This is a genomic window from Microbispora sp. H10830 (assembly GCF_014161375.1).
GTDB classification, from domain to species: Bacteria; Actinomycetota; Actinomycetes; order Streptosporangiales; family Streptosporangiaceae; genus Microbispora; species Microbispora catharanthi.
The window spans coordinates 1-57,671 of sequence record NZ_JABBWX010000019.1 but is presented as its reverse complement, the minus strand read 5'-3'; the positions used below and the strand labels follow the sequence as shown (position 1 = coordinate 57,671).

The following is a 57,671-nucleotide window of genomic DNA, read 5'->3' as shown; positions in this document are numbered from 1 at the left end:
TCAAAGGCGTCGCCTGCTTTGAAGGCGTTGCGCGCGTAGTTGAGACCCGCGATGCCCACCCCTACAAGAGCGCATGTTCCCGCGGATGCGACGATACATATTCCCAGGCCGACGATCGACATGGTCGTGCTGATGGTATCCCAGTGGTCTCCCACCCAGTTGAAGGCCTTGCTCAGCCAGCTCTGGTTCCGGGCGGTTCGCTGGGCGGCGGCCTGGGCCGCAGCGGCCTTGGCTGCCGCCGCCTGGGCGGCCTGTCTCTTGGCGATGAGAGCGCTGATCTGGGGTTGCATGGCCTTGTAGGCCGCGCTGTAGTGCCGGTACTCGGCCCGTGCTCGTTTGGACTGGAAGGGCGCCTTGACCGGGTGGAAGCCGGTGAGGTTCTTGTGCGCACCGTTGAACAGCCGGGTGCGGATGCGCCAGCACTTGGCGTCGCATCGTCCGGGCCGCAGGCCGTCCGGGTCCGACAGGGTGACGGGGTTGTTGTCGCTGTAGGCGTAGCCGTTCATCTGCTGCGGATCGTCGGTGTCGATAACCGGGTCGACGCTGAGGAACCGGCCGGTGGTGGGGTCGTACTCACGGGCGCCGAGGTGGGTGAGACCGGTCGACGGGTCCATGGCGCCGCCGACGAAGCCGCGTTCGCCGGGCCATGAGGCGGGAGCCGCACCTCGCTGGTTGCCGAACGGGTCGATGCGGCGCAGCGTGACGGTCTGGGTCGAGTCGCTGATCGCCACGGTGTTGGTGTCGTGGTGGTCGGAGGCGAGCCAGGTCAGCCCGGTCTTGCCGCGGGTGGCCACCACGTCGTCGCCGTGGGTGTAGTAGCGGGTGCAGGACAGCGCCTGGGTGGCGGCGTCCAGGCGCACCTCCTGGCCCGGCAGGTAGAGGGTCGTTCCGGTGGGGTCGCGGCGGATCAGCCTGTCGCCGTCGGCGTCATAGAGGAAGCTGGTGGTCGCGCCGCCGTCGGTGACTTTGGCGAGGTGTCCCTCGCTGTCCCATTCGAGGGTGGCGGTTTTGCGGCTGATGGTGTTGCCGGTTTGGTCGTAGGTGTAGGCGTCGGTGGTGCCATCGGAGGTGGCGACGGAGGTGACGGTGTGCGGCTGCGGCCGGCCCGGGGCCGGGTAGGTGGAGGTGCGGGTGATGTCTCCGCTGCCGGCGTGCCGCACCTCTTTGGTGCGGTTGCCGGTGAGGTCGTAGCTGTAGGACGACCAGTAGGGCGCCGGGCCGCCGAGGACGGACGGGCCCGGGGTGGAGGCGCAGCCCTCGCTGCCCTGGGCCCACGCCTCGGTCAGCCGTTGGAGGTAGTCATAGGTGAAGCACTGGACGTCGGGCGTCTGCCCGGTGGGCTTGTCGGCGATGGAGGTGACGTCGCCGGCCGGGTCGTAGGCGTAGTTGACGTCCGCGACCTGCGCGGGTGCCGTCTCTTTCTGGGTGAGCTCCCGGCTGAGCCGGTTGGTGCCCTCGTCGTAGTAGAAGTACCGCTGGACGCGTTTTCCGGTGCCGGCCTGCTGCGTCCACCACAGCGGCTGGCCGAGCTTGGAGTACTGCGTGGCGGTGACGTAGGTGGACAGGCCGCGGGTGGTCGTCGGCTGGCCGAGTTCGTCGTAGCCGTAGGTCATCACCTCGCGGGGGAACCCGCCCGCCGCGGGTACGCCTTGGGACGCGAGGGTGCCGTCGGTGTTGTACGTGGAGCCGTACTGGTAGGTGCCGGCGAGTTTGCCCTCCACGGCGGGAATGGTGACGGTGGTCGATGTCGCCCGGTACGCCTCGTCGTAGGAGTTCACCTCCGTGCGGTAGGCGTTGGTCCCCGCGTACCGGATGGAGGCGACGAGCTGTCCCTTCACCGTGGTGCCGTTGACCAGTGTGTCGTAGGTCCACTCGGCGAGTTTGGTCCCGGAGGTGGAACCGTCGTACAGGCCGGTCTTGCGGTCCAGCACGTCGTAGGTGTAGGCGAGGGTTCTGCCCCGGGCGTCGGTGGTGCTGACGAGCCGGTCCAGGTCGTCGTAGGTGGAGGTGGTGGTTCCCTTGTCGGGGTCGTCGTCCTTGATCTTTCGTCCGCGCAGGTCGTAGGTGTACTTCCAGGTGTTGCCGGCCGGGTCGGTGACCGTGGCGACCTTGCCTGCGGGGGTGTAGGTGTACCGGGTGGCGTCGTAGGCGCCGGTTACGGCGCCACCGCGGTACTGGCGTAGCTCGGTGGTGCGGTCTCGTGCGTCGGTGTAGGTCGTCGTGGGGGTGGCCCCGATGGGCGGAGTCACGTCGACGTGGTCGCCGCCGTACGCGGTCGTGGTGCGCCACTTCTCGGTGCCGCGCACCCGGAAGGCGGCGGTCGTGACGCGTCCCGCGCCGTCGTAGGTGCTGACCGTCTGTCCCGGAACGTCGTCGTCGTTCCCCGGGATCCACAGGCTGGTGGCCGGCGCCTGGTCGTTGTAGTACTCCTGGTTCTCCTTCACCACCAGTCCACGGCTGTCGTAGACCTTGTCGGTGATCACGCGTCCGCCGCCGGGCGCGGGGGCCTGGGTCTGCCGCTCGCGCAGCAGACCGTCGTACAGCGTCTGGCTGACGTTGTAGCCGGCGTCGTTGCGCAGGGTCTTGGTGGTGACGGCGACCGGACCGTCGGTCCTGATGAGGTAGGAGTACTGGCTGTTGGGCGAGGAGGGGTTGGCGGACCTGGGGTGGCTGGGCAGCCAGACCTGGCTGGTGCGGCCGAGCGGGTCGTAGGTCACGTCGGTGCGTTTGCCGTTGGGGTCGACGACGGCCGTGGTGGCGCCCCAGGCGGGGTCAAGTTCGGTGGTGGTGACGTGACCGGCGGGATTGGTCACGACGGTCTTGGTGACCGGGCCGCCCGTGGCCGGGGTGTAGGCGGTGGTCGTTTTGTGGTTCGCCGCGTCGGCGACCTGTGTGGGCCTGCCGTACACGTCGTAGGTGGTGGCGGCGTCGGTGACGTACTGGGGGGAGCCGTTCCATCCCGCGAGCTTCTGGGTGAGGGTGACGTCGCCCTTGGTCGGCGCGGCCCCGTACGCCTGGCCGTCGTAGGAGTTGCGGGTGTCGGAGATCAGGTCCTTGGACCGGTCCGGGGTCGCGTCGCAGGCGACGGAGACCGTCTCCTCCCGCGCCGGTTTGTCGATCATCCACGCCTGGTCGTTGCGGGCGTAGGTGGTGCGGATGCACTGGTCGTCGGCTGGGGTGGAGACGTCGCCGAGGTCGCTGACCTCGATCTCCTGGCCGTCGTCGTCGTAGGAGGTGTCGACCTCGGTGCGGCGGTAGCCGCCCGCCGACAGGGCGGTGCGGGTGCGGGTCTTAGCAGTGTCGACCATGTACGCCTTGGTCGTGCCCCAGGAGCGCGTCCGGGTGGCGGTCGGTCCCCGGGTCCAGGGGTCGTTGATGGTGCCCTCGACGACCGCGCCGCCCGCGCCGTTGTAGGTGATCTCTTCCCGGGCGAACCCTTCGAGCCACGGCTTGTCGTCCATGGTGGTGCCCTCGGAGTCGGTGACGGTGGCCGAGCGGGTGCCGGTGGAGGTCTTGTCGCCGTCCATGCCGCGGAAGTAGAGCGTCTCCTCCTGCGACCGCTGACCGGAGGGGTCACCGGTGTAGACGCGGACCTTCTGGTAGCCGCGCCACTGCGACCATGTCCGGTACTTGTCCTTGGTCAGTCCGTCGTCGTCGTCATAGTGCCAGGCCGGGGCTCCGACGTACTCGTAGCTTGTGGTCAGGAAGGGGGCGCCCCCGGTCCGGTCCACCTCGTCGACCTGGGTCACCACGTACTTGTGGAACCAGTCGCGGATGGGGTCGCTGGCGCCGTCCGGCGTCCAGTACTGGGGAAAGCACCGTTTCCCGTTGGCGTCCGGCGCGGGGGTGTGCCCGGCGACGCACTCGGGCTCGGAATAGCCGACCGAGATCTGGCCGCCGGTCTCGTTGTAGATGGCGGAGATCCGGCGCTTGGTGAAGGGAGGCAGGCCTTCCTGGCCGTCGACCCGGTTCGCCATCTGCACGCCGTCGAAGGTGACCGCGGGAAGCGACAGGCTGCCTCCGTTCTTGCCGGTCTGTTGGACCGACTCCAGCCACAGGGCGGGGTCGGTGCCGTCTCCGGGTGCGGGGAAGGCGTGCGTGAAGGTCCAGCTGTCCACGTCCTTGCCACCGGCCTGAGTCGTGACCGAGGTCAGCCTTCTGCGGCTCCAGAAGGTCGGGGCATACCGGTTGGTGCAGCTATCGCCGGAGGCGCAGTTCTGGTCCACCGGCACATCGGGCCAGTGGGAGGCGTTGGCGGTGGTGAACTTGGCGTCGGTGCAGTCGAAGGTGCCGGTCGGCAGGCAGCGCTCCGAGGTGACGAAGCTCACCCGGGCCGGTGGCGCCGTGAACAGGGAGTCGGACCGCTGCCCGTAGTCGATGTGGTCGAGATAGCCGCCCCTGGTATAGGCGACGGGACTCGTGGCCTTCATGTTGAGGCCGTAGTAGTTGGTCTCGCGCTTGTACCAGTAGGCGGCCGCGGTGCCGTGGGGGTCCACGACGTAGTCGAGGTTCCATCGCCATGCCTGCTGGCACCAGGAGGAGGCGTAGGCGGAGCCGTGGCACGGCTCGCCGGCGTCGTCGCCGAAGACTGGCACCGTCCAGGTGGAGTCGGTCACGGCCTTGCCGCTCGCCCAGCCGGGCAGCCGGTTGAGGCCGAAGTAGTACTGGGTGCCGTCGGTGGTGGTGATCTTCCAGTGCTCGCCGTCGTCGTCGCCGTTGGCGGCGCCGGTCAGCCGCTCCACCTTGGTGGCGTCGTCGTTCTTCATGTGCCAGGTGCCGGTGGCGTCGTCGCGGACCAGTTCGTTCGTGGCGCCGCCGAGCGACACAGTCGCGTTGTCGGTGCCCCAGCATTGGTCGCCGGTGGACGGCGTGACGCCGTCGTCGGTGCACGGCTTGTAGCGACGCTCGACGAAGCCGCCGACGGACATGTCCCAGCCCTCGCCGATCCACGAGCTCTGGTTGTTGGTCGAGGCGGTGCGTCCGTCGACGCTCCCGGAGGAGTAGCTCAGCTCCATCTCCGGTTCGGGGCCGCCGAGGCCGGGCGGGGTTCGCAGCGGGTAGGTCCAGGTGAACTCTCCCGTCCGGTCGCCGCCGTCCCAGGTGCCGGAGGCGGACAGCGGGGTGGAGGTGAAGTCGCCCGAGCCTCCCGACGGGGCCGCGGTAAGCGCGTATATCGGTGCGTCGCCCGCCGCGGTGACCTGCGCGGTGATGGTCTCGCCCGCGGTGTCGTTGCTGCTCGGCACCGCCGTCGCCGTACGGCATTCGGGGTGGTCCGGGGTGGTTGCGGCGCAGGTGGGAAGCTGGACGAGCCTCAGCCGGGAGGCCCAATCGCCGCCGCCGGCGCCGGAGAAGCCCTTGTAGTCCAGACGCAGCGTCATCGGCGCCGCCGCTGGCTGGTCGTCGCGCCGGACCCGGATGAGCAGGCCGTCGAGCCCTGCCGCTGCGGCGGCCTGGCGGTCCAGCACCTGCACGTCGACCTTTCCCGGGGAGGTCTGCCCGGCGGGTCCGATCGTGACGGGGAGATCTCCGGCCAGGAGATCCTTTGTGGCGGTGGGGTCGCCGGAGGCCGAGCCCGGCCGTGGCCAGGTGACCGCCCGCGGCGGCACGGCCCTCCGCTCCGGATCGGCCTTGCGGGCTCGCAGGGGGGCGGGGTGCCCGTTCACCGAGGCCGTGTCCTTCGGCTTGGCCGGGTCGGCGGCCGCCAGGACTTCGGGCACGCCCTGGACCAGGGTCAGGGCCATGGCCAGCGCGAGCGGTGCAGACAAGCGGACAGCCCAGCGGGGCAGCATGGAAGTGCGGGGGGTCACGAGAGGCCTCCGGGCCGGGTGGGCGGGGTGCTGGCGGGTCCGCGGCGGTTCACGCGAGGCCCAGGGCGAAGTTGAGGATTTCTTCGTCGGTGAGGACGCCGGTGTAGACGTGGGTGTCGTCGATGTCGCCCGGCCAGTAGCCGGTGGCCGCTCCGGTGAGCTTGGCCCGGCCGAGTTGGAAGGCGCCGGTGGCGTTCCATGCTGCGGAGTAGCCGTCGGCCTGGGCGACGAGCTGCCCGTTGACATACAAACGCAGTTGTCGGCGAGGGTGGTCGTAGACGCCGGCCAGGTGGGTCCACTGCTCCAGATCCACCGAGTAGACGGCCGGGTCGACCGCCGCGCTCACCAAGGTCGCGGTGTCGGAGTCGGCGTCGGGCGCGTCGAACGACCATTTGCCGGTGCTGCCGAACATGCGGTAGCCCAGGGTGAAGGCGCTGCGGCGGGTGCCGTCCTGGCTGGCGGCTGTGGCCGTTTTGGCCGCGTTGCCGAGCCGCGCCCAGGTGGTGATCGTGAAGCTGCCGTCGGTGCGGGTCATGTATCCGGGGGCGGCGGCGTACCCGCTGGTGCCGTTCATCGACAGTGCGTTGAGGTCGTGGCCGTCCGACGTCCAGCCGGCGCCGCCGCCGAGAGTGAGGGTGCGGCCGGTCTGGCTGGTGGAGCTTGCGGCCGATGTGCCGGCCCCCTCGTCCAGCCGCCACGCCGCCTGGTGCTGCGGTGGCCGGTTCACCAGGTCGGACAGTTCGTCGGCCCGCTCGTTTTTGACCAGCAGGCGGTCCCAGACGCGTACTTCGTCCACGGATCCTGCGAAGTAGTTGCCGAACTTGCTGTCGATCTTCGACCGGCCTACCTGGAAGGAGCCGGTGGCGTTCCAGGGGGTGGCGAAGGCCGGCTGGGAGGACTGCAGCCGCCCGTTGACATACAGCCGCAGCTGTTGCAGGGACGGGTCGTAGACGCCGACGAGGTGCTCCCAGGCGTTCACCCGGGCCGGGGCGTCGGACGAGGCGCGGATCGGGGAGACCCCGTCGGTGTCGCTCGGCCGCTGGCTGAACACCCATTTGCCGTCTGCGCTGTTGAAGTACAGGTAGAAGGCGCTGGCGTGGTCGCCGACCTGCGCGGCGACGGTGCTGACGTGGGAGGTGTCGGTGAGCTGCGCCCAGGCAGAGATCGTGAAGGCCTTGCTCGTGTCCACGACGGGTCCCGAGGACGCCAGGTAGCTGCTGGTGCCGTTCAGCGAGGCCGCCTTCACCAGGCGCCCGCCCGCGAAGGTCACCCCCGTCGCCGTGAGCGGGCTCGACCCGGCCGAGTCGGCGGCCGTCGTCGCCGCGGCGGCCTCGTCCATGCTCCAGGACGACACGGGCCCGGAGGCGACACTCGACACATAGAACTGGTAAGTGGCGTAGTGAGCACCGGCGTTGCCGGCTTGGTCGACGGGCCAGACGTAGACCGTGGTCAGCCAGTCATGGGAGGGAGCGATCAGCAGGTTCGCGGTTCCGCTCGGCGCTTGTATCCGGCGGCGGGCGCTGATGGTGTCGACCGCGTAGTCGAAGGCCGTGACGTCAGTGTCGCCGGCCGCGCGGGTGAAGGTGAACGAGCCCGGCCGTCCGATTCCGTTGTGCCACTGGGCCGGGTCGGTAGGCTCGTCGTCGGGGTACTGGGCGGATGACACCGAGGGAAGCCCGCCGGGATTGGTGGTGTCGATCCTGAACTCGCACCAGCTGCTCCACGGCCCGGCGTCCGTGCCGTCGTAGGCGCGCACCCGCCAGGAGTAGGCGCCGCCTTCGGCCAGGCCCGACAGCGTCACCTTGTGCTCCACCGCAGTGGCCGAGGCGATGTAACTGGTCGTACGGGTGGCCCCGAAGGTCTCCCATGCAGAGGTCGTGCTGTTGTAGACGCGCACCTCAAACTCGGCACGCACGGCGTCGCCCCCTTGGTCGGGGTCGTAGACCTTGGCCTTCAGCGCCGGAGATGCGGTGCTGATGGCCGGGCGGCCCGTGCCGGTGGCGCAGGGAGCCGCCGGGGTGGTGGCCATTCCCGCAGTCGGGCGCGGCACGCTGTTGTAGTCGATGACCAGTTTGGCCGTGCTCTGGTCGAAGCCCTTCCAGTAGTACGAGTCGGTTTCGTTGCCCGCGATCAGCCCGAGTGTCGTGTCGTCCAGGCCTCGGCCCGCGGTGTCGGCCACGGCGGCGGTCGCGTCGAATTCCAGGCCGCCGTTGTCGCAGCCACCCGGGTCGTACCCCTTGGCGACGTTCAGTTCGTCCAGCTTCTTGTGCAGGGTGGGCTGGTGACTCCAGGTGGTCGACTGGGAGATCGGACCGGTGAACCACAACTCGATCGGGCGGGCACTGCACGACCACGACCAGGTCTCGGTAATACGGAAGGTCGCCTTCAGGATGTGCTTGTAGTTCACGTAATCGGTACGCATGCGGTAGAACGATCGGCGCTTGACCGACCCGTTATAACTGCCCGCTTCTGACCGATGTGTCGGATTCCAGCCCGTGTATGAACCATCGGACGAGACCATGGCCCATGCCAGCTTCGAACCCGTCCACTGGGGGTCGATGAACACCGGGAATTGTGTAGCCGGATCGGCCAGTAGCGACCTGTCCGGAATTACCGAGATAGCGGAATCGGTGACCTCGGTGTCCATAGCGACCTCACGGCCTCCAGGCGAGGGTGCAGCGGCCGGCGAACGCGACACCGCCTCCCCGGCCGATCCGTTCGCCCGGCCCGACGAGTCCCACATGCGCGGAACCGGCGATGTGAACAGCACGGTGCCGCCGTCGGTCACCGCATTGGTGGTGCCGTCCGCCGCCTTGCGGATCGACACCCCGGTCCCGCTGAGCCCAAAGGTGATCTTCGCCAGTGCCGGGTTGGCCGCAGCCTTGGCATCCTTGACCACCAGGACCTCCGACAGCCCCGTCACCGAGGCGGTCAGTTGCAGGTCCACCCCCGGGAAAACCTCCGGATAGGTGGCGGTGGCGCCCTCAAGTCGTGGAACGGGAAGCGTGCCCGGCCAGGAAATGGCCAGTTCCCGCCCCTGCGCCGACAGTGTCGCCAGTGCGGAGTCGCCTCCAGCGGACAGCGATGCCGCCACCGCCGTGGCCCGCGGGGTGATCCTCCCACCGGGAGCCTGGACGAGTGTGGCGTCGACGTCGGCCCACCGCCCGTCTCGACGGACACGCACCGGCAGGGCGGACTCCTCGAGGGTGAAGGTTCCGTCGCTGTTGGCGAACACCTGCCGGGTCTCGGTCCGGCGGTCGAGCACCTCGACCCGTGTCCCCGACGTCGCGGCTGCGGCGAGAGCCGAACGCTCGTCGGGCTGGGCCGGGGCCGCCTGCGCGGCAGCGGCTACGGATGGTGTCGCGACCAGGGACGCCGCCACAGCGGCCCAGGCCAGAACGACCGCGAAAAGGGCACGGCAAAGCCTCAAGAAATGCTCCTGCTGAAAGAGAACGAGAGAACGCCGCACCATCAGTCGCGTCGGCTGTGTCCCCGATTCGGCCCGCACTGGAATCAGGGCCGCAGTCATGAAACGTGCACAGTCGACGAGAGTCAAATTGTCATGTGTAGCTGTGTGCTGTCTTGAATCGGCTCGCATGCCCAGATTCCACGGGCCGCATGATCCATCACCAGCCAATTCGGCCGAAAGAGCCTTATCGGGGATTCTGGTGATCAGTAAGGGAGTCCTAACGATTTCGCCTTACCGTCTCGCTCCGGTGGCCGTCGCCTCGCCGAAGACGCCACCCCACTCCGCTCACGGCCTGAGCAACCTTCGCCCCTAGTACTAATGCCATCAGCTAATGGGGGGAGGCAGACGTGACGGTGGTGCCGTTCCGTTCCTGCCAGGAACTCACACCGGCATTCGTACGGTGCGGTATCGATGTGAGGAAGACCGTACCCGGCGCTCAGGCCCGGGGGAGGAGACGGGCCGTCGCCCCCGTACGGGGCTGGCGCAGACCGTACGGCGGGCGGGCCGTGCACGTCGCGCCGGGGGTGGAGTATCAGGCGACGACTACGCAGGTGTGCGGGCTGTACCCGTTCGTCGCAGGAGCGGGCACCCCGTCGATCGGCACGCCGGTCGGGCGGCATCAGCTGTCCGGTGAGGTTGTCTGCCTGGACCCGCTTACCTGGCTGCGGGTCGGCCTGGTGACCAACCCTGGGGTGTTTGTGCTCGGCCAGCCCGGCACCGGAAAATCCACTCTCGTCAAGCGCATGGTCGTCGGCGCGGTCGCATTCGGCTCCACGGCCTTGATCCTCGGCGACACCAAACCCGACTGCACCCCTCTGGTCGCCCACCTTGGCGGGCAGGTCATCAGCATCGGGCGGGGGATGGACCGGCTCAACCCGCTCGACGCCGGGCCGTTGGCCGCCGCGCTGGGGAGCATGAGCGGACCGGAGACCGCCCGACTGCGCTGGGAGGTGCGGGGGCGCCGTCTGTCGCTGCTGCTCGCGCTGTGCACATTGATTCGGGAAAGCTGGATTACCAATTTCGAGGAGGTCGTGCTGGGCCGCGCGGTCGACCTGCTGGACGAGCGGCTACTGCGTGAGCCGACGGTGCCCGACGTCCTGACGGTCATCGAGGAAGGACCCGAAGCGCTGCGCTCGGCCGCCCGGGCCGACACCGACAGGACCTACCGGGAAAGGACGTGGGAGCTCTTGTTCACCCTCGACCTGCTGTGCACCGGGTCGCTGGCCGGGGTGTTCGACGGGCCGACCACCCGCCCGCTGGACCTGCCCGCGCCGGCGGTCGCCGTCGACATCTCCCGGATCGGCGCGGCCGGCGACAAGCTGCTTACCGCCGCGATGCTGTCCACCTGGGCGTACTCGTTCGCCATGGTCGACGCCTGCGCCGCGCTGAGCGGGCTCGGCCTGGCGCCGCGCCGCTCCTGGCTGGGCGTGATGGACGAGCTGTGGCGGGCGCTGCGCGGCGCGCCCGGCCTGGTCGAGTACGCCGACGCGCTGACGCGGCTGAACCGGGCCAAGGGCATGGCGTCGGTGATGGTCACGCATTCGCTGGCGGATCTGGACGCGCTGACCGCAGAGGAGGACAGGGCCAAGGCCCGGGGTTTCGCCGACCGTTCGGCCATCACCGTGCTGGCGGGGCTGCCGCCGCGCGAGCTCGCCCGGGTCAATGAGGTCACACCGCTCACGGGTCCCGAGGCCGAGCTGGTCGCCTCCTGGTCGGCGCCTGACTCCTGGCAACCGGGAGCCAGGCATCCCGGCCGCGGCAAGTACCTGATCAAAACGGGGGAGCGGCTCGGCATTCCGGTCGAGCTGTCTCTGGTCGGTGAGGAATACCGGCTGTATGACACAGATCCGAAGTTCGACTCGGTTTCTGGACGGTTGGTCCGGAGCCCAAAGGGATTGCCCGAAATTGGCGAGGGCGAAGCAGTAACCCTGGCCTGCGTAGCAGACCTCGCTGCTCAGGAGCAGTTCGCCGATGGCCTGGCGGAAGCGAACGCGGCGGTCCAAACCGATCAGCCACGCGGCGGTCAGGCGGGGCCGCCAGTCGCGGCGCAGGAGTTCGCAGAGGTCCTCGTCGCTGATGTGACGCGCGTCGTCGGCGAGGGCGGCCTTGAACCGATGCGGCGTTCGCGGTGCAGGTCGGCGACCTTGGTCAGCAGGGCGGTGCGCTCGGCGACGGTCGTGGCGCGCCCTCAGGAGGTGGCACGGTGGGCGGCGTCCACGGCCGCCCGCACCTCGGTGTCTGTGGCGGCCGGGTAGGTGGCGACGAGTTCATCCGTCGCAGTGTCGATGACGGCGTAACGCGTTGTCTGCGGCATGTCAGGCTTCTTCCGGGCTGCGGGCGGCCATGAGGGAGACGAGGTCGTAGGCGATCTGAGAGGCGGCCACACAGGTGAGCTCGGCGTGGTCGTAGGCGGGGGCGACCTCGACGACATCGCCGCCGACGACGTTGAGGCCGGCGAAGCCGCGCAGGATCTCCAGGAGTTCACGACTGGTGAGGCCGCCGGCTTCGGGGGTGCCGGTGCCAGGGGCGTGTGCGGGGTCCAGGACGTCGATGTCAACGGACACGTACAGCGGCCGGTCGCCGATCCTGGTGCGCAGCCGGTCGATGATCTCATCGACGCCCTGGCGGAACACGTCGGCGGAGGTGTGGATGCCGAAGCCGAAGCGGCGGTCGTCCTCCAGGTCCTTCTTGCCGTAGAGGGGGCCGCGGATGCCGACGTGGCTGAGCGCTTCGGTGTCGAGGATGTTCTCTTCGACGGCCCGGCGGAACGGGGTGCCGTGCGTGTATGCGGCGCCGAAGTAGGTGTCCCAGGTGTCGAGGTGGGCGTCGAAGTGGACGAGTGCGACGGGTCCGTGGCGTTCGGCGGCGGTGCGCAGCAGGGGCAGCGCGATGGTGTGGTCGCCGCCGATGGTGACCAGGCGGGTCCCGTCGGAGGTGAGGTCGAGGGCCGTGGCCTGGACGGTGTCGATCGCCTGCCCGATGTCGAACGGGTTGACCGCGATGTCGCCCGCGTCGGCGACCTGCGCGACGTCGAAGGGTGCGATGTCCAGGCCGGGGTTGTAAGGGCGCAGCAGCCGGGAGGCCTCGCGGACGTGGGCGGGGCCGAAGCGGGCCCCGGGGCGGTAGGAGACGCCGGTGTCGAAGGGGACGCCGACCACCGCGATGTCGGCGTGCGGCACCTGGTCGAGGCGGGGCAGCCGGGCGAAGGTGGAGAATCCCGCGTAGCGAGGCGTGGTGGAGCTGTCGATGGGTCCGATCGGGCTCATGAACGTCTTTCTGCGATGGGACGGATGTGGCGCGGGCACGGTCAGCCGCGGATGGTTTGTGCGGCGGGGTGGATACAGCGCGGGTCAGCCGCGGACGGCGTAGCGGCGCAGCACGTTGCGGGTGATCTGCTCGGTGAACTCATCGTGCAGGCGCAGGCCGTTGACCCATTCGGTCGTCCCGGCGCAGAAGACGCCGCCTCTGCCCCGGGTGAACTCGGCGATCATGCCGGAGCCGTACGCCTCACCGTCGAACCGGTCGGGCAGCGGGTCGAACAGCAGCCCGAGAATGCCCCGGACTTCGGCGATGGGGGCGCCGAGCGGCACCTGCCCGTCCCACCGGTCCTCCTCGCCGAACGTGGCCGGGCACATGGCGATGATCTCCAAGTTGTCCGGGGTTCCGTCGCTGCCGGTCGGGAAGGGCAGGCCGCGCCGGAAGGTGTAGTCGCAGCCGTCCAGCTCAAACGCGGCGATGCAGATGGGCGCGCCGCCGAAGACGTCGCCGTAACCGAGGTCGGTGTCCTGCAGGGCCCAGTGCCGCGGCCGGTAGACGGTGAAGCCGCCGCTGGATCGGGAGATCGCCGAGCCGTAGCGGTTGTAGGTGCCCGACAGGCCGGTGAGCCCCATGGTCGCGGCGGCGGGACGGTCGATGAGGGGCCAGTCCCACGCGGTGGTCACCTTGGCCGGATCGCTGTCGAACAGGGGGTCGTCCTGCGGGACCTTGTAGTTGACCTGGACCTGGTCGTCGTCTTCGAGCCGGACCTGCCACAGAAAGTTCCCCCCGAACCTGGCGAGGTGGCCGCCGCCGTCGACGAAGGCGTCGACGCTGTCGCGCATCTGCGCGGTCCAGTACTCGTCGTGGCCGACGAAGACGGCGCAGGCGTAGGGGGTCAGGCAGCCGGGGTCCTGGTGGAGGTCGTGCTGGGTGAGGACGTCGAACTCGATGCCCTCCTTCTCCGCCCACAAGGCGAAGGGCCGCTCGTAGGTGGCCCAGAACGCATCCGCGTGGTGGCGGGAGTAGCCGTGGGTGTGCGCCCACTCATAAGCGGGGTGGCGGGGCAGGGCGCCGCGCGGCGGGGTGTCGGGGTTGGAGCTGCGCGGCGCCTCGTCCGGCTTGCGGATCATGCCGCGGGCGATCGGCCGCTGGACGGACAGGCGCGGGCTGGCCACGTCGGTCCAGGGGTCGTCGCCGAGGCCGCGGTAGGCGTTGGCGCCGCCCCAGTCGTTGTAGGCGGTCATCGTGCTGGTCGTCAGCACGAGCACATACGGGGTCCGTACGCCAGGCTCGGGGTTGCGCACGATCAGGAAGTGCTCGCGCTCGTGGCGGCGTCCGTGGGCCTCGATGCCGATGATCAGGATGTAGAAGCCGGGCTTCCACCGCTGGTCGATGGTGAAGGTGTGCGCGACGGGCCAGCCGCAGCCGACGGCGTAGGCGTCGCTGGGGGTCGGGTGGGCCCGGCCGGGCAGACCGGTGGCGGACCAGACGACTTCTGGGGTGAGCCCGTCGCGCACCAGGGTGAGCGTGTATGTCTCGGCGGTGGTGTGGGTGTGGACGTGGACCTCCTCTCCCGGCGAGTAGGTCCACCTGTCGGTGTAACACCAGGCCTCCGGGCCGCCCATCCCGGGCCGTTCCACCACGAAACCGGGAATGGACCAGGCATACCGCGGGGCAGGCGCCGGGCTCTGCGAAGGGGCGGTGCGTACGGCGGCGGGCAGCTGATCACTCATGAGCGTCCTCTTTCAGAGCTGTTCGGGCGCGAGGTGTTCCTGCCTGCGGCCAGCGGTCATGCGTCCGCGGACGGCCCCGACCAGGAACGCGATGACGAGCGGGGAGATGATGAGGGCGTTGCCGATGGCGCCGATCCCGGTGAGCAGGCTCATGTTCGCCACCGCCAGGTACAGCACGATCCCAAGGATGATCACCGACAGGGCGGGGGCGATGAGGCGCGCCCACAGGCTTTCCCGCGCGCCGCGTGTCGCGAACCAGCGGATCACCGCGACGCTGGTGGCGATCTGCAGCGCGAGAACGGCGAACAGGGTCGGCGCGTTGGTCCAGGTGACGACCTGCGTATACGGGTCAAGCGAAGACAGGCCAAAGCCGATCAGCGCGACGGTCACCAGGCCGCCCTGGAGGAGGACCGCTGCGCGCGGGGAGCCGGATGCGCTGGTGCCGTACAGGAATGCGGGCAGCAGACCGCGCCGGGACATGGAGAACAGATAGCGCGAGCCGGCGTTCTGCAGCGCGATGACACCGGCGACGAAGCTGGTGATGACCAGCAGCTGCATCACGTCGGTCATGACCGAGGAGACGAAGGAGGTGTTGAGGTCGAACACGACCTGCGAGGGGTTGCCGCTCAGCACGCTCAGCAGCCGGCTCGGGCCGACCGCCATGAGGATGGTGAACGCGGCGGCGACGTAGACGACGGTGAGAACGCCGATGGCCCAGAAGGTGGCCTTGCGCACGGCGTTGCCGGCGTCCTGCACCTCTTCGCTGTAGACGGCGGTCTGCTCGAAACCGATGAACACCAGGAACGTGACGAGGAAGGTGCCGCCCAGGACCGGCACCTGCCAAGAGCCGGGGTCGAACGCGGACCAAGGAGCACCTTCGGGACCGCCCTGGATCCAGACCGCGATAGCGAAGACGGCCAGGACGCTGATCTCCAGGATCAGCAGGACCGCCGCGACCCGGGCGCCGAGATCGATCTTCGCGTACGAGATCGCGGTGACCAGCAGGCCGATGACCGTCGCGCACAGCCCCCACGAGACGCTCACCGATAGGTACGTCTGCAGGAAGATCGAGGCGAAGAAGCCCGCCGCGGCCGCGAAGCCGATCTGCCCGAGCGTGTAGCCGGCCCAGGCGACCATCGCGGCCCCGGATCCAGCCGTCCGCCCGAGCCCCTTGTCGATGTAGGCGGAGAACGCGCCCGCGTCGGTGACGTGGCGGCTCATCGCGGTGAAGCCGACCGCGAAGATCGCGTAGGCGATTCCGGCGATCACGAACGCGGCGGGCAGCATTGTCCCGCCCACCAGGAATCCGAGCGGCAGGAAGCCAGCCGAGACGGTCAGCGGCGCGGCGGCCGCCACGACGAAGAAGACCAGGTGCCGGGCGCTGACGACGTCGCGGCGCAGTTCGTGCTGAGGGGGATGGGGCATGTCCATGGTGCCTTCCTTGCGAGCCGTCCTCGACGGCTCCGGACTGAATCTGCGGAGACGGCCTTCACCGGACCTGGCGGCCCGGCCCCCCGAAGGCCGCGGAGTTCATCGAGCCGAGACGCCGACGAAGATCTTGCGGGTGGGTTCGAGCGTGTGCCACCAGCCGTCGAATCCGGCTGGCACGAGGAACGTCTCACCAGGGCCGAACTCCGCGCGTCCGCCGTCGGCATCCTCGATCGCGACCCGGCCCGTCTGGATCACGCAGATCTCGTCGTAGGGCCAATGCCGAATCCGCACGGAGCCGGGCTCTCCCACCCAGGCGCCGGCGACCGAATGATCACTTGACAGGCGGGCGCGATGCTCGACCTCTTCCCACCCCTCGCTGACCTCGTCGTAGTCGCGCGGAGACGGAACCACGTCGGTTCCGGTCCCTGGAACGAGGACCTGGATCTGTGTGATGGCCACGGCGGACCTCCTGCTGGCAGAACACCGGTTGGGCGGTAAAGCTATAGATTGATAGCTTGTGTTGGCAAGAGGGCGGTCCAGACTTGACGGACGCGCGACCTCGGCCACCCGGTACGGTGACCCGGCAGGGAGAGGACGGACATGGCAGTACGCGGACCGGACGGCGTCACCCGTCAGCGGGCACTCATCGCGGCGTCCAAGCTCTTCGCCGTGCGCGGCTACCACGGGACCTCCACCCGCGACATCGCCAACGCCGTCGGTGTGCGGCAACCGACCATCTACCGGCACTTCGCCAGCAAGGCCGAGATCCTCGCCGAACTCCTCGACGCGGATCTGCTTCCCGCCCTCGAACGCCTCCGCACGGCCCTGGCCGCCGACGGGTCCCCCGCCGCGCGGCTGCACGCCTACCTGCAGGCCGACCTCTACGCCATCCTGGTCCTGCCCTATGACACCCGCGGCCTCTACAACGACGACGTCCTCAAACTCCCCGACTTCGCCGCCCAGGCCGCGCAACGGGACGAACTGCATCGCCTCACCGAGGAACTGATCGCCCACGCCATCGACAGCGGGGAACTCCAGATCGTCGGCGGCCCGTACTTCGTGCGACGCGCCATCACCGGCCTGATCCTCGAGGCCATGCGCGACCGCGGCACCGACCCCACCCCGGACCCCGACACCCTCCCCCGCGAAATCGCCGACTTCCTCCTACGCGGTACCCTCGCCGACCCCACCCGCCTCCCGGACGTCCAGCGAGCAAGCGCACTCCTGCTCGATCAGTGGAGTTCGGCCCTGACGACCACATGAGCCGCAGTTCCTGCCCGCCATCGAGGCTGGACTGATTTCGCCGGAGGCCTTGCGGTAACGCCAGCGGCCCGAGGCGAGATGCCAGACTCAGCGGCGGCCGTCGCCGGGGCCAGCAGGCTGGCGATCTCAGCGATTGCAGTGGATCGGCCTCATCTATCAGCGACACTCGTCTGTTGGCGTTACTTTCGCGCCCCGTTCAACTCCCTGGCGGGCGGGCTTGGACGGCACCGACCTCACCGCGGTCCGCACCGACCACGGCCCCGCGTGACCCCACACTCGCGGGACCGGTGGGCCCAAGCTCGGGAGGTCTTACGCCTCTTCCTCCTGCACGCCACCGCCGTCGGGGAAGGCGGGCAGGTCGGGGATCTCGCCAAGCTGTCGCAGACCTTCGGCCGGCGTGGAGGAGGAGATGGAGTAGCGGCCCAGGACGTTGAGGTGGGCGTGGCCGAGCGGGGACAGCCGGGCGGCATCGGAGTCCTTGACCGGGACGCCGTCGCCGCCGCACGCGGCCGGCGACGGGCGGCACGGCGTGATCATCGCTGCAAACACCGCCGCGCGCTCCCGACAGCGGGTCAGGTGGGATTTCCTCGCCGGCAGGAAGAGAAAGGACGAGGCCGCGGCATCCGGGGGCAAAGGCCGGGCAGGATGCTGCCGGGCTGGCCGAGCAGCACGCTGGCGGTCCAGGTGCCGTGCTCGACCAGGTCCGGGTTGGTCTTGCTGGGGGGTGGGACAGTTGTGGGGGTCCGTCGACGACGCCGATGGTGATGCCCGCATCGCCTTGGGTGTGCCGCCACAGCTCGGCGATCCCGGCCACAGCTTGCGCCGGATATCGTGGCGGCGGTACGGGACGGTCGGGCGGTGGGTCCGACTGCGCGGTGTGTGGATTGACCCGCGGGTGGGGCGGCGGTCCCGGGTGCGGGGCCGCGGGCGAAGCGGGCATCGGCCATCGGCGCTCTCCTGTAGTCGTCGGGCTCCCAGTAAGAGAGGGCGGCCGGCCTTCAGAGGGCCGACAATCTGGCCTGCTCATAGGACGGCAGGCTGAAGGCGGCGGGGTCGTTGACGTTGGCGTTGAAGGTGAGCAGGTCGCGGATGCGCGCCCGCTGCTCGGGAGTCGTGGCGTTCAGGCCACGGCCGGTTCCGGTTCCGGCAGACCTCCCGCAAGGGATCAGAACCGGTAGCGGAGAATGCGTGCCCCTTGCCGAGACAAGGCCGTGCTGTGGGCGGTGAGATGGATGAGCGCACGTAGGGGTTGCGGGAACCGGGCTATTTCCGGTGCGCGGGTGAGGATCTGCTCCTCGATCAGTTCGAGGCCGGCGTCCCAGGACTCTGGTTCGTGTGGGTCGTCGAAGCCCTGGGCGGCTTTGATGCCGAGTGCCTTGATGGTCGGGTGGTACTTCATGGCCCAGGCCGCGAAGCGGGTGTAGCCGTTGAGCGCGAGCTCGCCCGAAGGGAAATGGCCGGTCAGCGCGCGGGTCATCGTCTGGAAGGAGTCGCCGGGCATGAAGGGGAGCAGCCCCTCGGCGACGATCATCGCCGGCCGGTCGCCCGGGATGGCTGTGAGCCAGTCGGAGGTGGTGAGGTCGGCTCCGACCAGGTGGGAACGGCCGGGCAGACATTCGGATCGCAGGTGCACCACTTCCGGGAAGTCGATGTCGTACCAGTCGACGCCGGGCGGGGGATCACAGCGGAACATCCTGGTGTCCAGGCCGCAGCCCAGGTCGAGTACCACGCATCCGGGATGAGCGGCGATGTAGGCGCGGACGACGCCGTCGAGCTTCTTGGCGCGCAGTGCCGTGGTGAGGACGAGGTTGGGCTTGACCTTCAGCTTGCCGAAGTCGTAATCGATGGTGCCGGCCAGGGCGGCGGAGAGCGTATCGCCGAGGATCGGGCTGGGCTGCCCGGCGTCCAGGGCTCTGGCATGGAGGGTGAGCAGCAGCGTTTCCTGGATCAGCCCGAGTTCGGGTTGCCAGCGGTGCATGGGGATTCCTTAACGGCGTAGCGGATGGCGGGCCGCGAGGTTCTGCAGCCACGTCAGGGAGTCGTGGGCGGCCTTGATGCGCTCGGTGCGGTGCCCCTCGCCGCCCACGATGTCGAGCCCTTCGTCGGCGATCTCGCCGAACGCGCTCAGGCTTTCGAGCTTGCGCTGGATGACCTTCTGCCAGGCGTCGTCTTCGATGCGGTAGTAGGAGGTGCGATCCCCGGGCCTTCTCACCTTCTTGACCAGGCCGATGGCCGTGAGGAAGCGCATGTTCGAGGTGAGCGAGGCCCGGCTGGCCTGGATGACCTCCGCGATCTGGCCGGCGGACTGCTCGGCCGGATCGCAGATCATGAGCCAGCCGAGGATGCGTCCGGTGATAGGCGGCAGCCCCCACTCCTCGACGCAGAAGGCTGCCACCCGTTCCACCCAGCGGAGCAGCCGGTCCTGCTGTTTTTCTGTGCTCATCGTCGCATCCTCCGTTGTTGATCGTGTGCCGGTTCACTGTGTCATGGCGGTCACCGACTCGTAGGTGGGTGTCGGGGTGATGTCCGCGAGCCGGGTCCTGCGCAGGTGAAGGTCGAACCAGTCGATCGCGAGCGCCGTCGCCTCCTCCAGGCCCGGGCCGGTGTAGAGGCCGAGCACGTCGTAGGGCAGCACCGCGAGCCGCTTGGGCTCGCCCGCCTTGACGAAGGCGCTTTGCGCCTCCTCGAGCATGTGGTACGGGTCCCAGCCGCCGTTGGCGATCATCAGCAGCGGCGTCGGCGCGAGCCGGTGGATGAGGTTCTCCGGTGCGAAGGTGAGCAGGTGCTCGGCTGAGTCGAGGGTCTTCTCGTTGCGGTAGGTGGGAAACAGGCGGGTCGACATGTCCGGGGTGTCCTTCACGCTGTCGCCCTCCAGCGTCAGGTGCGGCACGCGAGCGCTCTGCCCGCCTTCGTAGCGCCGCTGCCAGTCCTGCTGCAGTTGATCGCGCAGCGCGTGGACACCGGCGCGGCCGAGGAGGCGTTCCATGTACCGCCATCCGTTCCACACGCTGGGACTCTGCACCACAACGCACTTGATGCGCCGATCGAGCACGGCGGCCTGGGCCGCCACCGAGCCGCCGATGCTCACCCCCCACACCCCGATCCGCTCCGGCTGCACTTCGGGACGGGTTCGCAGGTAGGACACGGCGCTGCGGAAGTCCTCCACCTGCCGTTCCGGGTAGTCCAGGCCGCGCGGCTCGCCTTCGCTCGAGCCGACCGTGCGATAGTCGATGGCCAGCACCGCGAAGCCGGCCTTGACGAAGTGCGGCGCGAAGAACGCCAGCGCCTCTTTGACCATCACCCCGCTGTGCCCGAGCACCAGCCCGGGGACCGGGTCACTCGTCTCAGGCAGGTAGAGATCGCCCGCGCAGCGGGTGCCGAGGCTGTTGAAGGTCACGTGTTCCATGGCTCACCCCCTACAAGGTAGCTAGTAATTTCAAAAATGACTGAAATATCTAGCAATGTCAACCAGGCGACCGCGCCATCCCCGCCGCCCGGCTTGGTGCCGTTCCAGCCCTCGACGACGAACCTTGCGGCTGGAGATGGATGAGTGCGTCGATCTGAGCGTTCGGTGCCCGAGGCCACGAAAGGCTGCCGACCAGCTCGGATCCGATGACCTCAGGTTGATCAGCAGCGTGGGGCAGCGCTGCAGAGCCCAGCACGGGTTCATCGAAGAGGAGACGGGCCGCGGCACCAAGCGCGAGCGCTGGTGGAGAGTCGTCGAGGACACGAAGGTCCTGGAGACCGCTGAATTCCACGATGACCCCGACACCAGGGGTGCCCTGTCGGTTTACATGCACGAGCTGGTGCAGCAGTACTTCAGCCGGGTCACGAACCACCTGAGCGAGAGCTGGGACGGCGACTGGCAGCGCGCCGGCACCATCTCCGACTGGCGGGACCTGCGGATGACGCCGGCACAGCTCAAGTCGCTCAACGACGAGTTGATGGCCGTGATCGCGCGTCACACTCTCGAGCCCGGCGCGGAGGCAGCGCCTGGGGCGCTGCCGATCATCGTGCAGATCCAGTCGTTCCCCCGCAAAGGGCGGGGAAACGGATGAGCCAAGTGTCAATCTCCTGCGTCGCGATCGGGACTTTCGTCTGCTGTGGTGTGGAGAGACCACGGGGAAGTTCGGCGCCTCCGTCACCGCCGTGGCGATGCCCCTGATCGCCGTCTCGCCCCTGCACGCCACCACATGGGAGGTCGGGGTACTAAGCGCCTCGGCCTGGCTGCCCGTGGCTGGTCATCGGTCTCCCGGTCGGAGCGTGGGTAGATCGGGTGCGTCGCAGGCCCGTCATGCTGACCGCTGCCGCGGTGTCTTTCCTGCTGTTCTCCGTGGTTCCGGTCGTGGAGTGGACCGGCCATCTGAACGTTGGCCTGCTGGTGGTCATCGCGCTGCTGACGGGCACTGCCGCCGTGTTCTTCCAGACCGCCTACACCGCCTACCTTCCCAGCATTCTGACCCCCGCGGACCAACTCGAAGGCAACGCGAAGCTGCACGGCAGTGCGTCGGCCGCCCAGATCGCCGGCCTCGGCTCCGCCGGCCTGATCGGGCAGACGATAGGCGCGGTCAACGCGATGTTCGCCAACGCGGCGACCTTTCTCTTCTCCCTCCTCTGCGTCGCGAGCATCCGCAAGCGCGAGCCACGCCGCGAAAGGAGGGCCGTCCGCTCTAAAGCTCTGCTCGACGAAGTCGGCGAAGGCTTGCGATGCTCATCCCGGCCGCCTCTGTCGGAGCCGGGCTCCTTCTCTTCGCCACGGGGGGATTCTGCGTGGTAGCAGGCGTCGTGGCCGGCAACGTCATCAAGGCGAGCTTTCAGCAACGTTACTGCCCGCCGGAGCTTCTCGGGCGTCTCTCGGCGAGCACGGCTTTCCTCAACTACGGAACAATTCCGCTGGGCGCTCTGCTCGGCGGATGGCTGGGAACTGTCTTCGATCTCCGTACAGCCATGTGGATCACGACGGCTGGAGTGCCGCTGGCCGCGCTCATCCTCCTTTTCTCCCCCATAGGGCGCTCCCGCGACTTGCCGATGGCCCCTCGCCCCAGGAGTGTCCCGGGGCAGATATACCCCCGTCCGGCCACAAGACGGTCGTGATCAAGGCGTCCGGCATGCTTCCCCGCCGCGCCTGCTTCTACTAGTACTACAGCCAGGTTTTGTGATCTATAGTTCTGGATCATGTCGGGTGGTGTGACTGCGGGCGACCTTCAGGAGTGGGTGGCCGGGCTGGATGCGTTGTTCGCGCGGGTGGCGGGTCGGTTCGGGCGGGTGGAGCCGCGGCGTCAAGCGCGGGCGTATCTGACCGGTTTGCTGGCTCCGGTGGAGCGGAAGAACGGCTGGCAGTTGGCCGAGGCGGCCGGGGACGCGACACCGGATCGGATGCAGCGGTTGCTGGTCAGCGCCCGCTGGGACTCCCTGGGGGTACGGGCGGATCTGCGGGCGTACGTGGTGGAACACCTCGGGCACCGGGATGCGGTGCTGATCGTGGACGAGACCGGCTTCATCAAGAAGGGCACAAAATCGGCCGGGGTGCAGCGTCAGTACTCCGGCACGGCGGGCCGGATCGAGAACTGCCAGCTCGGTGTGTTCCTGGCCTACGCCTCACCGCTGGGCCGGGCGTTGATCGATGCGGAGTTGTACCTGCCGAAGTCCTGGCTGGCCGACCGCCAGCGGTGTGCGCAGGCCGGCATCCCTGAGGAGGTGGAGTTCGCCACCAAGCCGATGCTCGCCCGGCAGATGCTGGCCCGGGCCTTGGACGCTGGCCTGCCCGTGTCTTGGGCGACGGCCGATGAGGCCTATGGCATGGACTACAAGTTCCGCTCTTTCCTGGAGCGGCGCGGTGTCAGCTATGTGGTCGCCGTCCCGAAGAGTCAGATCGTCGCGGGTGCCACCGTCCGCGCCGATACCCTCGTCGCGGACGCCCCGCCGGAGGCGTGGAAGCGCCGCTCGTGCGGCGATGGCGCAAAAGGGCCCCGGCTGTATGACTGGGCGCTGGCCACCGTGCACTACGAGACCGAGCCCGGCTACCAGCGCTGGCTGCTGGCCCGGCGCTCCCTGATCCCCGGCGCCAAAGGTGAACTGGAGATCGCCTACTACCTGTGCTACGGCCCCGTGGGAACAACGATGGACGACCTGGTCCGCGTGGCCGGAGCGCGCTGGGCGATCGAGGAATGCTTCCAGACCGCCAAGAACGAGACCGGCCTGGATCACTACCAGGTCCGCCGATTCGATGCCTGGCACCGCCACATCACCCTCGCGATGCTCGCCCACGCCTACCTCGCCGTCACTGCCGCACACTCCCCAAAAGCCCAGGCGGCCTGGTCCGCCTCACACCAGCAGAAATCCGCCGTCTCCTGGCACACGTGATCGTCCCTGCCGCACGCGCTCTTGAGTCAGTATTGGCCTGGTCAACCCACCGACGCGACCATCAGACCCGCGCCCGCCACAGCCACTACTGGCGACGCTGGCTCAGACATCACGAAATCAGGCTGTAGTACTAGTACTCCAGCGGTAGATCGTGATCATGCTGGGGCTGCGGCTCGGCGTTCATAGTGGCTCGCTTGGGATCGGGCCTGGTGGCGGCTGGCGAGGTCGCCGGTCTCGTCGACCACGAGTACCGCCTGGTCGTCGTGCAGGTGCTCGGCCGCGTAGTCGCGCAGGTCGTCGCGGACGGCGTCGGCGTCTCACTTGGCCCGGTTCGGCGGGTGCTGCCACCGCCTGATCGTTTGTCTTCGTCAATGCCGGAGGAGTTCGCAGAAGCGGTCCAGGGCGCGGTCGGTGCGGTGGCGGTCGCCGGTGGTCGTCAGATCGAACAGGAGGCCCCGGATGACGGCCATGACCAACGTGGGAGTGACGGTGTCGTCAGGGGTGGTGGCGATGTCGCGGAACGTGGCGCCGAGGGTGTTGAACCAGTTCGTGATCGCCTCGGCTCGGTCCGGGTAGTTCTCGGGGTGAGCCAGGCCGTCGGCGTGCACCTCGAAGATCAGCCGGACGTACGGGGCGCGTTCGGGTGCGCTGATCCAGGCCCAGATGCCGCGCAGGCGTTCCTCCGGAGAGGCCGCCCCCGACGGGAGGTTCTCAGCCAACCGTGTCGCACCGCGGCGGCGGGCCTCCGCAAGGACGGCGGATACCAACTCCTGCTTGCTGCCGAAGTCGTAGAGCAGCATCCGCGGGCTGGTATCGAGAGCCGCGGCCAGCGGCCGCAGGCTCAACCCGGCCAGGCCATGCGCCAGTACGTAATCGGTCGCCCGCGCCAGCGTGGCCTCCCGTCGGGCGGGGTCTGGGGGTCGCCCCACGGTGGATCATCCTCTCGCCGGCGCCGATCTGGGCCTACGTCAGTATATGGTGCGACTGTTTCAATAACGGGAGGAGACAGTCATGCACTCGCTCGACCGGGCACTCGTACTGGGCGCCGGAGGTCTCGCCGGCACGGCCTGGACGGCTGGGCTTGCCTGCGGACTGCGCCGCGGCGGGGTGGATCTCGGCGAGGCCGATCTGATCGTCGGCACCTCGGCCGGCGCGATCACCGCCGCACTGCTGGCCACCGGCCAGAACCCCGACCGGCTCGCCACCCCAGTGCGCCCTGCCGACTCCGGCAGCGCTCCTCCCCAGGTGGACGGACGCCGGCTGGGCGAGGCGTTCGCGGTGCTCGGCAGCGCCGCCTCGAACCCGGACGAGGCGCGGCGCCGAGTGGGCCAGATCGCGCTTGCCGCCGAGACCGGCCCCGAGCAGGCACACATCGCCCGGATGCGCGCCATGGCCGGCGCAGACCAATGGCCGGACCGGCAGCTGCTCATCACCGCGCTGGACGCCGAGACCGGCGAGCAGGAGGTCTTCGATCGCGCCAGTGGCGCACCGCTGCCCTCCGCCGTGGCGGCAAGCACGGCCTTTCCGGGAATCTACCCACCGATCACCATCAACGGCCGCCGATACATGGACGGCTCCCTGCGGTCGGCGACCAACGCCGGACTCGCGGCCGGAGCCCGCACGCTCGTCGTGATCGACCCCCAGGCGCACCTGTTTCCCCGCGAGTTGCTCCACCAGGAGCTGGCGGTCGCCGGGGCGCACACAGTGGTGACCATCGAGCCCGATCCGGCATCGATACGCGCATTCGGCTCGGACCTGAACGACCGGACGGTCTGGGAACCGGCCTACCAGGCGGGTCTTCGCCAAGCCACCGATGCCGCAGAGCGGCTCCGCCTCGCCTGGACGACCGGATCCGTCACAAACTGAGCGCCGCCCGATCTCCGAAGCGGTGCTGCGGTCTCGCCGGTCCCGCCCTCGGCCTCGTGGGTCTCCCCGGCCATTCGCGACCAGTCACCAACCAGGTCGTCCGACCGCCCGGATCGCGATCCGCCGCTGGAGCACTAGGGAAATGAGGTCGATCGGCCTAACCTGGGGCGATGTCGGTTGACGGTACGGCGGCGTATGCCGATCTCGAGGGGTTGCCTCCGCTGGTCGGGCGTGCGGTCCGGGTAGCCCGGCAGGCGGGCTTCGCTCCTTCGTGCCGGCCTGAGCAGGGGCGGCTGCTGTACGCCCTGGCGGGCGGCGCCGAGACGATCGGGGAGACCGGCACCGGGTGCGGAGTGGGCCTGGCATGGCTGGCCTCTGGCGCCCGGCCCGGGGCCCGGCTGGTCAGCGTCGAGCGGGACGCACGTCGCGCGTCCCTGGCCGCCCAGGTCTTCATCGATCACCCGCAGGTCTCGGTCATCCGCGGTGACTGGCGGGAGATCCATCGGGACGGGCCGTACGACCTGCTCGTGCTCGACGGCGGTGGCCAGGGCAAGAGCGGTGAGCAGCCGGCCGACCCGCACCGGCTGCTCCGGCCGGGAGGCACGCTGGTCGTCGACGACCTGACTCCGGCTCGGCACTGGCCGCCGCGGTTCGACGGCGCCGTCGACCAGGCGCGGATGCACTGGCTCGGCCACCCGGGGCTGGACGCGGCCGAGCTTCGCCTCGCGCCGGATCTGGCCGCGCTCGTGGCCACGCGCCGTTTCGCCGAGACGTCCGGCACGACGGATCACTGACGGTCAGGCGCCCTCGGCGGAGTCGCGGCGCCGGTAGGCCGCCGGGGTCAGGGCTTCGTGGCGGTGACGGGCTCGGCGGGGACGTCGTGACCGGCCGTACGGCCCGCCGGGCGTGCGGGGAGAGCCAGGGTGACGGCAGCGGCGACGAGGGCGGCGGCGCAGCCGATCAGCATCCCGGCACGGAAACCGCCCTCCGACGGCAGGACGTGCCCGCCCAGCCGGATGGTCATCTGCGACAGGACGACGCCGACCACCGCGGCCGAGACGGTGGTGCCGATGGAGCGCATCAGCGTGTTGAAGCTGTTGGCGGCGGCGGTCTCGGAACGGGGGACCGCGGCCATGATCAGGGCGGGCATCGCCCCGTAGGCCAGGCCGACGCCGATGCTGCACACGCAGGTGACGATCAGCAGACCCCAGGTGGAGCCCAGCAGGACGGTCGAGGAGCCGTACCCGAGCGCCATGACCAGGCTGCCGGCGATCAGGGTGACCTTGGGGCCGCGGGCGGCCGACAGGCGGGCGCCCAGCGGCGAGACGGCCATCATCATCAGGCCGGAAGGAGCCATCCACAGGCCGGCCGCCAGCATCGACTGGCCCAGGCCGTAGCCGGTGGCCGCGGGGAGCTGCAGGATCTGCATGACGATCAGCGCCTGGGCGTACATCGAGATACCGACCACGATCGAGGCCAGGTTGGTCAGCAGCACCTGCCGCCGCGCGGTGACGCGCAGATCGACCAGCGGGTCGTCGACGCGCAGTTCCCACCAGCCCCACAGCAGCAACACGACCAGGGCCGCGGAGAGCAGGCCGAGTGTGGTGCCGCTCGCCCAGCCCCAGTCGGCGCCCTTGGAGACGCCCAGTAGCAGGCACACCAGCCCGGCGCCCAGGCCGAGCACACCGGCGACGTCGATCCGTCCGGACGCCCGGGCGGGCGTGGCCGGGACCAGGAGCCAGATCAGCACCGCGACCAGCACGCTCAGCACCGCCGAGCCCCAGAAGAGCACCCGCCAGCTCGCGTACTCGGCGACCGCCGCCGCGATCGGCAGTCCGAGCGCGCCGCCGATTCCCATGGACGAGCTCAGCAGCGCGATGGAGGGGCCGAGCCGCTCGGGCGGCAGCAGGTCGCGCAGGGCGCTGATGCCCAGGGGGATCAAGCCCATGCCCATGCCCTGCAGACCTCTTCCGACGATCATCGGGGTCAGGGAGCCCGCCAGCGCGCAGACGACGCAGCCCGCGATCAGCGGCGCCGAGCAGACCAGCATCATGAGGCGCTTGCCGTACAGGTCGCCGAGCCGGCCGGTGACCGGAGTCGTGACCGCTCCCGCGAGCAGCGTGACGGTGATCACCCAGGAGGCGTTCGACGCGGTGGTGCGCAGCAGGTTCGGCAGCTCGCCGATCAGCGGCACCACCAGGGTCTGCATCAGCGAGGCGACGATGCCGGCCACCGCCATCACGCTGACGATGCCGCCGGGGCGAGCGGCGGACGTGGAGCCTCCCACGTGGGTCTCCCTCGAATCGATGGGCAAAACGATGTGCACCCTACACATCATGTGTTACATGCACAATTCGTGTAGGGTGCATATATCTGTACGAGAAGGAACCGGCATGGACAAGCCCACGCATCTCATCGAGTTCGAGACCATGTTGCTCGGGCGGCACCGGCATCTCGACCGCAGCGCCTACCTGCTGCTCAATCGCATCCTCGTCACGGGCCCGATGTCCATAGGCCAGCTCAGCGACGCCTTCGGGCTGGACGTGTCCACCCTCAACCGGCACACCTCGGCCCTGCTGCGCGCCGGGCTGGTGGAACGCATCCCGGACCCCGACGGCGGCATCGCCCGCAAGTTCCGCCTGACCGAGGAGGGCGAGCGGTGGCTCGGTGAGGAGCGCGAGAAGAACATCCTCGGCCTGGAGAAGGTGCTGGCCGGCTGGACAGCCGAGGACGTCGCGGCCTTCGCCGCCTACCTGAGGCGGTTCAACACCGACATCGAACACCTCGCCGGGCGGCCCTGGCCCCGCCCCTGAGCAGCGGACACCCGTGCGGCGGACTCGCAGGCGCCGGTCTCACTCGCCGGGAAAGCCGGTCAGTTCCTCGACCGCCGTGTCCAATGACCTGTCGACGCCGTTGCCGACCATCTTCCGGTACGCCGGGTCGCCCTCCGCCGCGAGACGCCGGATGCCGTCGGCGGAGGCGCTGACCCGCTGGCGGACGGTCTCGACGAACCGCCCGGCCGGGCCGTCCCAGCCGTAGGCGTCGAGGAACAGCCGCAGTCTCCGGGGCCGCTCGGCGAACGCGGTGAACCCCTCCGCCGCCACGACTTGGCGGGCGTGGAGCGGCACCCAGGAGAAGGCGGTGAAGGCGAGGTCCCACTCCGGGGTGACCGGACCGGCGAAGTCCCAGTCGAAGAAACCGACGAGGCGCCCGTGGGCCCACGCCGCGTTGTACGGCGCCGCGTCGTTGTGGCCGACGATCAGGCCGGGCCGCCAGGTCCCTCCCTCGCGCCAGACCGCGTCCGGCGGAGGGACGAAACCCGCCACCGCGGCGTGGAAGTCGCGCAGCCAGCCGGCCACCTGACGGAGCGCGTCGTCGCTGTGCACCCACGCGGGCCACGGCCGCGCGGTCCCGACCACCTCTCCCGGCAGGTACGAGAGGACCTCCCGCCCCTGGTCGTCGAACCCCCGTGCACGCGGGGCCCGGTCGAAGCCGACGTCCTCCAGATGCCGGAGCAACGCGTGCACGGCAGGCGTCCAGGGGCCGGGGACACGGCGGACCGTGTCGCCGACCCGGACCGCCCCATTCGTGTTCCCGCCGGGAAGACGTCGCTCTTCGATCATGCGTCCCATGATGGCCCCTGACCGCCCCGCGGGCCCTGACGGACTATCGGGACAGAGTGCGTTCGTGAGCCGGCAGGGTCACGTAGGCGATGGGGCCGCCTGATGCGGACGGGAGGGGCTTTCGACTTTCCGCAGGCCGGCGAGCGGGATGCCGAAGCGGATCGCGGCCTGCCTCAGGGTGATGAGGGCCATGAGCTCGCTCTCGGCGCGCAGCGTCGGGACCGTCGAGCCGCGCCGTGAACATGGGCGCCTGGCCACCCTATCGATCAAGCAGAGTGGCGAGGAAGTCCTGCGTCCTGGCGTCGACGGAGTAGACCGCCGTGCCGATCATGCCGCGGGTGAGCAGCACCTTGTAGGTGTTGCGAATCAGCCGGTCGGCCTGCTCGTCCGTGACGGACTTCTTCGTCAGCGCCGGGTCCGCGCTGGCGCCGCGCACGGTGATCAGACGGCCGTCCCGATGAACGAGGTCGGGTCCGAACACGACGCCGTTCCAGTCGTACTCGAAGCCCTGGGCGGTGTACACGCAGCCGACCTGCTCGAAGCCGCCCGGCATGGTGGCCCACAGCGCGCTGGGAGGGGCGTCGCCGACGGCGCGGTCACCCTTGACGTTCCACGGCTTGGACCAGCCGTCGATCCGCACGTCGGAGACGAGGCGGTCGCCATCGGGGTCGCTCCATCGCCAGCAGAAGCCGGCGGTCATCCGTGCCGAGTAACCGTCGTCCAGCTTCCCCCGCAGCAGTCCCTCCAGCTCGTGCGGCGAGTCGGCGAGGGTGACCTCGAAGTGGGGGTCGCCGGTCCACGGCTCGGGATCCTCACCGTTCAGGCCGAGCAGTCGCAGCACCCACTCCTCGTACGCGCGGCTGCCGCCGCAACGGAACTGGGCGTCGAGATCCACCTGCTGCACGGCCAGACCGCGGGCCTGTGCGTGCGCCCTGATGTCGGCGACGGTCCCGGTCTCGCCCGGCCGCACCACCTGGTGTTCGTCGAGGAGGAAGACGGGGACGCGGGCGGCGCTCATCAGCTCGTCGAGCTGGGACCGCCCCGTCCGTGCGGAGGCCTTGGTGAAGCGGTTCGCCGAGGTCTCGCGGATCCGGTGAGCCTCGTCGCAGATCAGTACGTCGAGGTCGTTGGGCTTGGCGGTCATGAAGTTGTTGAAGTACTTGAACATCGCCTTCGTGCGCGTGGATCCCCTGGCCACGTGGCGGCGCATGGTCTCGGTGAAGGACCGCGATCCGGTGGCGTGGTGTGCCGGATAGCCGCGCTCGGCGAGTTCGCCGAGCAGGGACAGGGCGATGACGCTCTTGCCCGAGCCGGGACCGCCGGTGACGATCACGACCTCCTTGGAGTCGGCCGCCCTGGCCTTCTCCACCGCGTGCAGCACGATTCCGTACGCCAGGCGCTGCCGGTCCAGGAGGACGAACTGATCCCGATGCTTGATCTCGGCCGCGGCCACCTTCAGCAGTTGCTTGGACGGCCGGATCGCCGACGCCAGCAGCCTGTCGGCGGCGCGCGCACCGGGTTCGGGCGCGAACTGCGCGCGCAGGTAGTCGACGAACCGACCGCGACGGCTCTGGCTGAACAGACGGGTCCGTTCGTCCTCCACGCGGTCGTAGAGGTCGTGGATGTCCGGGTCGTTCGCGTTGTGCAGGTAGGCGACGCCGCGGACGGCGTGACGGCGGTGCTCCAGGGCGCCGACGAAGTCGGCGAGGTAGTCGCAGTAGCCGTGCACCTGCAGGACCGGGTGAAGTCTGGGGTGGTTGCCCATGCCGGGGACGAGAACGAGGTCGGCGTCGTCCTCGTACAGCTCGGCGTGGCTCCACTGCTTGAGCTCCACGACGACGTACGCGTCGTCGCCGCTGGCCCGGTCCACGCCGGCGAGGATCACGTCGGCTCGCTTGCTGGTGAGCGGTAACTGGTATTCCAGCAGCATCTCGACGCCGCCGAGCCCGGCCTCGACGAGGTCACGGGCGAGAACGGGCAGGCTGCGGTCCCATGATCTCCGCTCGCTCCTGCCGGGATTGACGCCCTGAGTGATGCGAAGTTGCTCGGCGATCACCTCGCTGAGCACCCTCTCCGGCATTGACGCGAGCTGAAGCAGACCTTCCGCGGAATGCCGGACAACGGCCACGGACCTACCCCCAGGCAGCACGAAAGACTCGTGCGGTATGGGGGCGTGTCCGTTCTCGGGCGAGAGAACGGAAGCCCGTCGGGCCGCATCACCGGTACGTCCGGAAGATTACAACGATCCACGCGACATGATCCCGGCGATGCGTGCGTCTCATGCCGTTTGCGCCGAATCAGGTGGCGGGGTCAGCAGCCGGGGTACTTGTCGCGGTCGAGGCGGCCGCCGGTGAACTGGGTGGTGAAGTCGTCGGCGAGCTCGATGACGGTGTCCCTGCCCTCAAGCCGGGACACCCAGCGCCCGGGGAGGGCCGCGTCCCCGTGAACCGTGCCGAGGAGGTTGCCGCAGAGGGAGCCGGTGGAGTCGCTGTCGCCGGAGTGGTTGACCGCCAGCAGCAGTGCCCGCTCGATGTCGTCGCCGCTCGCCAGCGCGCAGCAGACCGCGATGGCGAGCGCCTCCTCGGCCACCCACCCGCCGCCGAGCGTCTCCACCGCCTCGGGCGACGGCTCCGCCGCACCGGCCAGGGCGACCGCCGCCTCGATCGCGGCGGTGGTCTCCTCGTGTGCGGGCCGCTCGGCGAGCAGGCCGAGGGTGTCGTGTACGGCCGTAGCGAGCGGCGTGCCCTGGGACAGGAGGCAGACCAGCGCGGCGAACGCGCCGGCCGCCAGATAACCGGTGGGGTGCCCGTGCGTGATCTGGGCGCAGTCGGCCGCGAGCGTGAAGGCCGCCCGCGGGTCGCGGGTGGCCAGTCCGAACGGGGCGGAGCGCATGACGGTGCCGCAGCCCTTGGAGCCGGGGTTGACCGGCCCGGGCATGCCGGGGGCCGCGAGCGGGCCGAGGTCGGCGCGCAGGCCGGACACGCAGGTGTTGCCGGGCGCGCGACGGGAGTAGAGCCAGGTCTGCTCGCGGAGCCGGCCGGTGCGGACGAGGCCGTCGGCGGGCGGCGGCACGCGGTGCTGCTGCGTGTCGAGCCAGCGCAGGTAGGCGTGGCGGACCACCTGCACCGCACCGCCGCCGATGCCTCTCTCCCTGACGCGCACGTCGGCGCGGATCAGCCCTTCGACGGTGAACAGCGTCATCTGGGTGTCGTCGGTGACCAGGCCGGTCTCGCCGCGCCAGTCGGGAGCCAGGTCGGTCAGCCCCGCCCTGCCGTGGTCGCGGCGGATGGCGGCGATCGAGTCGAACTCCACGGGCGCGCCGAGGGCGTCGCCGACGGCCCCGCCGAGCAGGCAGCCGCGTACTCGGGCCCCGAACGGAATGTCGTCCGTTTCGGCATTACTCACGATGATCCCCTTTCTGCCTTCCAAGAACGGTAGCGGTCTTGTCGCGGGGCCGCCGATCGGACAGAAACGGCTCACCTTGAGTAGGAAACTTTCCGACCTCTCAGGCCGGGTCGCGAGGTGAGCGTGAGCGGGAACTACCTGGCCGGGCCGCAGGGCCTGCTCTGGCCGATCAACGCCCGCGCCGTGCTCGACGTCATCGACCGTGAGGGGCCGCTGGGCCGCCCGGAGATCACCAGGGCCACGGGCCTGTCCAAGACCACCGTCGCCCAGGCGCTGCGCGAGCTCGTCGCACGCGGCGTCGTCGAGGAGGCGGGCGCCGACACCACCCGTCGCGGGCCCGCGGCGACCCTCTACCGGATCGCCCCCCGCTGCGCGCTCGCGCTCGGGGTCGACATCGGCCACCTGCGTATCCGCGCCGTCCTGGTCGACGCGGCGGGGGAGACGCTCGCCCAGGCGGAGACCCGGGCGCCGCGCCGCAGGGTGGCCGACACGGCGGCGGCGGTGACCGCGCTCGCCGCCGAGTGCGCCGAATGCGCCGGGACCGGGCCTGGCGACATCGGCCAGGCCGTCGTCGGCGTCCCCGCGGTCGTGGCGCGCGACGGCCGCACCGTCAGGCGGGCCTACGGGCTGCCGCAGGGCGGCCGCGGCCTGGCCGAGGCGATCGAGCGCGACCTGTCCGTGCCCCTGCTGCTGGAGAACGACGTCAACCTCGCCGCCGTCGCCGAGCAGCGGTTCGGCGCGTGCGCCGGCGTCGCCGACTTCGTCCTGCTCGGCGTCGGGGTCGGCCTCGGCGCCGGGATCGTGCTCGGCGGCCGGCTGCACCGGGGCTTCGCCGGGGGAGCGGGCGAGGTCGGATTCCTGCGCCACCCCGCGACCGAGCTCGGCACGGAGGTGCTCGGCGCCCGCCGCATCGCCGAACAGGCCAGGCAGGCCGGAATCGAGGGTAGCCCGTCCCCGCGGGAGATCTTCGAGAGCGCCAGGGGCGGCGATGAGAGGGCACTCGCCGTGGTCGACGCGACCGCCCGCAGGATCGCCCACGTCGCGGCGTCCATCGCCCTCGTGATCGAGCCGGAGCTGTTCGTGCTCGGCGGCGCGTTCGGCGCCAGCGCCGACCTGTTGCTCGGCCGCATCCGCCGCCACCTGGCCAGGGACGCGGCGCCGCTGCCGATCAGGATCGTCGCGAGCGGCGTCTCCGGGGACGCGGTGCTGCGCGGCGCGGCCTGGCTCGCCCGCCATCGCGCGCGGGAACGCGCCTTCGCCGCCGTGATGGGCGGGCGGCCGCACGACATGACGACCGGGGGACCGTACGACACGGACCTCACCGGGTCAAGGAAAGGGGACATCACGTGAACCTCGCACGACGGCTCGGCGCCGGGCCGGGCGACCGGCTGCTGATCGTGAACGCCGACGACTACGGCATGTGCCGGGCGGCCAACACCGGCATCACCTCACTGCTCGCCGCCCGCGCCATCAGCTCGGCGACCGTGATGACGCCGTGCCCGTGGGCCCCCGACGCGGTCCGTACGGCCGTCGCGGGCGGCTACGACGTGGGCGTCCACCTGACGTTCACCAGCGAGTGGGAGGGATACCGGTGGGGACCGGTGACCCGCGACCGCGCGGTGTCCTCGCTCGTGGACGACGCCGGCTACTTCCCGGCCGACTGCCGCACCGTGGAGGAGCGGGCCGACCCCGAGGAGGTCCGCGCGGAGATCTACGCGCAGATCCGCAGGGCCGTCGCCCTCGGCCTCGACCCGTCGCACGCCGACAACCACATGGGCAGCCTGTACGGCCTGGCCACCGGCCGTGACTTCCTCGACATCGTCTTCAAGGCGTGCGCGGAGCACGGCCTGCCGTTCCGGCTGCCCCGGACCCTCGACGGCATGGGCCTGCCGGGGGAGCTGGAACCGTTCGCGCGGGCGAGAGCCGAGGCCGCCGACGCGGCGGGCGTGGTGATCCTCGACCGACTGTGGACGCTGCCCTTCGAACTGGCCGAGGGGGAGACGTGCGAGAGCGTCAGAAATGACATGATCGGGCTGATCCGGGCGCTGCGCCCCGGTGTCACCGAGATCTACATCCACCCGTTCGAGGAGACCGGCGAGCTCCGGCAGATCATGCCGCATCACGCCAAACGCGGCATGGAGCTGCGGCTGTTCACCGATCCGGAGGTCCGCCGCGCCATCGCGGAGGAAGGCGTGCGCCTCATCGGCTGGTCCTACCTGCGCACGGCCCAGAGGGCCTGATGAGGCACGGCCCAGAGGGCCCGATGAGGCGCGGACAGGTGCTGGCCTACGGGTCGGGCAACCTGTCGGTCAACCTGCTTAGCCAGGCGTTCGCGACCTTCGCCACCTTCTACTACGTCGACCACCTGGGCGTCGACCCGTCGCTCATCGGCGTCGCCATGGTGATCCACGGCATCGTCAACGCGGTGCTCAACCCGCTCGTGGGGCACGTCTCCGACCGGACCCGCACGCGCTGGGGCAGGCGGGTGCCGTACATCGTGATCGGCATGGCGCCGCTGGCCGCGGCCTTCACCATGATCTGGATCCCGCTCGTGGACGGCGCGACCGCGAGGTTCTGGTACTTCCTGATCGTGGTCCTCGTCTACGACGTGCTGTTCGTCGTCGTGGTGCTGAACTACGTGGCGCTGTTCCCCGAGATGTTCACCACCATCGCCGAGCGGGCCGCCGCCGCGTCGTGGCGGCAGATGTTCGCGATCGTCGGCATGATCGTCGGCGTCGCCGCGGCGCCCCTGCTGTACGGCGCCGTCGGATGGGCCGCCATGGGCGTGTCCTTCGGCGTGGTGGCGCTGGCCCTCTTCGCGCTGTCGCTCCGCGGTTCGGCCGAGCGGGCCCACGCGGAGCGCGAGAGCTTCGGGTTCCTCGCCGCGCTCCGCCACACGCTCGCCAACCGCGCCTTCGTCACGTACGTCACCGGCGGCTTCCTGCTGCAGCTGACCTTCGCCCTGCTGCAGGCGGGGATCCCGTTCTTCACCAAGTACGCCCTGGGCGAGGCCGACTCCGCCAACACCGTCATCCTGGGCGCGGTGTTCGTCACCGCGATCCCGATGGTCTATGTGTGGAGCCGGGTGACCACCCGGATCGGCCCGCGCCGCGCCGTCCTCGCCGCGATCGTCGTGTACGGCGCGGCGCTCGTGCCGTTCCTGTTCGTCGGGAGCCTCGCCCTCGCGGGCATGCTGGTGCTGCTGGAGATCCTGCTCGCCGAGGTGATCGACGACGACGAGCGCAAAACGGGCGCCCGCCGCGAGGGGATGTACTTCGGGATGAACGGGTTCATCGTCCGCTGGGCGGTGTCCCTGCAGGCCGTGGTCATCACCGTCGTGCTGTCCCGATCGGGCTACCACAACGGGGCGGCGGTCCAGCCGGCCTCTGTCGTGACCGGCGTCCGGCTGATGATGGGCCTGGTGCCCCTGGCCGTGCTGGTGCCGGCCTTCTGCTGCTTCCTCCTCTATCCGCTGCGAGCGGGCGCGGTCCACGGTTCAACAGCTCCAGCTCCGGAATCCGCTGCGCATCGCTCCTCGTCATGACCGGCCGCTGCCGCCCTACCTCGAAAGACTCATGCGGTCGCCGGGCATGCGGCAGCTCTCACCTCACACTCCACGGTGCTGTGTCGTCGTACTGCTGAAGACGAGCACCATGCGGTTGTGGCATCGCCTCCCCGCGCTCGGCCTCCATCCGAACCCAAGGACCGGCCACGTTTCCCCTCAGGAGTGATCAGGCATGTCGACAGCGACCGAATTCAGCGAGCTGACCGGTGATTACGTCCTCGACACCGCGCGTACGCGGATCGAGTTCGTCGCCCGGCACACGATGGCCACTCGTGTGCGCGGGCGGTTCGACGAGTTCGGCGGCGGCGTGCACCTGGACGGCGAGGATCCGTCGAAGTCCGACGTCCGGCTCGTCGTCCATGCCGACAGCGTTCGGACCGGCAACGCGCAACGTGACGCGCACCTGCGCGGCAGGTTCCTGCGGGTGGACGACCACCCGGAGATCACCTTCACCTCAACCTCGGTGGAGCGGGCCCCCGGCGCCGGCTTCGAGGTCACCGGCGACCTCGCGATCCGTGGCGTGAGCAGGCCGGTGACCGTGGCGTTCGAGCTGACCGGCGTCGAGCACCACCCGCGGGGAGCCCTCCAGGTCTGCTTCGCCGGTCGCCTCACGATCGACCGCAGCAACTGGGGCGTGAACTGGAACGCCGCGACCACGGCCCTGATCAGCCCGAAGGTGCTGCTGGAGTTCGACGTCACCGCGATCCGGCGGTCCTGACACGTCCGGCGCTGCCGGCCCACGCCGTCGGCGTCGGCGGGGTGACGGCCCCCTCGATCGGAGGCCGGGAACGTGGTTGTACACGGTCGTACGCCTCACCATGGTCCGGCAGCCGACCCATCCGCCTCCAGCCCGAACCGCACCAGGTCTGCCCACCGGCCCCCCTTTCCCTCCTGCACTCGCCGCATGGCCAGGTCGTCCAGTGCGGTTGTGGAGCCGGCGTCGGCGGCGGCGCGGGCGAGGCGTTCTGCGCCTTCGTGGTCGCCGGCCTGCTCCCGCACCCGCGCCAGGTCGTACATCACGTAGCCGAGGCCGGCGTCGACGGCGGCCTGGGCGAATCGTTCTGCGCCCTCGTGGTCGCCGGCCTGCTCCCGCACCCGCGCCAGTTCCCGCAGCACCGTGGTGTCGCCGGTGTCGGCGATCGCCTGGTACAGACGTTCGGCGCCTTCGTAGTCGCCAGCCTGCTCCCGCTTCCACGCCAGGTCGTCCAGCACACTGATATCTCCGGTGTCGGCGGCGGCGCGGGCGAGGCGTTCTGCGCCTTCGTGGTCGCCGGCCTGCTCCCGCTTCCGTGCCAGGTCGTCCAGTGCGGTTGTGGAGCCGGCGTCGGCGGCGGCCCGGGCGAATCGCTTGGCGCCCTCGTGGTCGCCGGCCTGCCGGCGCACCCGCGCCACGTCGTTCAGCACGAAGGTGTGGCCGGCGTCGACCATCGCCTGGTACAGGCGTTCTGCGCCTTCGTAGTCGCCGGCCTGCTCCCGCATCCGTGCCAGGCCGTACAACGCGAAGGTGTCGCCGGCGTCGACCATCGCCTGGTACAGGCGTTCTGCGCCTTCGCGGTCGCCGGCCTGCTCCCGCATCCGTGCCAGGTCCCGCAGCGCCGTGGTGTGGCCGGCGTCGACGGCGGCCCGGGCGAATCGTTCGGCGCCTTCGTGGTCGCGGGCCTGCTCCCGCATCTGTGCCAGGTTCCACAGCGCGAAGGTGTCGCCGGCGTCGACCATCGCCTGGTACAGGCGTTCTGCGCCTTCGCGGTCGCCGGCCTGCTCCCGCATCCGTGCCAGGTCCCGCAGCGCGAAGGTGTCGCCGGCGTCGACCATCGCCTGGTACAGGCGTTCTGCGCCTTCGCGGTCGCCGGCCTGCTCCCGCATCCGCGCCTGGTCGCGCAGCGCGAAGGTGTGGCCGGCGTCGGCGATTGCCTGGTACAGGCGTTCGGCGCTTTCGTGGTCGCCCCGCTTCCGTGCCAGGCCGTACAGCGCGGTGGTGTCGCCGGCGTCGGCGGCGGCGCGGGCGAGGCGTTCTGCGCCTTCGCGGTCGCCGGCCCGCTCCCGTTTCCACACCATCTCGTCCAGCGGGTTGGTGGTGTACTCGGCGTCGTCGGCGGCCTGGTACAGGCGTTTGGCGCCTTCGTGGTCGCCGGCCCGCTGCCACGTCCGTGCCAGGTCGAACAGCGGGAGGATGTAGCCGGCGTCGGCGGCGGCGCGGGCGAGGCGTTCTGCGTCTTCGTGGTCGCCGGCCTGCTCCCGCGTCCGCGCCATCTCCGGCAGCTGTGCGGCGATGTGGCGGGCGTCGAGAGCGGCGCGGGCGAGGCGTTCCGCGCTTTCATGGTCGCCGCCCTGCTCCCGCGTCCGCGCCAGGTCCCACAGCGCGAGGGTGTAGCCGGCGTCGGCGGCGGCGCGGGCGAGGCGTTCTGCGCCTTCGTGATCGCCGGCCCGCTCCCGGATCCGCGCCATCTCCCGCAGCACGCTGGTGTCGCCGGCGTCGGCGACTGCTTGGTACAGCGTGGAGGCATGCCGATAGCGCCCGCGGTCGCGGGCGGCCTGAGCGAGAGCGCGGTGGTCGCTCATCGTGGCCGCGTGGCGGGTGGCGGCGTTCCAGAAGGCGGCGGGGGGACAGAGGGAGCGGCGGGTGCGGGTGCCGTGTTGTTCGAGGTAGTCGGCGAGGCGATAGGTCGGCTCGCCTCCACGTTGTGCGGCGGGGGCGTGACCGGTGCCGGGACGAGGTTTGATCCGGGCCAGCGGCGGGCGGGCTCCCCGGCAGGGGCGGTGATCGGTGAGGTAGGTGAAGGCGCGTTCGAGCCAGTCGTCGTCGAGCAGGTTCCATTGCTCGTCGCTGAGATAGCCGGGGGCGGCTTCTGCGAGCAGGAGGCGGGGCAGGGCTGGGCCGTGACCGAGGCGGCGGGCGTCGGTCGCGGCGTCCAGGATGGCGCGGGCGGCGGGTTCGGCGTTGTCGTAGAGCTCCAGCAGAGCCGGACCACCGGCCAGGTACTGGGTCAACCGCCCCTGCGGGGCCTGGCTTAAGGCCTCGGCCAGACGGGGATCGCCGGTGTTCGCCGCCTGCCGGCCTGCGGTATCGAGGTCGGTGCCGGTGAAGGATTCGGGAAGGCGGATGCTGGCGCTTTTGATCAGCTCGCGGGCCTGGGCGTACGAATCGGGCTGACCGGCGTGCGGGACCGCGGTGAGAGTCTTCCAGTAGGCGGGCCACAGGGTGCCCAGCACCAGCACCGGCCCTCGCTCCTGAGCACGCAGCAACTCCCGGAGCCCGCCGGCGACCCGCTCCCCGACGGCCTGATCGGCAGTGAGCAGATAGTGCTGGGTCTCGTTCAGCCACACCACGGTGTACGGGCCGATCGACTTCAGCTCGGCCAGGAGCGCCGCCGGGCGGCCCGGGTCGATCGGGTGCCACAGCCGCCACGGCTCGGGCAGGGTCCGGACCGCTTCCCACAAGGCGCGGGTCTTGCCCGTCGACGAGTCGCCGACCAGCACGACCAGCCGGGATGCTCCTGCTCGCACCTCGCGAACCACCTGTGCGAGGGTTTCGTCATGCGCTCGAGGGATGTAGGCGGGTAACTCCTCCAGCTCCTGATCGGCGGTGTCAACGCGAATCGCCGGATGGACTTCCAGGTCCAGCGGCCGGAGTTGTCCGATCGGCCGGCCCGGTTCTGCTGTGGCCGGGGGTGGGGCAGGGGCGGCGGCCATCGGGAGAGGGCAGGTCGGCGGCCGGCCGTTCTGCGCGTCGTCATAGGCCTGCTTCCACGCCGCCATGTCGCCCAGCACCGCGTCGGGACCCCCGCGCTTGTCCCCTGTCACCTTCTTGCGGTAGGCCTCCAGCAGGCGCTCGACCTGTTCGCTCCAGCTCGGTAGCCGCTTACGCGTGCCGTGGATGAGCGACTCGACCGTGGTCTTGGGGACGCCGGAGTGGCGGGACAGCCACTGCGCCGAGGGGTTCCAGGCCGCCGACCGCGCCTGCACCAGGTAGTCGAGGAAAATCCGAACACCGTCGCCGTGGTCGTCGGGCGGTTTCGCCATGTCGTGGCTCCTTCGCTGTCCTCCCCCGACAGATCCCGGTACCGCCGGCTACGGCGGCGATCTCAGGCTAAAACCGGATCCGCCGCACTGCACGTCGGCTGCGGCCACGGGGTGACCCCGGATGATCCGGGGTCACCCGGCAGCCCGGATGTCGCAGGCCGTCGGCGGGTGCTCGTGCGCCGGTTGTCGATTGACTCATCCTTGTACGTCCGGTTAGCTCTGGTGGCAGTTCGCGACAGCGTACGGGCGGAGCCGCATGCGGGGTCGGCCGGGACGTGCGAGCGTCGACAGAACGCGCTCACCTGTCCGTTCCGGCGGCGGCCTCCGCCGTTCCGGCCGGTCGCGGACGGGGACTGCGACAGCCGGGGAGTGACGGATGACAGACGCTCGCATGCGTGCCCTCATGGATCGCCTCGGCGGCCTGGCGTACGGCGGGGATTACAACCCCGAGCAGTGGGATCCGGGCGTGTGGCGGGAGGACGTCCGGCTCATGCGCGAGGCGGGGGTGAACCTCGTGTCGCTCGGCGTCTTCGCGTGGGCCTCGCTCGAACCGGAGCCCGGCACGTACGAGTTCGGCTGGCTCGACGAGATCATGGACCTGCTCCACGAGAACGGCATCGCGGTCAACCTGGCCACCCCCACCGCCGCGCCGCCCGCCTGGCTGACCCACCGGCACCCCGAGGTCCTCCCGGTCATGGCCGACGGCGAGCGGTTCGGCTTCGGCAACCGCCTGCACTACGACCCCTCGTCCCCGATCTACCGCGAGCACGCGGCGAACATCACCAGGCGGCTCGCGGAGCGGTACTCCTTCCACCCCGCCCTGGCCATGTGGCACATCAGCAACGAATACGGCCCCACGGCCTACAACGAGGCCGCCTCGGCCGGCTTCCGCCGCTGGCTCACGCGCAGGTACGGCGACCTGGAGACCCTCAACGAGGCGTGGACCACCCGTTTCTGGGGGCAGGTCTACACCGACTGGGACCAGGTCGAGGTGCCGAGCGTCCCCCGCACCTGGATGAACCCCAGCCGCATCCTGGACTTCAAGCGCTTCACCTCGGACGCCCTGCTGGAGTGCTTCGTCGCCGAGCGCGACATCGTCCGCTCCTTCCGCGACGACATCCCGGTCGTCACCAACTTCATGCGCTTCTACCGCAACGCCGACTACTGGCGCTGGGCCCCGGAGGAGGACGCGGCGGCCCTGGACATCTACCCCGACCCCGCCGACCCGGACTCGCACGTGTCGTCGGCCTTCCAGTTCGACCTGTTCCGGTCGCTCAAGGGCGGGCGTCCGTGGCTGCTGATGGAGCAGGCCGCCAGCGCGGTCAGCCAGTGGAGGCTCAACGTGGTCAAGGAGCCCGGCCGGATGCGGCTCGGCTCGCTCCAGGCGGTCTCCCGCGGGGCCGACTCGGTGATGTTCTTCCAGTGGCGGGCCGGCCGGGGCGGGCACGAACGCTTCCACTCGGCGATGCTGCCGCACTCCGGTCCGCAGTCGCGCACCTTCCGCGAGGTCGCCGGGCTCGGCCGCGAGGTCGGGCTGCTGTCACCTGTGGCGGGAACGGCCACGCGGGCCGAGGTCGCCGTCCTGTTCGACTGGAACGGCTGGTGGGGACTGGAGGAGCTGTGGGGCCTGCCCCGCAACGACTTCAGCTACGTGGACACCGTCATGCGGCACTACCGGCCGCTGTGGGAGCACCACTACGCGGTCGACGTCGTGTCCACCAGGAGCGACCTGTCGCCGTACAAGGTGCTGGTCGTGCCCAACGCGTACCTCGTCGACGACGAGGGCGTCGCCGCCGTCACCGAGTTCGCCCGCGGTGGCGGAACCGTCGTCATGTCCTTCTTCTCGGGCGTCGTAGACCAGTGCAACCGCGTCCGCCCGGACGGCTACCCGGGCGCGTTCCGCCGCCTCATCGGCGCGAAGATCGACGAATACTGGCCGGCGCGTCCCGGCGAGCGGTTCACGGTCGAGTTCACCGACGGACGCACGGCGACGTCGGACTGGTGGCGCGAGGACATCCACCTCGAAACCGGAACGGCACTGGCGACCTACGCGGACGGGCTGCTCGCGGGACGCGCCGCGGTCGTCGCCAACGACTTCGGAGCCGGCCGGGTCGTCTACTTCGCCACCCTCCTGGAACAGGACGCCTTCGACCGGGTGCTGATCGGCGAGCTGAGAGCGGCGGGAGTGGAGAACCGCTTCGACGGCCTCCCCGCCCACCTGGAGTGCACGGTCCGCGAGGACGAGCGGCACGAATACCTCTTCCTCCTCAACCACGACGCCGAGACGCCCGTCGTCGTCCCGGTGGAGGGCGGGGGTACGGACCTCCTCACCGGCCTTCCGGCGTCAGGGGAGGTCACCGTGCCTCCCCTAGGAGCGGTGGTCGTCCGCCGGGCGCGGCAGGCGTGAGCGTGCCCGGCTTCCCGGCGGCGCGGTGCTCTCGCGGACCACGAGCTCGTTCGCGAGGTCGATCCGGCTCGTGGCCGGCTCCACGCCGCGGGCCAGGTCGAGCAGCATCTGGGTCGCGACCGTCGCCATGTCGCACAGCGGCTGGCCCACCGTGGTCAGGGCGGGCTCGACCCAGCCGGCGACGGGCACGTTGTCGTAACCGACCACCGACAGGTCCCCGGGGACGTCGAGGCCGAGCCGCCGGGCCGCGCGCAGGACGCCGAGCGCCTGCAGGTCCGACCCGGCGAAGATCGCGGTCGGCCGGTCCGAGCGTTGCAGCAGGTCCATGGCGTGTTTGTATCCGGCGTCGACGTAGAAGTTGCCGTACCTGACGAGGGCGGGGTCGACGGTGAGCCCCGCCTCGTCGTGGGCGACCCGGAAGCCCGCGACCCGTGCCCTGCTGCACATCACGTCCTTGGGGCCGGAGACGACCGCGATGCGGCGGTGGCCCAGCTCCAGGAGATGACGGGTGGCGAGCAGGCCGCCGTCCCAGTTGTTCGAGCCGACCACGGGCACGGACTCGGCGATCTCGCCGTCGGTGTCGACGACGACGAACGGGACCTGCGCCCGCCGCAGCTTCTGCTGCTGCGCCTGAGACGGGCTGGACATGACGAACAGCACGCCGAGGGGGCGATGGTCGAGCACACCGTCCAGCCACTCCTCCGGTGGCCGGTGCGCCCCTTTCAGCTGCGACAAGACGACCTCGATCCGCGCCGCGGCGGCGACGGCGTCGACCCCGCGGATGATCTCCATCGACCACATCGAGTTCAACTCGTGGAAGACGAGGTCGATCTGCCCCTTGAGCGTGCGCCGCTTCGAACGGCGGCGGTACTGGTGCCGCGCGAGGCCGGCCTCGACGCGTTCGCGCGTGTCGGGCGCGACGTCGGGGCGGCCGTTGAGGACCTTGGAGACCGTGGTCACCGAGACGCCGAGCTCTTCGGCGATGGACGCGATCGTGGTGGGGCGTGGATCGCGGGCGGGGGAGGGGCTGGTCATCTGTCCGCTCGTCGTTTCTCCGAAACTTTCGCGAAACTCTACCACCGGAAGGTCCTGAGATATACCGAGATCCAGGCTGGGTTGGGCTCGGCGGCGGGAGAGTCTCGGCGATTGACTACCCTCTTGACGCACCCAGGTCCGGGTCTTATATTTCCGCAATATTAATGAGGACTTTCGAAACTTTCGGTTCGCGCTGCCGTGCCGTTCCCCGGGGCGGGGTGCGCGAAGCCGCCCCTTTCGGCGGCCGCACGCGCCGCCGTGGATCCGCTCGGATGGCACCGGAGGCACGGGATGAGCACCACCAGGACGATCGACGCGTCGCCGGATACGGGGGATCCCCGGCGGGCGAGACCGGATCCCGCCCGTGCGAAGCGCCCGCCGCGCCGCACCTGGCGGCAGGCGCTGCGCCGTGACTGGCAGCTCTACTCGCTGGCGATCCTCCCGCTGCTGTTCTTCGTGATCTTCCGATATCTGCCGATGATCGGGAACGTCATCGCCTTCCGGAAGTTCCAGCCCGGCGGCAGCGTGCTCGGCGAGGAATGGGTCGGCCTGCGTTACGTGAAGATGTTCCTGAACGACCCGTCGTTCTGGCAGGTCTTCACCAACACCGTGGTCATCGGCGTGCTGACCCTGCTGTTCTGCTTCCCGACGCCGATCGTCCTCGCCCTGCTGATCAACGAGCTGCGCGGCCGGAGGATCAAGCGGTTCGTCCAGTCGGTGTCCTACCTGCCGCACTTCCTGTCGATGGTCGTCGTGGCCGGGCTGGTCATGGAGATGCTGTCGGTGGACGGGCCGGTCAACCAGCTCCTGCGCGCGGCCGGCAACGAGCCCGTCGCGTTCCTGCAAGAGGCGGGGTGGTTCCGGACGATCTACGTCTCCTCGGAGATGTGGCAGACGGTCGGCTGGGGGACGATCATCTACCTCGCCGCGCTCACCACCATCGACGAGCAGTTGTACGAGGCGGCCCGGATCGACGGCGCGAGCCGGTGGCGGCAGGTCTGGCACGTGACCCTCCCCGGCATCCGGCCGACCGCGGTCACCCTGCTTATCCTCAACATCGGCACCTTCATGGCCGTCGGCTTCGAGAAGATCCTGCTGCTCTACAACCCGCTGACGTATCCCACCGCCGACGTGATCTCCACGTACCTCTACCGGATGGGCATCGTCTCCAACAGCTTCAGCTACGCCGCGGCGATCGGCCTGTTCGAGGCCGTGATCGGGCTGGCCCTGGTCATGTCGGCGAACCTGATCTCCCGGCGCACGGTAGGGACGAGCCTGTGGTGACCGTCGACAGGACCCGGGGCTACCGGGTGTTCCGGGTCGTCAACGCGATCATTCTGACCGGCGTCGTGGTCGTGACCCTGTACCCCTTCGTCAACATCGTCGCCCGGTCGCTCAGCGACGAGTTCGCCATCCGCGCCGGCAAGGTCAACCTCGTCCCCGTCGGGTTCACCTTCCGTACGTACGAGTTCGTGGCCTCCGACCCGACGTTCTGGATCAACTACCGCAACACCCTGGTCTACACGGTCGTCGCCACGGCCATCGCGATGGTCATGACCACGTGCTACGCGTACGTCCTGTCGAAGAGGCACCTGAAGGGCCGCACGTTCCTTATCGGGATCGCGGTCTTCACGATGTTCTTCTCCGGCGGGCTCATCCCCAACTACATCCTCATCTCCAGCCTCGGGCTGAAGGACAGCATCTGGGCCATCGTGCTGCCGAACGCGGTCAGCGTCTTCAACCTCCTGGTGATGAAGGCGTTCTTCGAGGGCCTGCCGGTCGAGCTGGAGGAGGCCGCCGCGATCGACGGCATGAGCACCTACGGCATCCTGCTCCGGATCGTGCTGCCGCTGTCGAAGGCGGTCCTGGCGACGATCGTGCTGTTCTACGCCGTGTCGTTCTGGAACTCGTGGTTCGCGGCCTTCCTCTACATGAGCCAGAACGACCTGTTCCCCGTGACCGTCTACCTGCGCAACCTCATCGCCGGCGCCACCACGGGCACATCCGTCGGCGCCGACGCCACCGACATGACGGTGGCCACCAACATCAAGTCCGTGACGATGGTGCTCACGGTCATCCCGATCCTGGTGGTCTACCCCTTCGTCCAGCGGTACTTCGTCAAGGGCGTCATGCTCGGCGCGGTGAAGGGATAACACGCCGGACCTCTCATTCCGCATTCACTCAGCCCGTTTCCCCAAGGGAGAGGACCCCCCTTTCATGTATGAGATCAACCGGCGTCAGGCGATGGTCGCCGTGGGAGCCTTCCTCGCGCTCGCCGCCTGCAGCACTGACGGCACTGACGGCGATTCCGGGGCCAAGAAGAGCGGTGACGACTTCGCGGCGAACCGCGACGGCGCGATGGCCGACTACGCGGCCGGCAAGCCGTTCAAGGCCGCTGCCCCGCTTACGTTCAGCATCCTCTACAACAACCACCCGTTCTATCCGATCAAGAACGACTGGCTGTTCTGGTCGGAGCTGACGAAGCGGACCAACGTGACGCTGCAGCCGAACGTGGTGCCGCTGAGCGACTACGAGAACAAGCGCAGCCTGCTGATCGGCGCCGGCGACGCGCCGATGATCATCCCGAAGACCTACCCCGGCCAGGAGACCCCCTTCGTCGCCTCGGGCAGCGTCCTGCCGGTCAGCGACTACCTCGACCTGATGCCGAACTTCAAGGAGAAGATCGCCAAGTGGAACCTGCAGCCCGACCTTGACACGCTCCGGCAGGCCGACGGCCGCTTCTACCTGCTCCCCGGCCTCCACGAGGACTACTGGACGGACTACACGCTGATTGTGCGCAGCGACATCCTCGACAAGCTCGGGCTGGAGATCCCGCAGACCTGGGACGACGTGCACAACATGCTGAAGGCGATGAAGGAGGAGTATCCCGACTCCTATCCCTACTCGGACCGATGGGGCATCCCCACGCCGGGCGGCGCCATGCTGAACCAGGTCTTCGGCCTGGGCAGCGGAGCACGCGGCGGCTGGGGCTTCACCACCGGCATCACGTGGGATCCCACGGCGCAGAAGTTCGCCTACACCGGGGCGATGGAGCAGTACAAGCAGATGCTGCAGTTCCTCCACACGCTGGTGGAGGAGAAGCTGCTCGACCCGGAGAGCTTCACTCAGCAGGACGATCAGGCGATCCAGAAGCTGGCGTCCGGCAAGTCCTTCGTGATCAGTGGCAACGCCCAGACGCTCGTGAACGAGTATCGCCCGCCGCTGAAGAAGGCCAACCCGAAGGCGAAGCTCATCAAGATCCCGGTGCCCATCGGGCCGCAGGGGCCGGTCAAGGCCGACGCCAACGACAGCCGGTTGGAGAACGGCATCATGATCTCGAAGAAGGCCCGGGACAGCAAGAACTTCGTCGCGATGATGCAGTTCATCGACTGGCTCTGGTACTCCGACGAGGGCCAGGTGTTCGCCAAGTGGGGCGTCGAGGGGACCACCTACACCAAGGACGGCTCCGGCAAGTTCCAGCTCGCGAAGGACGTCGACTTCGTCGGCCTCAACCCCGGCGCGCCCAAGCACCTGCAGAAGGACTTCGGCTTCTCCAACGGCGTGTTCGCCTACGGCGGCAGCACCGAGCTGCTCCAGTCGACCTTCTCCGAGGAGGAGGTCGAATGGCAGAAGACGATGAACGCCAGGAAGGCGCTGCCGCCGAAGCCGCCGAGCCCGCTCAGCGACGAGGAGCGCGAGCAGGCCGCGCTGTGGCAGACCCCGCTGAAGGACCACGCCACCCAGAACACGCTCGAGTTCATCCTCGGCAAGCGGAGCTTCGACGAGTGGGACGCCTACGTCAAGGAGCTCGAGGCGAAGAACATGACGTCCTACGTCAACCTCGTCAACGGCGCGTACGAGCGCTACAAGAAGGAGCACGGCTGACCGGCCCGGGCCGGTCGTGCCTGTCCCATGGCCGGCACGCACTGCCCGGAACGGCGAGCGAAGGACGATGATGCCCCACCCTGTCCCCGACATGCCGGACGAGACCCCGAGCCGGCTGACGGACGCCTGGCGATTCTGCGTCGGCACCGGCCGCTTCGACCTGGCCCTGCGCCGGGACTACCAGGAGTCGCTGGCGCTGGTCCAGCGGGAGATCGGCTTCCGGCACATCCGGGGGCACGGGCTGCTGAGCGACGGGGTGGGCGTCCACCGGCCGTACGAGCACCGGGGGATCCGGCACGTGCGGCACGTGTTCACCTACGTGGACCAGGTGATCGACGCCTACCTCGACCTCGGGATCGCGCCGTTCCTGGAGCTGGGCTTCATGCCCTCCGGGCTCGCGTCCGGCGACCAGACCGTCTTCTGGTGGAAGGGCAACGTCACCCCGCCCCGGTCGTGGCAGGAGTGGGCCGCGCTGGTGCGGGCCACCGTGACGCACCTGGTCGACCGGTACGGGCTCGACCGGGTGCGCACCTGGCCGATCGAGGTGTGGAACGAGCCCAACCTCAAGGACTTCTGGCTCGACGCGGACCAGGACGCCTACCACCGCCTGTACGAGGTGACCGCGAACACCGTCAAGGACGTGGACGCCTCGCTCCAGGTGGGCGGGCCGGCCATCTCTCCCGGGTCCGACGAGTGGCTGGTGCGCTTCGCCGACTTCGTCGCCGAACGGTCCCTGCCGATCGACTTCGTCAGCCGGCACGCCTACACGTCCGGCCCGGCCCAGCACGTGCCGTTCGGCGTGCACCAGACGCTGGCCCCGCCGTCGCGGCTGCTGGAGCAGTTCGCCACGCCCCGGCGGCAGCTCCGGGGTGGTCCGCTGGCGGATCTGCCCGTGCACATCACCGAGTTCAACTCCTCCTACCGGCCGGACAACCCGATCCACGACACGGCCTTCCACTCCGCCTACCTCGCGCCGGTGCTCGCCGCCGGGGGAGACCTGGCCGACTCCTTCTCCTACTGGACCTTCAGCGACGCGTTCGAGGAGGCAGGGGTGCCGGCCTCGCTGTTCCACGGCGGCTTCGGCCTGCTGACCCACCGTCAGATCAAGAAGCCGGCCTATCACCTGTACGCCTTCATGGCCCGTATGGGCGAGGAGATCCTGGCACGCGGACAGGACCACCTGGTCACCCGGGACGACGCCGGCCGGGTCACCGCGCTGGCCTGGGCGCCGGTGGACGTCACCGGCGGCCCGCCGGTCGACGGGCACACCGTGCGGCTGTCGATCCCGGTCGGCTCCCCGTCCGGCCGGGCCTTCCTGCTGCGCTCGTCGGTGAGCGAGGAGAAGGGCAACGCCTGGAGGGCGTGGTGCGAGATGGGCCGCCCCGCCTCGCCCCGGTCCCGGCAGCTCGACGCGCTGCGGGAGGCGGCGGAGCCGGTCCGCGGCCATCGCAGCCTGCCGATCGAGGACGGAAGGGTCGCCCTGGACATCACCCTCGACCGCCACGAGGTCACCCTGCTGGAGATCACGCCCGTGGTCGACGAGACTCCGCCCTGGGGGGACAGGTGGGACGACCGTCGCCTGCTCGGCCTGGATGAGGAGGCTGCGTCATGACCGAGACGACGATCCGGCGGTTCGGCCAGGGACCGCTCTCGCGCGCCTCCGCGCTGGTCTACACCCTGCTCGTGGTAGAGCTCCTGGTCCTGGTCACCGCCGTGCCCGGCCTGATCGGGCTCGTCCTGCTCGACCGCGACGCGGCCAACGTCCCGCTGGCGGCGGCCTGCGCGCTCCCGGCCGGCCCGGCGCTGTCGGCCGCGCTGTACGCGGTGCACCACCGCCGGCTCGACCTGACGGATCTCCACCCGGCGACGGCGTTCTGGCGCGGCTACCGGATGAACGTCCGCGGGGTCGTGAAGCTCTGGATCCCGTTGCTGGCGTGGCTGACCGTCCTCGGATCGACGCTCGCGAACTTCGGCGCCGCGGGCGTCCCGGGGTGGTGGGCGATCCTGCTGGTCCTCATCGCGCTGGCGGCGGCCCTCTGGGGCGCGAACGCCCTCGTGATCACATCGCTGTTCGCGTTCCGGGCGAGGGACGTCGCCCGCCTGGCCGCGTACTTCCTCTTCTCCTCGCCCAGGGTCGCGCTGGCCAACGCGTGCCTGCTCGTCGTCGCGGCGGGTGTCACGCTGGTCGCCTCCGAGGCCGCGCTGACGCTGCTGGCCTCGGTGTTCGCGGCGGCGCTGCTGCTGAACAGCCGGCCGCTGATCGCCGGGGTCACGGAGAAGTTCACCGTGCAGGGCGATTCCCCGGAGGGGCCTCGTGACGACTCCTGATCCTGTCCATCCGGCGTGGCTGCCGCCGGAGGCGTTCCGTGCGATCGGCTCGCGCCGCACACTCGTGCTCGGTGACGGGCTCCTCGCCGGGACCGTCCACGACGAGGTGGCGGACGCCTGTGCCCGGTATGGCGGACGCGTGCGTCGCGGCGCCGAGGACGGGCCGTACGACCTCGTGCTCGCGCTCACCACGGAACCGCTGCCGGGCGTCGCGGGCGAGGTCCGCCCCGACTCCGCGATCGGCGCCGAGGGATACCTGCTCGCGCGGCGCGACGGCGTGACGGTCGTGCTCGCCGACGATCCCGCCGGGTTGCTCTACGGCCTGTTCCACGTCGTGCGGCTGGGTGAGCGGGCGTTCGCCGGAGAGCTTCGGGCCGGGCGTCATCGGCCCGCGATGCGGCGGCGCATGCTCGACCACTGGGACAACGTCGACGTCCATCCGGTGATGGGCCAGGTCGAACGCGGTTACGCGGGCGGGTCGATCTTCTGGCGCGACGGCGCGCCGCGCGGCGACCTGGCCCGCGTGCGGGCCTACGGGCGGCTGCTGGCCGCGTGCGGTGTGAACGCGATCTCCGTGAACAACGTGAACGTGCGCGCCACAGAGGCCCGCCTGCTGACGGACCGGCTCGGCGACGTCGCCGCGCTCGCGGACGTGCTGCGGCCGTACGGGATCAGGGTCCACCTGTCGGTGAGTTTCGCCTCGCCCGTCGTCCTCGGGGGGCTGCCGACCGCCGACCCGCTGGACGAGGGCGTGCGGAAGTGGTGGGCGGGCGTCACCGAGCGGGTGTACGACACGATCCCCGATTTCGGCGGCTATGTCGTGAAGGCCGACTCCGAGGGGGAGCCCGGCCCGTTCGCGTACGGGCGCGACCACGCCGACGGCGCGAACCTGCTGGCCGAGGCGCTGGAGCCGTTCGGCGGGGTCGTCCACTGGCGCGCCTTCGTCTACAACCACCGGCAGGACTGGCGCGACCGGTCCACCGACCGGGCCCGCGCCGCGTACGACCACTTCGCCCCGCTCGACGGGCGGTTCCGCGACAACGTGATCCTGCAGGTGAAACACGGCCCGGTGGACTTCCAGGTGCGCGAGCCGGTGTCGCCGGTGATCGCGGCCATGCCCGCCACCCGCCTGGCCGTGGAACTGCAGGTGACGCAGGAGTACACCGGCCAGCAGCGGCACGTCTGCTACCTCCCCCCGATGTGGCGCGAGGTGCTCGGCTTCCGCCCCTGGGGACCGGACGGAACCGCCGTGGCCGACATCGCCGGGGGAGCCTCGGGTGACGGCGGCGGGCTCGTCGCGGTCTCCAACGTGGGCGACGACCCCTACTGGACCGGCCACCCGCTCGCCCAGGCCAACCTGTACGCCTTCGGCAGGCTCGCCTGGGCGCCGTGGACGGACCCGGCGGCGATCCTCGACGAGTGGATCGACCTCACCTTCACACCGACGGCGACGGGGGACACCGAGCGGTTGCGGCACACCCTCCATGCGATCATGGACGGCTCCTGGCGCACCTACGAGCGGTACACCGCGCCGCTGGGCGTCGGCTTCATGGTCCGTCCCGGCCACCACTACGGGCCCGACGTGGACGGATACGAGTACACGCCGTGGGGCACCTACCACTTCGCCGACCGGGACGGCGTCGGCGTGGACCGCACCCGCGCCACCGGGACGGGCTTCACCGGCCAGTATCCGCCGCCGTGGTCGGAGGTGTACGAGTCGCTCGACCGATGCCCCGACGAACTGCTGCTGTTCTTCCACCACGTCCCGTACGGGCACGTGCTGCACAGCGGGGCGACCGTCGTCCAGCACATCTATGACACCCATTTCGCGGGAGTCGAGGAGGCGATCGAGGCCAGACGGCGCTGGGAGGAGGCCGCCGCACTGTTCGACCCGTCCCTGCACGCCCGGGTCAAGGAGCTCCTCGACGAGCAGGTCCGCTGCGCGGAGGAGTGGCGCGACCAGATCAACGCCTACTTCTTCCGCAAGTCGGGCGTGCCCGACGTCCGCGGCCGGCGCATCCCATGACGGCGCCGGAACGCCACGGCGTGCAGGAAGAGGACGGGCACTGGGTCGCCACCTGGACGGCGATGCCGCAGTTGACGGAGCCGGACAACATGCCGCCCGCACCGTTCACCCGGGATGACCTCGTTCTCGCCGACGCCACGCTGCGGCAGACGGTCCGGGTCTCGGTGGGCGGGCGGCAGCTGCGGGTGAGGGTGTCGAACGCCTTCGGCGGCGCGGCGCTGCCCATCACGAAGGCGACCGTGGCGCTGCCGGCCGGGGGGCGGGCGGGAGTGAGCGCGGTCCAGCCGGGGACGGTGCGGCCGGTGACCTTCCACGGCCGCCCGTCGATGACGATCCCCGCCGGGGCGCAGGCGGTCTCCGACCCGCTGGACGTCGAGCCGGTGCCCGGGTCGAACCTGACGGTGACCGTCTATCTGGCCGACGGGCAGCGCTCGGCGAGCATCACCTCGCATCCGGGCTCGCGGACCACCTCCTACCTGCTGCCCGGCGACCACGCCGACGCCGAGGACCTGCCCGGCGCGACCGCGGTCGACCACTGGTACCTCCTCAGCGGAGTGGAGGTGTGGGCCGATCCTTCGGTCGCCGCGGTGACGGTGGTGGGCGACTCGCTGTCCGACGGCCGGGGCTCGACCACCAACGGCAACGACCGCTGGCCCGACCGGTTGCTCGACCGCCTGCGGTCCCGGCACGGGATGGACGGCGTGGCGGTGGTCAACCAGGCGGCCGGCGGCAACCGGGTGCTCAATGACGGCCTGGGCCCCAACGTACTGGCCCGGCTGGACCGCGACGTGCTCGCCCACAGCGGCGTGGCGTGGCTGGTCCTGTTCGAGGGGGTCAACGACATCGGCACCGCCGAGGCGACCCCGGCCGCGCAGAAGCAGGTGACCGACGACCTGATCTTCGCCTACGACCAGATCATCACGCGGGCGCACGCGCGGGGCATCCGTGTCTACGGGGCGACGCTGACGCCGTTCGGCGGCAACGCCTCCTACGACGACGCGCAGGGCTACCGGGAGGCGGCCCGGCAGGCGGTCAACCAGTGGATCCGCGCCGGCCGCCGGTTCGACGCCGTGATCGACTTCGACGGCGCCGCCCGCGACCCGGCCGATCCCCGCCGGCTGCTCGCCGCGTACGACGTGGGCGACCACCTGCACCTGAACCCGGCGGGGTACCAGGCCCTCGCCGACGCCGTACCCGCACACCTGTTCCGGCGGGAGCCGCTGCCCCCGGGCTTCCGATTCGCCTGACGCGCCGGCGGCTAGAGTGGCGTCCGGCTGCGGTTCCCCGAGCACCGATGTCACCGAGCACCGATGTCACCGAGCACCGATGTCACCGAGCACCGATGGATGAACGAGCGCGATGAGAATCGTCGAGGACGACCTGTCCGGCCCGCAGATCGCCGAGTTCCTGCGGGAACACGTGCGGGAGATGCGGTCCATCACTCCGCTGGAGAGCAAGCACGCCCTCGACCTCGACGGCCTGCGCACGCCCGAGGTCACGTTCTGGTCGGTGATGGACGGCGACATCATCGTGGGCTGCGGCGCGCTCAAGAGGCTCGACCCGGCGCACGCCGAGCTGAAGTCGATGCGCACCGCTGTGGCGCGCAAGCGCAGCGGGATCGCGTCCCTGCTGCTGGGGCACATCATCGCCGAGGCCGGGCGGATGGGCTTCACCCGGCTGAGCCTGGAGACCGGCTCAGCCGACTTCTTCCTGCCCGCCAGAAGGCTGTACGAGAAGTTCGGGTTCGGCTACTGCGAACCCTTCGCCGACTACCGGCCCGATCCGCACAGCGTGTTCATGACCAGGCTGCTCTGACGACTTCGTCAGTACGCGTCCGGGCGTAGGGCCCGGGCGCACACGGTGAGTCCGTCTCTGAGGGTCTCCCGCGTCGTGTCGTCGACCTTCGCGAGCATGATCGTTTCGATGTCGTCGAGCGAGCTGTCGCATCGCCGAAGCACGGTCACCCCCTCGGGAGTGAGGCGGGCGCACAGTGTGCGGCCGCCGTCCGGGTGGGGGTCGCGGCGGATCAGGCCGCGCCGTTCCAGGTCGCGGATGACGAGGTTCATCGCCTGCGGCGTGACGAAGGCGATGCGGGCCAGCTCCGCCGACGACACCCCGTCGCGCGTGCGCAGTTCGCTGAGCGCCATGTACTCGGTCGTGGTGACGCCGTGCCGGGCGAGCGTGTCGTCCAGGCGGGCGCGGATGCGGCGCTCCAGGCGGAACACCAGGTAGCTCAGGCGTGCCGCGGGCGCGGCCGGCTGGGCGGCGGGACGGGGGCGGTGGGCGGTCACCGGACGACGATACCGCGCGATCTTCAAGATGTAAGTTTCGCGGCTTGCTATCAAGTCACTTGATAGCAAGTACCTTGATATGCAGCGATAACTCCTATTTGATCGCCGGAGCCCTCGCGGCCGTGACTTGACCGCAGGCCGATGCCGCTTCTATACCGGCTGACGTCACGACTTCCGAGCGGACGGCGATTCCGGAACGTGCGCGGAAAGGCGCACGGAAAAGAGGGAACCGCCGCTGATCGAAAAAGGAGGAGCGGATGAAGCGATTACTCGCGGCGCTCGCCGGTGCCGTCGCCGCGGTGCTGTGCGCCGCCGCGGCCCTGGCGTCGGTGCTGGTGTCCGCGCACCCCGCCGCCGCGGCCACGCTGACCGAGGTGACCAACTTCGGCGCCAACCCCGGCAATCTGCGCATGTACGTGTACGTCCCGAACAACGCCCAGCAGAACCCGGCGATCGTGCTGGCCATGCACACGTGCGGCGGCACGGGGCCGGGCTTCTACTCGTCCACCGAGTTCGCGTCGCTGGCCGACCGGTACGGCTTCATCGTGATCTACCCGTCGGCCTCGAAGAAGATGAACTGCTTCGACAACTGGTCCGACGCGTCCAAGGTGCGCGGCGGCCAGACCGACCCGGTGTCGCTCATGTCGATGGTGACCTACGTCGAGCAGCAGTACCACGGCGACCCGAACCGGGTGTTCGCGACCGGCGCCTCCTCGGGCGGCATGATGACCAACGCCATGCTCGCCCTGTATCCCGAGGTGTTCAAGGCGGGCGCGGCGTTCATGGGCGTGCCGTTCACGTGCTTCCCCAACGAGGCGGCCTACAGCCCGGGCGGCAACTCCTCCCCGTGCGTCGGCAAGACCGCGCAGCAGTGGGGCGACGCGGTGCGCAACGCCAACCCGAACTACCGGGGGCCCTGGCCGCGGATGCAGCTGTGGCACGGCACCGCCGACACGGTGGTCAACTACGCCGAGCTGGAGGAGGAGATCAAGCAGTGGACGAACGTGCACGGCCTGAGCCAGACACCCACCAGCACCGACACCCCGCAGTCCGGCTGGAGCCGCCGCCGCTACGCCGACTCCACGGGGGCGGTGAAGGTCGAGGCGTACAGCATCCAGGGCGCGGGCCACAGCCTCCCGATGAGCGGCATGGCCGCCGTCGCCATCCAGTTCTTCGGCCTCACCGGTAGCGGCCCGAGCCCGAGCCCGAGTCCGAGCCCGAGTCCGAGCGCCACCGTCAGCCCGTCGGTCAGCCCGTCCGCCAGTCCGTCCGCGAGCCCGTCGCCGTCCGCGAGCCCGTCGAACCCGCAGCCCGGCGGGTGCAGGGTCACCTACACCCCGAACACCTGGAACAACGGGTTCACGGCGGACGTCACGATCACGAACACCGGCAGCGCTCCCGTCAACGGCTGGACCGTCACCTGGACCTGGCCGGGCAACCAGCAGGTCACCAACGCCTGGAACGCCACTGTGACCCAGTCCGGTGCCCAGGCCACCGCCCGCAACGTCTCCTACAACCCCGCCATCCCCGCCGGAGGCAGCACGAGCTTCGGCTTCCAGGGCGTCTACAGCGGCACCAACACCGCTCCGACCGGCTTCGCCCTCAACGGCGCGGCCTGCACCATCGCCTGACACCGGCCTCGGCCGCACCCGGCCGCGCCGCGACAACCATCAGGGGGCGGCGCGGCCGGGCGTCAGACGGCCAGCGTGTCCAGGACGGTGGCGGCCAGCTCGGCGGCGGGCGGTTCGTACCGCTGGGCGAGCGTCTGGAAGGTCTGCTCGGCCTGGATCGCCGGCCAGTCCCGGGGCAGGTGCTCGGCGGGCAGGTGCGGATCCTGGCGGACGAGCTGCAGCCAGTCGGTGTGCAGCAGCAGCTGCCGCGCGAGGTCGTCGGGCGCGCCGGGGAACGGCCGGGGGACGTCCCACTGGGCGAGGAACGCCCGATAGCGCGCGGCGATCTGCTCGATGTCGAACGCCTTCCCGACGAGGTCGGCCGCCTCGGTCGGCGTGAACGCCCTGGCGGTCAGCACGGTCACGTGGTCGCCCAGATCGAGAGAGGCGAGGACGTCGGTGACGTCCTGGACGCCCGGCGCGATCCACAGCCCGCTCTGCAGCAGGCCGAAGCCGTTCCAGATGAGCCGTGACCGGAGGTCGTGCCGGGTGCTGCGGCGGCTGTCCGGGATGGAGAAGCCGACGAGCGTCCAGGTGCCGTCCCAGTCGCGGTTCACCGCGCCGGTCTCCCACACCCGTTTGCGCCCGTCCTCCAAGACCTCCACGGCATGCGGGGTAAGCCCGAAATACACCTTCCGGCCCTGCCGATGCCGTGCCAGCAGGTTCCGCTTCACCATTCGCGCGAGCGTCGACCGTACGGCCTCCTCGGAGACGCCGAGGCGGGCGAAGACGTCGATGACGCTTCCGGAGTAGACGGCGATGTCGCGATGCAGCACGTAGATGCCGAGGAAGCTGAACATCAGGGACTGCGGGCGCAGGGATGGCGCCGTCTGGTCGTCTTCGCCGCCGAGGATCACAACAGAAGGGTAGACGGTCCCGGACGTCATGCAAATCTTTGACGGCCGTCAGATAGCTGCCATACATTCGACGATATCGGGCTGCCGAGCGAAGGGCGACACTATGGATCTTTCCGGCAAGGTGGCCGTTGTCACCGGCGCGGGCCGCGGCCTCGGCCGCGCGTACGCCGAGGCGCTGGCGGCGGCAGGGGCGGCGGTCGTCGTGAACGACGTGGACGGCGACGCGGCCACGGGGGTCGCCGGCGGGATCACCGCGAAGGGGGGCAGGGCCGCGGCCGTCGTGGCCCCGGTCGGATCCGCCGAGGTGGCCGACCGGCTGGTGGCCACCGCGGTCAAGGAGTTCGGCCGGCTGGATGTGATGGTCACGAACGCGGGCATCCTGCGCGACCGGGTGCTGTGGAAGATGTCGGACGACGACTTCGACGCGGTGATCGATGTGCACCTGCGCGGCACGTTCACCTGCGCCCGGGCGGCGGCGGTGCGGATGCGTGAGCAGGGGAGCGGAGGCCGGCTGATCCTTGTCTCCTCACCCGCGGGCCAGCGCGGGAACTTCGGCCAGACGAACTACGCCGCCGCCAAGGCGGGCGTGGTCGCCATGGCCAGGACCTGGGCGATGGAGCTGGCCAGGGCGAACATCACGGTGAACGCGATCGTCCCGGTGGCGGCCACGGAGATGACCAAGACGATCCCCGCCTTCGCCCCGGTCATCGAGGAGGCGGAGCGGACCGGAAAGCCGTTCCCGCGGTGGCTGCGCAGGGACGAGGGGATGGGCACCGTCGAGGACGTGGCGGGGCTCGTCGTCTTCCTCGCCTCGGACGCCTCCGCCGGGGTGACGGGCCAGGCCGTCGGCATCGGGGGAGACCGGCTCGCGGTGTGGTCGCACCCGGCGGAGAAGGCCGTGGCGTACGCCGACGGCGGCTGGACGGCCGACGCCATCGCGGCCTCCTGGCCTACGGGCCTCGGCGCCGCCCTCGAGACGTACGGCATCCCCGCACCCGCGAATACGGAGACCCGGTGAACATCGAGGACCTGGTCGCGATCGACGTGCACACGCACGCCGAGGTCTCCGCCGGCGGGCACGCCTCGCTGAGCGCCGAGCTGTTCGGCGCCTCGGAGAAGTACTTCAAGGAGCACCCGAGGCCGACCATCCCCGAGATCGCCGCGTACTACCGCGAGCGGAGGATGGCCGCGGTGGTGTTCACCGTGGACGCCGAGCATGCCACCGGGCACCCGCGCATCTCCAACGAGGAGGTGGCGGAGAGCTGCGCGGAGCACCCGGACGTGCTGATTCCGTTCGCCAGTGTCGATCCCTGGAAGGGCCGGGCGGGGGTGCGCGAGGCGCGGCGGCTGGTGCAGGAGTACGGGGTGC

General features: G+C 70.0%; 42 protein-coding genes and 1 pseudogene (1 of these 43 running past the window's edge). 23 read left to right on the top strand and 20 right to left on the bottom strand.

Annotated features, from left to right (window positions below):
- From HHX35_RS35730 to HHX35_RS35700, 7 genes are all read right to left on the bottom strand, one after another.
- Positions 1 to 5,765 carry the 5' portion of an RHS repeat-associated core domain-containing protein gene (locus HHX35_RS35730; protein WP_182903040.1) on the bottom strand. 328 nt of this gene lie to the left of the window's left edge, so 5,765 of the gene's 6,093 nt are visible here — the first part of the coding sequence; the start codon lies at positions 5,763 to 5,765; its stop codon lies off the left edge, out of view.
- A 91-nt stretch (positions 5,766 to 5,856) separates the two neighbouring features.
- Positions 5,857 to 9,237: a LamG domain-containing protein gene (locus tag HHX35_RS35725; protein WP_182903039.1), complete on the bottom strand. Its 3,381-nt coding sequence runs from the start codon at positions 9,235 to 9,237 to the stop codon at positions 5,857 to 5,859.
- A gap of 1,106 nt (positions 9,238 to 10,343) precedes the next feature.
- On the bottom strand, positions 10,344 to 11,354 hold the full coding sequence (locus HHX35_RS45235; RefSeq protein ID WP_396781510.1) for a DUF6000 family protein: 1,011 nt from the start codon (positions 11,352 to 11,354) through the stop codon (positions 10,344 to 10,346).
- A 237-nt stretch (positions 11,355 to 11,591) separates the two neighbouring features.
- Positions 11,592 to 12,542 (bottom strand): agmatinase, encoded by a 951-nt coding sequence (gene speB / locus HHX35_RS35715; protein ID WP_182903038.1) that lies wholly within the window; start codon positions 12,540 to 12,542, stop codon positions 11,592 to 11,594.
- Positions 12,543 to 12,626: 84 nt separating this feature from the next.
- The gene (locus tag HHX35_RS35710) at positions 12,627 to 14,267 is read right to left on the bottom strand and encodes a N,N-dimethylformamidase beta subunit family domain-containing protein (protein ID WP_220506271.1); all 1,641 of its coding nucleotides are present in this window, start codon (positions 14,265 to 14,267) and stop codon (positions 12,627 to 12,629) included.
- A gap of 12 nt (positions 14,268 to 14,279) precedes the next feature.
- A complete protein-coding gene (locus HHX35_RS35705) occupies positions 14,280 to 15,698 on the bottom strand; it encodes an APC family permease (protein ID WP_182903037.1) in 1,419 nt (472 codons plus the stop codon).
- 99 nt (positions 15,699 to 15,797) lie between these two features.
- A complete protein-coding gene (locus tag HHX35_RS35700; protein WP_182903036.1) occupies positions 15,798 to 16,157 on the bottom strand; it encodes a cupin domain-containing protein in 360 nt (119 codons plus the stop codon).
- A 141-nt stretch (positions 16,158 to 16,298) separates the two neighbouring features.
- On the opposite strand from HHX35_RS35700, the gene HHX35_RS42835 reads away from it, so the two are divergent.
- Positions 16,299 to 16,961 carry a TetR/AcrR family transcriptional regulator gene (locus HHX35_RS42835; RefSeq protein WP_220506270.1) on the top strand — a complete coding sequence of 221 codons (663 nt, stop codon included), beginning with the start codon at positions 16,299 to 16,301 and terminating at the stop codon, positions 16,959 to 16,961.
- 309 nt (positions 16,962 to 17,270) lie between these two features.
- Here the strand turns inward: HHX35_RS42835 and HHX35_RS35690 are convergent, their stop codons facing one another.
- From HHX35_RS35690 to HHX35_RS35675, 4 genes are all read right to left on the bottom strand, one after another.
- Positions 17,271 to 17,510: a hypothetical protein gene (locus HHX35_RS35690; RefSeq protein WP_182903137.1), complete on the bottom strand. Its 240-nt coding sequence runs from the start codon at positions 17,508 to 17,510 to the stop codon at positions 17,271 to 17,273.
- Between the two features lie 616 nt (positions 17,511 to 18,126).
- Positions 18,127 to 18,939 (bottom strand): class I SAM-dependent methyltransferase, encoded by an 813-nt coding sequence (locus HHX35_RS35685; protein WP_182903035.1) that lies wholly within the window; start codon positions 18,937 to 18,939, stop codon positions 18,127 to 18,129.
- Positions 18,940 to 18,948: 9 nt separating this feature from the next.
- A complete protein-coding gene (locus HHX35_RS35680) occupies positions 18,949 to 19,404 on the bottom strand; it encodes a GbsR/MarR family transcriptional regulator (protein ID WP_139579196.1) in 456 nt (151 codons plus the stop codon).
- 33 nt (positions 19,405 to 19,437) lie between these two features.
- Positions 19,438 to 20,367 (bottom strand): alpha/beta hydrolase, encoded by a 930-nt coding sequence (locus tag HHX35_RS35675; RefSeq protein ID WP_182903034.1) that lies wholly within the window; start codon positions 20,365 to 20,367, stop codon positions 19,438 to 19,440.
- A 217-nt stretch (positions 20,368 to 20,584) separates the two neighbouring features.
- On the opposite strand from HHX35_RS35675, the gene HHX35_RS35670 reads away from it, so the two are divergent.
- The 3 genes and pseudogenes from HHX35_RS35670 (at position 20,585) to HHX35_RS35660 (ending at position 23,452) form a co-directional block, all read left to right on the top strand.
- Positions 20,585 to 21,019, top strand: coding sequence for a hypothetical protein (locus HHX35_RS35670; protein ID WP_220506269.1), 435 nt, complete (start codon positions 20,585 to 20,587; stop codon positions 21,017 to 21,019).
- A 218-nt stretch (positions 21,020 to 21,237) separates the two neighbouring features.
- On the top strand, positions 21,238 to 21,738 hold the full coding sequence (locus HHX35_RS42830; RefSeq protein WP_310739529.1) for an MFS transporter: 501 nt from the start codon (positions 21,238 to 21,240) through the stop codon (positions 21,736 to 21,738).
- A gap of 398 nt (positions 21,739 to 22,136) precedes the next feature.
- Positions 22,137 to 23,452, top strand: a pseudogene (locus tag HHX35_RS35660) (IS701 family transposase).
- A 240-nt stretch (positions 23,453 to 23,692) separates the two neighbouring features.
- On the opposite strand, the gene HHX35_RS35655 reads toward HHX35_RS35660, so the two are convergent.
- Positions 23,693 to 24,253 carry a TetR family transcriptional regulator gene (locus HHX35_RS35655; RefSeq protein ID WP_182903032.1) on the bottom strand — a complete coding sequence of 187 codons (561 nt, stop codon included), beginning with the start codon at positions 24,251 to 24,253 and terminating at the stop codon, positions 23,693 to 23,695.
- Positions 24,254 to 24,335: 82 nt separating this feature from the next.
- Between HHX35_RS35655 and HHX35_RS35650 the strand changes: the two genes are divergently transcribed.
- Both HHX35_RS35650 and HHX35_RS35645 read left to right on the top strand, forming a co-directional pair.
- On the top strand, positions 24,336 to 25,190 hold the full coding sequence (locus tag HHX35_RS35650; protein ID WP_182903031.1) for a patatin-like phospholipase family protein: 855 nt from the start codon (positions 24,336 to 24,338) through the stop codon (positions 25,188 to 25,190).
- A gap of 170 nt (positions 25,191 to 25,360) precedes the next feature.
- A complete protein-coding gene (locus HHX35_RS35645) occupies positions 25,361 to 25,984 on the top strand; it encodes an O-methyltransferase (RefSeq protein ID WP_182903030.1) in 624 nt (207 codons plus the stop codon).
- A gap of 47 nt (positions 25,985 to 26,031) precedes the next feature.
- On the opposite strand, the gene HHX35_RS35640 is transcribed toward HHX35_RS35645, so the two are convergent.
- A complete protein-coding gene (locus tag HHX35_RS35640) occupies positions 26,032 to 27,477 on the bottom strand; it encodes an MFS transporter (protein WP_310739528.1) in 1,446 nt (481 codons plus the stop codon).
- A 106-nt stretch (positions 27,478 to 27,583) separates the two neighbouring features.
- On the opposite strand from HHX35_RS35640, the gene HHX35_RS35635 reads away from it, so the two are divergent.
- Positions 27,584 to 28,003, top strand: coding sequence for a MarR family winged helix-turn-helix transcriptional regulator (locus tag HHX35_RS35635; protein WP_182903029.1), 420 nt, complete (start codon positions 27,584 to 27,586; stop codon positions 28,001 to 28,003).
- Positions 28,004 to 28,042: 39 nt separating this feature from the next.
- Here HHX35_RS35635 and HHX35_RS35630 read toward each other — a convergent pair whose 3' ends face one another.
- From HHX35_RS35630 to HHX35_RS35620, 3 genes are all read right to left on the bottom strand, one after another.
- The gene (locus HHX35_RS35630) at positions 28,043 to 28,813 is read right to left on the bottom strand and encodes a phosphotransferase (RefSeq protein WP_220506268.1); all 771 of its coding nucleotides are present in this window, start codon (positions 28,811 to 28,813) and stop codon (positions 28,043 to 28,045) included.
- A gap of 259 nt (positions 28,814 to 29,072) precedes the next feature.
- Positions 29,073 to 30,893, bottom strand: a complete 1,821-nt coding sequence (locus HHX35_RS35625) for a DUF2075 domain-containing protein (protein ID WP_220506267.1) — start codon at positions 30,891 to 30,893, stop codon at positions 29,073 to 29,075.
- 230 nt (positions 30,894 to 31,123) lie between these two features.
- The gene (locus HHX35_RS35620) at positions 31,124 to 32,218 is read right to left on the bottom strand and encodes an ADP-ribosylglycohydrolase family protein (RefSeq protein WP_182903027.1); all 1,095 of its coding nucleotides are present in this window, start codon (positions 32,216 to 32,218) and stop codon (positions 31,124 to 31,126) included.
- 123 nt (positions 32,219 to 32,341) lie between these two features.
- Between HHX35_RS35620 and HHX35_RS35615 the strand changes: the two genes are divergently transcribed.
- From HHX35_RS35615 to HHX35_RS35600, 4 genes are all read left to right on the top strand, one after another.
- Positions 32,342 to 33,568: an ROK family protein gene (locus HHX35_RS35615; RefSeq protein WP_182903026.1), complete on the top strand. Its 1,227-nt coding sequence runs from the start codon at positions 32,342 to 32,344 to the stop codon at positions 33,566 to 33,568.
- A complete protein-coding gene (locus tag HHX35_RS35610; protein ID WP_182903025.1) occupies positions 33,565 to 34,458 on the top strand; it encodes a polysaccharide deacetylase family protein in 894 nt (297 codons plus the stop codon). Before HHX35_RS35615 ends, HHX35_RS35610 begins: the two co-directional genes overlap by 4 nt.
- A gap of 23 nt (positions 34,459 to 34,481) precedes the next feature.
- Positions 34,482 to 35,762: an MFS transporter gene (locus tag HHX35_RS35605; protein ID WP_182903024.1), complete on the top strand. Its 1,281-nt coding sequence runs from the start codon at positions 34,482 to 34,484 to the stop codon at positions 35,760 to 35,762.
- Positions 35,763 to 35,955: 193 nt separating this feature from the next.
- Positions 35,956 to 36,501: a YceI family protein gene (locus HHX35_RS35600; protein ID WP_182903023.1), complete on the top strand. Its 546-nt coding sequence runs from the start codon at positions 35,956 to 35,958 to the stop codon at positions 36,499 to 36,501.
- Positions 36,502 to 36,596: 95 nt separating this feature from the next.
- Here HHX35_RS35600 and HHX35_RS35595 read toward each other — a convergent pair whose 3' ends face one another.
- A complete protein-coding gene (locus HHX35_RS35595) occupies positions 36,597 to 39,803 on the bottom strand; it encodes a tetratricopeptide repeat protein (protein ID WP_182903022.1) in 3,207 nt (1,068 codons plus the stop codon).
- A gap of 376 nt (positions 39,804 to 40,179) precedes the next feature.
- Between HHX35_RS35595 and HHX35_RS35590 the strand changes: the two genes are divergently transcribed.
- Positions 40,180 to 42,210, top strand: coding sequence for a beta-galactosidase (locus tag HHX35_RS35590; RefSeq protein ID WP_182903021.1), 2,031 nt, complete (start codon positions 40,180 to 40,182; stop codon positions 42,208 to 42,210).
- Here the strand turns inward: HHX35_RS35590 and HHX35_RS35585 are convergent.
- The gene (locus tag HHX35_RS35585; RefSeq protein ID WP_182903020.1) at positions 42,172 to 43,245 is read right to left on the bottom strand and encodes a LacI family DNA-binding transcriptional regulator; all 1,074 of its coding nucleotides are present in this window, start codon (positions 43,243 to 43,245) and stop codon (positions 42,172 to 42,174) included. The two genes, HHX35_RS35590 and HHX35_RS35585, sit on opposite strands and share 39 nt — an antisense overlap.
- A 291-nt stretch (positions 43,246 to 43,536) precedes the next feature.
- On the opposite strand from HHX35_RS35585, the gene HHX35_RS35580 reads away from it, so the two are divergent.
- The 8 genes from HHX35_RS35580 (at position 43,537) to HHX35_RS35545 (ending at position 53,299) form a co-directional block, all read left to right on the top strand.
- Positions 43,537 to 44,529 (top strand): sugar ABC transporter permease, encoded by a 993-nt coding sequence (locus HHX35_RS35580; protein ID WP_139580826.1) that lies wholly within the window; start codon positions 43,537 to 43,539, stop codon positions 44,527 to 44,529.
- The gene (locus tag HHX35_RS35575) at positions 44,526 to 45,398 is read left to right on the top strand and encodes a carbohydrate ABC transporter permease (RefSeq protein WP_310739526.1); all 873 of its coding nucleotides are present in this window, start codon (positions 44,526 to 44,528) and stop codon (positions 45,396 to 45,398) included. The genes HHX35_RS35580 and HHX35_RS35575 overlap by 4 nt, the downstream gene beginning before the upstream one ends.
- Positions 45,399 to 45,462: 64 nt before the next feature.
- Positions 45,463 to 47,130: an extracellular solute-binding protein gene (locus tag HHX35_RS35570; protein ID WP_182903018.1), complete on the top strand. Its 1,668-nt coding sequence runs from the start codon at positions 45,463 to 45,465 to the stop codon at positions 47,128 to 47,130.
- Between the two features lie 91 nt (positions 47,131 to 47,221).
- Entirely contained in the window at positions 47,222 to 48,742 is a 1,521-nt protein-coding gene (locus tag HHX35_RS35565) for a GH39 family glycosyl hydrolase (protein WP_220506265.1), read from the top strand.
- Positions 48,739 to 49,458: a hypothetical protein gene (locus HHX35_RS35560; RefSeq protein ID WP_182903017.1), complete on the top strand. Its 720-nt coding sequence runs from the start codon at positions 48,739 to 48,741 to the stop codon at positions 49,456 to 49,458. The genes HHX35_RS35565 and HHX35_RS35560 overlap by 4 nt, the downstream gene beginning before the upstream one ends.
- Positions 49,445 to 51,484 (top strand): alpha-glucuronidase, encoded by a 2,040-nt coding sequence (locus tag HHX35_RS35555; RefSeq protein ID WP_310739524.1) that lies wholly within the window; start codon positions 49,445 to 49,447, stop codon positions 51,482 to 51,484. Before HHX35_RS35560 ends, HHX35_RS35555 begins: the two co-directional genes overlap by 14 nt.
- Positions 51,481 to 52,731, top strand: coding sequence for an SGNH/GDSL hydrolase family protein (locus HHX35_RS35550; RefSeq protein WP_182903016.1), 1,251 nt, complete (start codon positions 51,481 to 51,483; stop codon positions 52,729 to 52,731). Before HHX35_RS35555 ends, HHX35_RS35550 begins: the two co-directional genes overlap by 4 nt.
- A gap of 112 nt (positions 52,732 to 52,843) precedes the next feature.
- On the top strand, positions 52,844 to 53,299 hold the full coding sequence (locus tag HHX35_RS35545; RefSeq protein WP_182903015.1) for a GNAT family N-acetyltransferase: 456 nt from the start codon (positions 52,844 to 52,846) through the stop codon (positions 53,297 to 53,299).
- Positions 53,300 to 53,307: 8 nt separating this feature from the next.
- Here HHX35_RS35545 and HHX35_RS35540 read toward each other — a convergent pair whose 3' ends face one another.
- The gene (locus HHX35_RS35540) at positions 53,308 to 53,775 is read right to left on the bottom strand and encodes a MarR family transcriptional regulator (RefSeq protein ID WP_310739523.1); all 468 of its coding nucleotides are present in this window, start codon (positions 53,773 to 53,775) and stop codon (positions 53,308 to 53,310) included.
- A gap of 257 nt (positions 53,776 to 54,032) precedes the next feature.
- Between HHX35_RS35540 and HHX35_RS35535 the strand changes: the two genes are divergently transcribed.
- Positions 54,033 to 55,406 carry a PHB depolymerase family esterase gene (locus HHX35_RS35535; RefSeq protein ID WP_182903014.1) on the top strand — a complete coding sequence of 458 codons (1,374 nt, stop codon included), beginning with the start codon at positions 54,033 to 54,035 and terminating at the stop codon, positions 55,404 to 55,406.
- A 62-nt stretch (positions 55,407 to 55,468) separates the two neighbouring features.
- Here HHX35_RS35535 and HHX35_RS35530 read toward each other — a convergent pair whose 3' ends face one another.
- Positions 55,469 to 56,332, bottom strand: coding sequence for a PaaX family transcriptional regulator C-terminal domain-containing protein (locus tag HHX35_RS35530; RefSeq protein ID WP_205826452.1), 864 nt, complete (start codon positions 56,330 to 56,332; stop codon positions 55,469 to 55,471).
- Between the two features lie 73 nt (positions 56,333 to 56,405).
- Here HHX35_RS35530 and HHX35_RS35525 point away from each other — a divergent pair, with 73 nt between their 5' ends.
- Together HHX35_RS35525 and HHX35_RS35520 are read left to right on the top strand one after the other, a co-directional pair.
- Positions 56,406 to 57,320, top strand: coding sequence for an SDR family NAD(P)-dependent oxidoreductase (locus tag HHX35_RS35525; protein ID WP_182903013.1), 915 nt, complete (start codon positions 56,406 to 56,408; stop codon positions 57,318 to 57,320).
- Positions 57,317 to 57,671 (top strand): amidohydrolase family protein (locus tag HHX35_RS35520; protein ID WP_396781466.1); only part of this gene is annotated, 355 nt, incomplete at its 3' end. The genes HHX35_RS35525 and HHX35_RS35520, both read left to right, overlap by 4 nt.

Coding starts and splice junctions, on each gene's coding strand:
- speB (WP_182903038.1), bottom strand. CDS start 12,542: ATGAGCCCGATCGGACCCATCGACAGCTCCACCACGCCTCGCTACGCG.
- HHX35_RS35710 (WP_220506271.1), bottom strand. CDS start 14,267: ATGAGTGATCAGCTGCCCGCCGCCGTACGCACCGCCCCTTCGCAGAGC.
- HHX35_RS35705 (WP_182903037.1), bottom strand. CDS start 15,698: ATGGACATGCCCCATCCCCCTCAGCACGAACTGCGCCGCGACGTCGTC.
- HHX35_RS42835 (WP_220506270.1), top strand. CDS start 16,299: ATGGCAGTACGCGGACCGGACGGCGTCACCCGTCAGCGGGCACTCATC.
- HHX35_RS35685 (WP_182903035.1), bottom strand. CDS start 18,939: ATGCACCGCTGGCAACCCGAACTCGGGCTGATCCAGGAAACGCTGCTG.
- HHX35_RS35680 (WP_139579196.1), bottom strand. CDS start 19,404: ATGAGCACAGAAAAACAGCAGGACCGGCTGCTCCGCTGGGTGGAACGG.
- HHX35_RS35675 (WP_182903034.1), bottom strand. CDS start 20,367: ATGGAACACGTGACCTTCAACAGCCTCGGCACCCGCTGCGCGGGCGAT.
- HHX35_RS35650 (WP_182903031.1), top strand. CDS start 24,336: ATGCACTCGCTCGACCGGGCACTCGTACTGGGCGCCGGAGGTCTCGCC.
- HHX35_RS35645 (WP_182903030.1), top strand. CDS start 25,361: ATGTCGGTTGACGGTACGGCGGCGTATGCCGATCTCGAGGGGTTGCCT.
- HHX35_RS35635 (WP_182903029.1), top strand. CDS start 27,584: ATGGACAAGCCCACGCATCTCATCGAGTTCGAGACCATGTTGCTCGGG.
- HHX35_RS35630 (WP_220506268.1), bottom strand. CDS start 28,813: ATGATCGAAGAGCGACGTCTTCCCGGCGGGAACACGAATGGGGCGGTC.
- HHX35_RS35625 (WP_220506267.1), bottom strand. CDS start 30,893: ATGCCGGAGAGGGTGCTCAGCGAGGTGATCGCCGAGCAACTTCGCATC.
- HHX35_RS35605 (WP_182903024.1), top strand. CDS start 34,482: ATGAGGCGCGGACAGGTGCTGGCCTACGGGTCGGGCAACCTGTCGGTC.
- HHX35_RS35600 (WP_182903023.1), top strand. CDS start 35,956: ATGTCGACAGCGACCGAATTCAGCGAGCTGACCGGTGATTACGTCCTC.
- HHX35_RS35595 (WP_182903022.1), bottom strand. CDS start 39,803: ATGGCGAAACCGCCCGACGACCACGGCGACGGTGTTCGGATTTTCCTC.
- HHX35_RS35590 (WP_182903021.1), top strand. CDS start 40,180: ATGACAGACGCTCGCATGCGTGCCCTCATGGATCGCCTCGGCGGCCTG.
- HHX35_RS35585 (WP_182903020.1), bottom strand. CDS start 43,245: ATGACCAGCCCCTCCCCCGCCCGCGATCCACGCCCCACCACGATCGCG.
- HHX35_RS35580 (WP_139580826.1), top strand. CDS start 43,537: ATGAGCACCACCAGGACGATCGACGCGTCGCCGGATACGGGGGATCCC.
- HHX35_RS35570 (WP_182903018.1), top strand. CDS start 45,463: ATGTATGAGATCAACCGGCGTCAGGCGATGGTCGCCGTGGGAGCCTTC.
- HHX35_RS35565 (WP_220506265.1), top strand. CDS start 47,222: ATGCCGGACGAGACCCCGAGCCGGCTGACGGACGCCTGGCGATTCTGC.
- HHX35_RS35560 (WP_182903017.1), top strand. CDS start 48,739: ATGACCGAGACGACGATCCGGCGGTTCGGCCAGGGACCGCTCTCGCGC.
- HHX35_RS35550 (WP_182903016.1), top strand. CDS start 51,481: ATGACGGCGCCGGAACGCCACGGCGTGCAGGAAGAGGACGGGCACTGG.
- HHX35_RS35545 (WP_182903015.1), top strand. CDS start 52,844: ATGAGAATCGTCGAGGACGACCTGTCCGGCCCGCAGATCGCCGAGTTC.
- HHX35_RS35535 (WP_182903014.1), top strand. CDS start 54,033: ATGAAGCGATTACTCGCGGCGCTCGCCGGTGCCGTCGCCGCGGTGCTG.
- HHX35_RS35530 (WP_205826452.1), bottom strand. CDS start 56,332: ATGACGTCCGGGACCGTCTACCCTTCTGTTGTGATCCTCGGCGGCGAA.
- HHX35_RS35525 (WP_182903013.1), top strand. CDS start 56,406: ATGGATCTTTCCGGCAAGGTGGCCGTTGTCACCGGCGCGGGCCGCGGC.